This is a genomic window from Rathayibacter sp. AY1G1, assembly GCF_002932095.1.
Classification (GTDB): Bacteria; Actinomycetota; Actinomycetes; order Actinomycetales; family Microbacteriaceae; genus Rathayibacter.
Window position 1 is genome coordinate 1 of the sequence record NZ_PSUZ01000025.1, and the last position, 54374, is coordinate 54374.

Below are 54374 nucleotides of genomic sequence, written 5' to 3' on the forward strand. Positions count from 1 at the left end.
GGCGTCGTCCTCGAACTCCAACAGCACCGCCGCCTGGTCCAGGGTCAGCTCGTGCTCGTGCAGAACGGACGTGACGGTCGCGGACTCCGCGACCGCGAGCCCCTTCTTCACCGCGTCGGTCTTGGTGCCGGTGCGCTTGGCGATCGCTGCGGCGGAGACGCCCTCGAACGCGAGCTGCGCCCACGCGGCGGTGCGGTCCGCGACGCTCAACTCGGCGCGCTGGTCGTTCTCGATGATCTGCTGCACGATCCGGTCCGCGGTCGTCTCGTCGCCCTCCACGACGTAGACCGGGATCGTCTGGACTCCGGCCTCGCGGGCGGCGAGGGTGCGGCGCTGTCCGGCGCGGACGATGACGTTGCCGTGCCCGTCGCGGCGGGCGAGGACCGGGGTGATGACGCCGTTCTCGCGGATCGACGCGATGAAGTCCTTCGTCAGCGGGGCGCTGGTGCGGACGTTCGCCTCGATCACGAGGACGGTCGGGTCGATGTGCTGAACGGTCCCGGTTCCGGTGGTGATAGTCACGATGGTTTCTCCTCAATCGGTGTGCGACCATGAAGGTGACGAGTCCCGTGGTTCTAGACCAACTACGGGGCTTTTGTCGTCTTCCTGATCGTTTTTCTTTGCCTCTCCGGCGAGTGACAACCAATTGAGTGGAGTCGGCGGAGTGACGGCTCTCTCGGACGAAATAAGGGAGCGTGCGACCGCGTCCGAGAGAGACGGCACGTAGCCGATGGAGCGAGATAGGTTGAAACCGCGGAGAGGTGAAGAAAACCTGGAAACGCGCCGCGTAGCGGCTCCCGCCGGCGGTGCTCCGTCACCGCTGCGCGTGCGGAGCTCGCGCCCCGCCGGAGAAACGACGTCGGTAGGCTTCGGGCAGGTGACGCTTGATCACCCCGGACGGGAGAACGACATGAACGCCGTGATCTACCGCATTCGCTCCATCGCCGCATCGCTCCGCGCGAAGTTCACCACAGCGCCGGCGGCGCTGCCGAAGGATCCGTTCGGGGAGCCGCCCCGTGAGGCTCACGACCCGCGCTCGTATCAGGAAGAGTCGTGGAAGGCACCTGCGCCCTCCACGATCAACTTCCACTGAAGCCATGCTCCCCGGGGGAGTGTGAGGGGGTCGCCCCTCACGGGCCGGCCCAGAAGGCCGGCCCCTCCCCCGCACTACTCGGCGGGCGTCAGGAACGCGATCAGCGCGGCGGCCTCGGCGGTGCCGTCGTCGTAGACAGGCATCCCGCCGGGTCCGCACTCCCCCGGCAGTCCGAGCGTGTTGCGGGTGTGCGCGAGGATCTCCGCGTCGGTCGCGGTGGTGTTCTCCGGGTCCTCGTCGCGGCTGATCGCGAGGATGAGCGCGAGCTGTTCGGCCGTGGCGCGGCCTGTGTCGGTGCGGGTCATGGTGTGGTCCTCTCAGCGGTTCAGGAACGGGGCGACGCGGCGGATCGCTGCGCGGCGGGCGTGGGCGACGCAGTGGCGGAATGAGCCGCTGGTGATGCCGTGCAGCTGGTCGGAGTGCCACGCCTCCCAGACCCCGGACTTGCGGCGGGTGACGTGCACCGAGGGCATCGTCGTGGGGTCGGTCCCCACGACGCGGACGTCGACCGCGCGGGTGCCTCCGAGCGTGAGGTAGGTCTTCGCGGTGGTCTGCAAGTCGGTGGTGGTCTGCATGGTGTGGGTGCTCCCTCTGGCTGATCGTTTTTCTTTGCCTCTCCGGCGGGGAAAACCGTTTGAGTGGAGGTGGCGCAGTGACGCTGATAGCGGGCGAAATAAGCCCGCAGGGCGCGTCCGCTAGCGGTGGCACGGAGCCGGTGGAGCGAAATAGGTTGAAACCGCGGAGAGGTGAAGAAAACGGATGGAACGGGCCGCATCGCGGCCTCCCAAAGGCGGCGCTCCGTCGCCGCTGCGCGAGTGCAGCTCGCGCCCCGGAACGGGACACCGGGGAGCGTGAGGGGGTCGCCCCTCACGGGCCGGCGCCGCCGGCCCCCACGCTCGAGCGGGTCGTGTCAGCGTCGGATGCGACGATGGAGGCATGTGGGAACTGGCACACCGGACGCGCGCGGAATCGGCATCAACGGTGGTGCGCAGCAACGCGGCGACGAGCGCCCCGGCGATCCCGGAAGTGCGCGCAGCGATCCCGGAGGATCACGTCATCCTCTACGCGGTCCGGATCGCGAACGGCTCGGAGTCGAACCCACCGGGATTCGCTCGGAACCACTAGCGTTGCGATCAGTTCCGGAAAGCGATGGTCTCGTGATGGCAAACGTGTTGAAGTTCGTCGGAAAGGCATTCGTGATCGTCTTCCGCCTTCTGGGCGCGGCGCTGTCCGCGGGACTCGCCGCTCTGGGCGTGGGCAGCTTCCAGCAGCCCAACCCCGGACCGCCTCCGTCCTCTACGGAGAACCGCGAATATCGGCCATAGAACGGCGAACTCTGCGGCGGATGGCGGAGTATCTCGGACGACCGAGTCCTACTCAGCCGCGGGGGCGGCGCTGCGGCGGGGTGCGCGCTGGGTGGTCGTGGTGACGACGGCGGTCGCGCGGATGAGGTTGGGGCCGATGGCGTCGGCTTCGAGGACACGGCCGGTGCGGCGGTTCTCTCCTTCGCCCCAGGCGACGGTGCGCTCGTAGCCGACGACGATTACGGCGTCTCCCTTGTGGAGGGAGGCGAGCACGTGCTCGCCCAGCTCGAACTTCGCTTCCACGTAGTGCGTGGTCGGGGCGTCGTGCGGGGTCCACTCCCCCGCGCGGTATTCGCCGGTGTTCTCGATGACGCGCAGCTTCACGATCTGCACGCGGCCCGCCTGCACGGCCTCGGGGTCGGCGGCGAGGTTGCCGGTGATGGTTCTGGTGCTCATCTGTCGTCTCCTGCTCGTGCGGTTGGTGGGTCCCGTCGACGTCGACGGGTTCTCGTTCGCGGCCGCGGCGGCCGGGGTGTCGGTAGGGGGTGTCTCGATGCCCCAGGACGCCAGAGCGTCACGGCGGGTGACTTCGACGGGCGGCTCGGACAGCGCTCTGCGCTGTTCGAGCTCGGCGCGCGTGACGGTGAGGGCGGGGACGCGGCGCTCGTCGCCGTAGGCGAGGCGGTAGAGCCGGTCGGCCTCGTTCTCCAGCCAGTCGACTTCGCCTTGCCGGTCGGCTTGTCCGGCGAGGTACCCGGCCCGGTAGTCGTCGCCAGTGACGTTCGGGCCGGTCATGCGGCGTGCTTCTCGATGAGGTCGGGGCGAAAGCCCGACCAGTGGTCCTCGTCGCTCGCGACGACCACCGGGGCGGCGGAGTAGCCCAGCTCCTCCGTGACGTACGCGAGCGCTGCGGGGTTGGTGGTGATGTCGACGGTGGTGTACTCGATGCCCTTCTTCTCGAGCACCCGGTAGGTCATGGTGCACTGCACGCATGACGGCTTCGAGTAGACGGTGAGCATCAGTCGTCCCACCGGTCGCCGCGATGCGGGTCGTGCTCGTCGTTGACCGGGGACCAGGCGTGCAGCTCGGCCCACTTCTCGGCTGCGTCGGTGTGTCCGGCCTGGGTGAGGAGGTCGATGATGCCCGTCGCGCGCCAGCACGGCAGCGTCGGGGCGATCGCTTCCGTGACTGCCGGGTCGGAGAGCGTGGCCGCGAAGGCCGCGACGGCCGCCTGGTAGGTCGCCGCCGGGTCGGGCGTGGTCTGCTGCTGCTCGCTCATCGGTGGGTTCCTTCCGGGGTGTGGGCGTCGCCCTCGTCGTCGTCGCTCGCGTGCTCCGCGATCCACAGGTCCGCGGCCTCATCTCGTCCGAATGCTCGCAGGAGTCCGGCCAGCGCGTCGACCTCGGCGCAGCTGAGTCGCACGGCCAGCTCGTCGGCGGTGTCTCCGTGGGAGAACACGGACGCGAACTCGGCCACCGCGTCAAGGAGGGTCGGCTCCTCGGCCGCGGGGCTGGTGGTGATGGTGTCGGACATGGCGTTTGCTCCTCGGTGGTGGTGCGGGTCAGGATTCGGTGCGGGTGAGGGTGTCCACGAACATGACACCCTCGGGGCCGGGGATCGTGGCGGTGTGTGCCAGCGCCCACCCGTTGCGTTCCATGCCCGAGAGGTCGACGTCGCGCTCGGCGATCCGGCGCAACTGGCTCTGCATCCCGTCCTCGTTCGCGGCCGGGACGAAGGTGCTGACGGTGGTGATCTGCTGCATGTTCTTCCTCTTCCTCATCGTTTTTTTGCCGTGATTCTCAATCAGATTTGTCAAGCCAGCGCGGGTGGTCTGGCTCGGACGTTCTTCCTTCTCTCCCAGCGTTTTTTTGCCTGGAAGGCACGTAGTGCCGAGCAGGGCCGGAGGTGGGAGTGCAACCCGGAGGGCGGCGGAGGAGAGGTTGTCGGCGCGATGTGAGGGAGCGCAGCGACCGCGTGCCGAGAACCTCGGAGGAGCCGGCCGCGCAGCGGCTTGCGTGGACGCCGCAGGCCCGTACGCTGCCGAAGGCTTCCAGGCAAAAATGCGCGCAGCGCTCAGCACCGTCGCCGGCCGGAGGGCGGCGTCCGCTTGGGTCTGTGTTCCGCGACGCTCGTCGCGGCGGCTCTCAGTGGTCTTCGGTGAGGTGGCGGTAGATGGTGCCGCGGGAGACGCCGAAGGTCTCCGCGATCTGCTGGACCGTGTAGGTCTTCTCGTCGTACATCGCGCGCGCCTGCTTCGCCTTCGTGGGCGTCATCTTGAAGCGTCCGCCGCCCTTGCGTCCGCGAGCTCGAGCGGCGGCGAGGCCGTCGTGGGTGCGCTCCACGATGAGGTCGTGCTCGAACGCGGCGATCGCGGCGAGCATGTGGAAGAACAGCCGGCCGCCCGGAGTGGTGGTGTCGATGCCCTGGGAGAGAGCCTTCAGTCCGACGCCGCGCTGCTGGAGGCCGTCGGCCACCTCTTTCAGGTTCCGCACGGAGCGGCCGAGGCGGTCGAGCTTGGTCACGACGAGGGAGTCGCCTTCGCGGAGGTAGTCGAGGGCGTCCTCGAGCGCGGGACGCTTCGCAAGCACTCCGGAGGCATGCTCCACGAACACTTTCGCGCAGCCGGCGGCGGTGAGCGCGTCGGTCTGAGCGTCAGGGTTCTGGTCTCTGGTCGAGACGCGCGCGTATCCGATCGAAGCCATGAGCTGACTGTACTGCGGACGTAGGTCACGCGTCATAGCTCTCGGACACGGGTCGTGGAACACGACGCGCCGATCGAGGCGCTGCACTGGTCGACCGTCTCGTAAACGATCGTTCGCGAACACCTCGGCAGTGGTCGCTCAAATCGATTTCTGTCGATAACATCGGTGCATGCCGATTGATCACGTGCGGGGCACCTCTGCCGCCGTCTCCCTCTTTCACTCTTTGGCCGACCCGAAGCGTCTCCAGATCGTGCGGCGACTTCAGCACGGTGAGGCTCGGGTCAGTGATCTAGTGGCGGAGCTGGGCGTGGCGCAGTCGACGGCTTCTGAGCACATGAGCTGCCTGCGCGAGTGCGGCCTGGTCGTGGGGCGTGCAGAGGGACGGCAGGTGTTCTACTCGTTGGCCCGTCCGGAGCTGATCGATCTTCTCGAGTCCGCTGAGGCACTTTTGGAGGCGACGGGGTTCCAAGCGGATCTGTGCGGCACGTTCGGGGCGGAAGCACGGAGCGCACGTGACGTGGACGCTGCCGCATCGGAGGTCCGTCGGGGCGTGGAAGTGGCGCCGTGATCGGCACTATCGCGGCGGCAATCGGACTGTTCGCTGCGACGAACATCGATGACATCGTGGTTCTGACGGTGCTGTTCCTCGCGTCCGCCCGTGGCTCGCTGCCGGGCTGGAAGGTTGTGGCGGGGCAGTACCTCGGCTTCGCGACTCTCGTCGCGATCAGCGTCGTTGCCGCCGCCGGGTTGACGATCATCCCGGATGAGTGGGTGGGGCTTTTGGGCCTGATCCCGCTGGCGATCGGTCTGTACGGGCTCATCCGCACCCTGCGCAGCAGGGGCGATGATGACGACGACGATGACGAGAGTTCGATCAGTGCGGTCGGGCTGCTGGGCGTTGCGGGGATCACGATCGCGAACGGCGCGGACAACATCTCCCGCTACACGCCCGTATTCCGCACGAGCCCGATCGCGGACACGGTGGTCACGATCATCGTGTTCTTCCTCCTCGTCGCGGTGTGGTGCCTGATCGCTCGCGTCGTCGGCACGAACAAGACGGTGACCGAGCTGTTGGAGAGGGTCGAGCACTGGCTCGTGCCTGCCGTATTCATCGGCCTGGGTCTGTTCATCCTGATCGAGTCGGGTGTTCTGCCTCGACTCCTCGAGCTGTTCTGATGCCCGCCACGCGCAGGCTCGTCCTCCGAGTGGCTTTCATCGCTGCGCTGATTGCGGCCGCGTTCGGTCTTGATCAGCTCACGAAGAGCTGGGCCCTGACAGCGCTGGAAGACGGACGCACGATCGAGCTCGCTCTCGGAGCGCGGTTCGAGTTGATCTTCAACCCCGGCGTCGCCTTCGGGATGGGCTCCGAGCTGGGACCTGCACTGGCGGTCGGACTGATCGTCATTCTTGTGACCCTCACGGTGTGGGTGTTCGTGCGGACCATCCGCGGGGCTCCGCTGGGTGGACCGGCACTTCTCGCTCTCGCCGCCGGCGGTGGCGCAGGGAACATCTGGGACCGCATCAGCCGAGCCGCGGACACGCCGCTGGGCGGAGAGGTCGTCGACTTCATCGCGGTCGACTGGTTCGCGATCTTCAACGTCGCCGACATCTTCACCACCTGCGGCATCGCCGGCTGGGCCCTCCTGCAGGTCTTCGGCAGAGCGGACGCGCCCCAACCACAGACGAGCGAAACCTGATCGAGGCGCAGCCCTGAGCCTCACCGTTCGCCGGATCACGGCGCCGTCCCCTTGTTTCTGCCGACCACCGGCCTGACAGAAAGCACCACCCGTGAAAACCAGCACCAAGGTCAACCTGATCGCCATCGCCGCGGCTGTCTTCGTCGTCGCGGTCATCGCCGCGATCGCGATCTTCCGGCCCTTCTCCGCCTCCCGCGAAGAGGTCGCCGCCGCGACGCCCGTCCTCGAGCAGAACACCCACATGCTCGATCAGGCGGAGGACGGGAAGGTGACGCTGGTCGAGTTCCTCGACTTCGAGTGCGAGGTCTGCGCGGCCGTCTACCCGACCATCGAGCAGCTGCGTGAGGAGTACGCAGGCCGGGTCACCTTCGCGACCCGCTACTTCCCGATTCCCTCGCATCGCAACTCCGAGAATGCCGCTCTCGCCGTCGAGGCAGCAGCGCGGCAGGACCGGTTCGAGGAGATGTACGACCGGATGTTCCAGACGCAGGCGAGCTGGGGCGAGAGCCAAGACTCCAAGGCCGACGTGTTCCGCGGCTTCGCGGAGGAGATCGGCCTCGACCTGGAGCAGTACGACGCGGATGTGGCCGACCCGTCGACGCTCGAGCGGGTGCGCTTTGATTTCGAGGCGGGCAAGGACCTGGGGGTGCAGGGCACGCCGACGATCTTCGTCAACGACGAGGCGATCCAGCTCGAACGCCTCGAAGACATCCAGGCCGCTCTCGACGCCGCTCTCGCCTCGTGAGCGCCCTCAGCCGCCGCGCCCTGCTGGCCCTTCCCCCGCTCGCGATGATCGGCATCGGGACCAGCGGATGCGCGCGGGACGACCTCGCGGAGCAGTACCGCGGCGGGTCGAACAAGAACTACGTCGCCGGTGACGGCACCGTCATCGAATGGCCTGTCGGCAGCCGCGGCGAGCCGGTCGACTTCGCCGGAACGAGCGAAACGGGCGACGCGATCAGCTCCGAGGATTACCGCGGGCAGGTGCTCGTCGTGAACTTCTGGTACGCCGCCTGCGCCCCCTGCCGCGCCGAAGCACCCGACCTGCAAGCGCTGCACGAGCAGTACGACGGGAACGGAGCGGCGTTTCTCGGTGTCAACGTTCGCGACCAAGCCGACACCGCCACCTCGTTCGCGAACACCTACGGCATCACCTACCCCTCGATCATCGATACCGACGCCGCCGTGGCCCTCGCGTTCTCTGGGAAGTTCGCCGCGAACGCCGTCCCTACCACCCTCGTGCTCGACGTCGACGGCCGACCCGCCGCGCGGATCCTCGGCCGGGTCACCGCCCGCTCCATCCTCGACACCCTCATCGCGGACACCATCGCGGAGGCGGCCTCGTGAACTGGGGAGAGGCTGTGTTCAGCGGCCAACTCCTGCTCGCCGCGCCTATCGCGGTCCTCGCCGGCCTCGTCTCGTTCGCGTCCCCGTGCGTGCTCCCCCTCGTCCCCGGCTACCTCGCCTACATCGGCGGAAACCCCGACCTCGCCACAGGCAGCCGGCGCCGCCTCGTCGCCGGAGTGGGCCTGTTCATCGCCGGTTTCGCCGTCGTCTTCATCGCCTACGGCGCCGCGTTCGGCGCCCTCGGGACATGGCTGCTCGAATGGCAGGACACCGTCACCCGCATCCTCGGAGTGCTCGTGATCCTCATGGGCGTCGTGTTCATCGGGCAGGTCCGGTTCCTGCAACGCACCATCCGCCCCCGCTGGAAACCCGCGACCGGACTCGCCGGAGCACCCCTGCTCGGTGTCGTGTTCGGGCTCGGCTGGACACCCTGCTTCGGGCCCACCCTCGCCGCGATCTCCGCGCTGAGCCTGGACGGCGCCTCCGCCGGCCGCGGCGCGTTCCTCGGCCTGCTGTACTGCCTGGGCCTGGGACTGCCGTTCCTGCTGATCGCCCTCGGATTCTCCTGGGCCGCCACCGCGACCAGCTTCCTCAAACGCCACATCCGCACCATCAACCTCCTCGGCGGAGGGCTACTCATCCTCATCGGCACCGCCATGGTCAGCGGCCTGTGGACCCAGTTGATCTACCGCCTCCAGAACCTGATCAACGGATTCGTCCTACCCATCTGACCCGTCACCCCCGCCCCGAGAGGACCACCGAATGAGCGCACTCACCCCCGCCGAGACCGAACAGCTGACCCGACGCGGGCTGCGCCTGGCGCAGTTCACCGTCGCCTACAACGTCATCGAGGGCATCGTCGCGATCGCGGCCGGTATCGCCGCGGGACTCGTGTCCGTGATCGGGTTCGGCATCGACTCCGGCATCGAGTCGATCGCCGCCGTGCTGGTAGGGCTGCGCCTGGCGGCGCGGCTGCGGCATGGTGAGGCGGACGAAGCGAAGGAGCGGCGCACGTTGAAGTTTGTCGCCGTGACGTTCTTCCTCCTCGCCGCCTACGTGAGCATCGAGGGCATCCGCAGCCTGATCGCGGGTGACGCTCCCGAGTCCTCCCCGGTCAGCATCGTGCTCCTGATCCTCTCGATCATCGTCATGCCGGTCCTTGCGGCGGTGAAAACGCGTGTCGGGAAGAGGCTCGGAGACCCCCTGATCCTCGCGGACGCAGCGGAGACTCGGATCTGCGTGCTGTTGAGCGTCTCCACCCTCGTCGGGCTCGTCCTCTACGCCCTCACTGGAGCCGCGTGGCTTGACCCGGTTGCAGGGTTCGTCATCGCTCTCTTCGCCATTCACGAGGGACGCGAGGCCTGGGAAGGCGAGCTCGTAGAAGACGACGATGACGATGACTAGAGCGGGCGCCGACAGGCGAGCCACGAGCGGGCTGACGATCGATGTTCCGGGGCAGACACCCTCAACCTCAGAAGTGCTCTCCTCGGGTGCGACGCGCACGGCGGGAGGATGATCGGAGAATGATGATCGAGGTTCTTCACATCGACGACTGCCCGAACTGGAAGGACGTCGGCCCTCGCCTGGACCAGGCGCTGAAGTCCACCGGCCACTCCGACATCCCCGTCACCTACCGGCTTCTGGCGACACCGGAGGACGCCGCCGGCGTCGCTTTCGCGGGTTCCCCGACGATCACCCTCGACGGGGAAGACCTGTTCCCGTCGGGCGGGCGGACCACGGATCTTGCCTGTCGGATCTACTTCACGCCGAGCGGGCTGGCGGGTCTTCCGACGACGGAGCAGCTCGTGGAAGCGATCGCTGCCCGTGAACCCTGATTCCTCCGTCACCTGTTCCTGCTGCGGACGGGCCCGCCGTCGACGTCAGGTTCACGCACTCAACGATGGCGCCGCGTACGTGTGCCGGCGGTGCGGGCTCTGGATAGCGCTGCGCCCGGGCAGCGATCACCCCCGCGCCTCCTCATTGTCTCGGCGCTGACACGCCGGAACTCAACGCCGGTCAGGTCGTTCGGGTTGCTCTCAGCCCGAGCCGGGTGCGGCCGCGAGGCTTGAGGACGGACAGGGCGGTGATAACCACGAGAACGACGGCGCCGCCGGCGGTCGCGACGACCAGTTGCGTGCGGGTTCCCTCGAGCGTGGAGGGGATGAGCCCGTGGCGGGCGGCGAGGGACATCGTCTCGATGAGGCGCGTGTGCAGCAGGAGGACTGCGGTTGCGAAGACACTCAGCCACAGCTTGATCGCCACCCAGTAGTGGCGCACCAGTCCCCAGTGCGTTCCGAGGCCTTGCAGGATTCCGGTGGCGAGGGAGGCGAGGGCGAACGGGATGATGACGAACGTCCCCAGCGGGTCCAACGCCAAGTAGGCGCTTCGGACCGTGAAGGGGTCGCTGCTGGTCGCTCCGACGAGCGCGATCGCGAGGAACGCGCCCACCGCGCCGAACCAGCCCACGGACACCAGGACGTGGACGGTGAGGGCGACTCGGCGAGCTCGCGGGCCGAGCATCATCAGTGATTCATCATCTGCGCCCCGCCGCCGGTGAGCAGGTGCACGACGATGAAGCCGATCGCGAGGACGACGACGACGACCATGAACACCTTCACCCAGCGGGGGCGCTCCGGGACGGGCGACGGCGTGCCAGACGGGTTGGAGTCACTCATGCGCTCAGCCTAGGCACCCGCCCAACCCATCCCGTATCGATGTGGTGCGTTGCCCCTGCCCCGACATCTTCGGTCAAGTCGGGAATCTTCCGCCCGATCACCCCGTTGTCTGATACCCCCGGGGGGTATACCGTCGGATCAGGCCGGAAGCGGCCGGAAGGAGTCATGATGGCGCAGCACCACCTGCACGATGACGAGCACGAGAGTGCTCACCGCACCGTCGAAGCACGCGACGTCGACGCGGGAAGGACAGGTCATCACGTGAGTACGGCCCCTGACGGGCACGCCGGGCACCAGATGCGCGGAGCGCCTGATCCTCACGCAGGCCACAACATGACGGCGGGCGCTGCCGGCCACGGCGGCCACGGCGGCCACGGCGGCCACGGCGGCCACGGCGATCATGTCGGCCAGTTCCGGCGGTTGTTCTGGATCATGCTGGTGTTCGCGGTGCCGGTGGTCGTGTTCAGCGGCATGTTCTCGATGATCCTGGGCTACTCCCTCCCCGACGTTGCGGGGGTCGGCTGGATCTCGCCGGTGCTCGGGACGGTGATGTACGTCTGGGGCGGCCGGCCCTTCCTGCAGGGGGCGGTGTCGGAGCTGCGCTCGAGGACGCCGGGGATGATGCTGCTGATCGCTCTGGCGATCACGGTCGCGTTCCTCGCGTCGTGGGGTGCGAGCGCGGGGCTGCTGGATCACGAGCTGGACTTCTGGTGGGAGCTGGCGCTGCTGATCGTGATCATGCTGCTCGGGCACTGGATCGAGATGCGCTCTCTCGCGCAGACGTCCTCGGCGCTGGACTCTCTCGCGGCGCTGCTGCCGGATGAGGCGGAGCGGGTGCGCGAGGGTGAGGTGGAGAAGGTGTCTCCCGCGGACCTGGTGCAGGGGGATGTCGTGGTCGTGCGTCCCGGCGGCCGGGTGCCGGCGGACGGCCGGGTGCTGGAGGGCACCGCGGACGTGGATGAGTCGATGATCACCGGGGAGTCCCGCCCGGTCAGTCGCGGCCCGGGATCGATGGTCGTGGCCGGCACGGTCGCCACGGACACGGCGTTGCGGGTGGAGGTGACGGCCGTCGGAGACGACACCGCTCTCGCCGGCATCCAGCGCCTGGTCACGGAGGCGCAGAACTCGTCCTCCCGGGCGCAGCGCATCGCTGATGTTGCCGCCGGGTGGTTGTTCTGGTTCGCGTTGGGCGCGGGAGTGATCACCGCGATCGTGTGGTCGCTGCTGGGCAGTCCCGACGAGGCGGTGATCCGCACCATCACGGTTCTGGTCATCGCGTGCCCGCACGCGCTGGGACTCGCGATCCCGCTGGTGGTGTCCATCGCGACCGAGCGGGCCGCGAAGGGCGGCGTCCTCGTCAAGGACCGTCTCGCGTTGGAGAGCATGCGCACGGTGACCACGGTCCTGTTCGACAAGACGGGCACCCTGACCAAGGGCGAGCCGACGCTCGCCGCCGTGCACACTGTCGACGGGGTGAACGAGGAGCAGCTGCTCGCGGTCGCTGCGGCGGTCGAGGCGGACAGTGAGCACCCTCTCGCTCGGGCGATCGTGGCAGCCGCGAACAGCCGCGGCGTGCGGGTGCCGGCAGCGACCGGTTTCCAGGCGTCGACCGCTGTCGGCGTCACGGCGCAGGTCGAGGGGTGTGCGGTGAGCGTGGGCGGTCCGTCGATGCTGCGCGCGCACGACGCTGCCGCGCTCGAGCAGACGCGCGCGTGGGAGGCGGAGGGGATGATCATCCTCCACGTCCTCGCCGGCGGTCGGGTCATCGGGGCTCTCGGGCTCGCGGATGAGGTGCGGGAGGAGTCCCGGCAGGCTGTCGACGCGCTGCACGCGATCGGCGTGCAGGTGGTCATGATCACCGGCGACGCGGAAGCGGTCGCCCGCACCGTGGGCGAGGAGCTCGGCATCGACCGGGTGTTCGCCGGCGTGAAGCCGGAGGACAAGGCCGCGAAGGTCATCGAGTTGCAGCGCGAGGGCCGACGGGTCGCGATGGTCGGTGACGGCGTCAACGACGCTCCCGCTCTCGCGCAGGCCGACGTGGGAATCGCGATCGGCGCAGGCACCGATGTCGCGATCGCATCCGCCGGGGTGATCCTGGCCTCCGATGACCCCCGGTCGGTGCTGTCCGTGATCGAGCTGTCCCGGGCCAGCTACCGGAAGATGAAGCAGAACCTGTGGTGGGCGGCCGGCTACAACCTCCTCTCCGTCCCCCTGGCCGCGGGAGTGCTCGCGCCGATCGGGTTCGTGCTGCCGATGTCGGTCGGGGCTCTGCTGATGTCCGCGTCCACGGTCGTCGTCGCCGTGAACGCGCAGCTGCTGCGCCGCCTGGACCTGTCCCCGCAGGCCAGCACCCGCGCCGCGCGCGAACGCGACACCAGCCCAGTCCGTCACGAGGAGGGCCGCAGTACCGTCCAGGTGCGCCCGTAGTCGCCGGAGGCGACCACTCCGCGCTCGTCGGCGGCAAGGACCCACTGTTCTTCGCCGTCGACGAGCGCGAACGCCTCCGGCTGCCCCTCGAGGGTTCCGTGGCTCTGCCAGGAGCCCTCGAGAGTTCCCGTCCACAACGTCCCGTCGACGTCGACACCGACCAGCTGCCCGCCGGCACTGCCGTCCACGAGGAACAGGGCGGGCGCGCCGGAGACGGGCCGGAACGTGACCGCGGCGTCCTCGCTGACCTGTAAGCCCGTCTCGGTCGTCGCGAACACCCGGTCGGGACGCTCGGGGTCCACGGTCAGATCGCGCAGAGGCAGTTGCGCAGACGGGGTCCATGCGGCGCCGGAGTCGTCGCTGCGGAGGATGACGCCGCGGCTCGCGTCGTACCCGTACACGCGGGTCGCCGCATCGGTGAGAGCGACGGTCGCGAGGTCGTGGAAATCCGTCTCCCCACTCAGGGACACCGGCTCCCAGGTCGCGGCCGCATCGATGCTGCGGATCAGACCCAGGTTGGGTCCTGGCGCGGACCTGTCGGCGGGGTCGGGATGCCCGGAGGCGTAGAACACTCCCTCCGGGGTGATCGTGAACCCCATCGTGTCCTGCGCCCGGCCGGCGACCGGCCCTCCGCCCGCTTCGTCGTCGGTCGGGGTGGGGCTGGCCGGGTAGGTGTCCGGGAGGGTGTCGGTGGGGATCACCCACACTCCCGAGTGCGCAGCCGCGTAGGTGAGCCCGGTCACCGGATCCCAGCCCAGCCCGTGCACGTGCTCCAACCCTGCCGGCGCGGCCACGAGCGCTCCCGTCTCCACGCGGCCTGACGAAACGCAGCCGGTGAGCAGCGCCACCGTCACGGCGGCGCCGACGATGACGGCAAGACGGCGCGGGCGGTGTCCGGGATGCTCAGCCAAGGCCGACACCCAGATCGCTCATGAAGCCTTCCGGGTCCACCGGGCTGCCGTCCACGCGCGTTTCGAAGTGCAGGTGACAGCCGGAGGACGCGCCGGTCGAGCCCACGAGCGCGATCGGATCCCCGGCGGCGACCGTGTCGCCCACGTCCACGAGCAGGTCGCTGTTGTGCGCGTAGCCGGTCTGGATTCCGTCGCTGCTCGCCAGCAGGATCCAGTTGCCGTAGCTGCCGGCGTAGCCGGCTTCCTCGACCGTGCCGCCAGTCGCTGCGACCACCGGGGTTCCGCAGGGGGCGGCGAGGTCGGTGCCCTTGTGGAACGCGCTCACACCCGAGACCGGAGCATCCGGGCGAGGACCGAACGTGCTCGAGATGCGCCCCGCGACCGGCACCCGCCAGGTAGCGGACGCGACCTCGCTGTCCTCAGTGGATGCGGCGGACTCTTCTGATGCGTCGTCCACGAGTTCCGTGGCGACGGCGGCGGTCACCAGCACCTCGGGTTTGGCTTCCGCGCCGAACGTGTCCCGGGTGACGGTGAGCTGCACCGCGCCGGCCGCGACGAACGTCTGCGGCTGCGCCTCGCTGACGGCCAGGGTCGTGGTCGTGGTCGGGGTGCCGTCGACGGCGAACGCGGGCATGGAGGAGGTCACCGCGATCATCGTGACGAGAGTCATCGCGGACATCCCAGCCAGGCGCGGCCGCATCGTGGCCGTGCCCGGCGGGGCCGGGCGCGGGCGGGCCGCGACGCGGGCGGCGTGCTGCAACGCCTGCGCGTCGGCTCGCGAGGGCGCCGTGTACGTCACCCGGCGTCCGAGCGTGAGCGCAGCCTGCCGCGGGGAGGCATCGCGGGTGCGGGTTCGGGTGCGGTGCACGTCGCGGCGGCGCGGGTCGCTCGTCGGCGTCGACGCGGCGCTCACCGGGCGACTCCCGAGCGAAGCGGACGGGGGTGAAGAGGAAGGCGGTGCATAGGGGGACGTTTCTGGTTCGAGCGCCCTCAGAGGGCGCGAAGAAGTAGAGGGTGGGGATCGCCAGGTACGGCGACCCCCACCGGGGCGCGGCGGTAGCGCGCACGGGCGCGACGCAGCAGCGCTCCGCCTGCCCAGGAGGGGGAAGGGGCGTCAGAAAGACGGGTCAGCGGGACGCGAGGAGATCCTGCATGGTTGCGATCTCCTCGGTCTGGGTCTGCACGATCGTGTTCGCCATGTCGATGGCGTCCGCGTTCTGGCCCTCGTCGACCTCGGTCTGCGCCATCTCCACGGCGCCCTCGTGGTGCATCATCATCTGCTCGAGGAACAGCGTCTCCGCCTCGGCGCCGGTCGCGCTCTCCAGCGAGGACATGTCCTCGTCGGACATCATCCCGTCCATGCTGTGATCCATGCCCGACATCGAGTCCTCAGCGCCCCACGCGCTGATCCACTCCTCGAGCTGCGCGATCTCCGGACCCTGCGCTTCCTTGATCTGGGTCGCGAGGTCGGTGACGTCGGTGCTGATGCCGTCCTTCGCGAGGATCATGTCGGCCATCTCCACCGCCTGCTCGTGGTGGGGCTTCATCATCTGCGCGAACATCACGTCCTGATCGTTGAAGTCCGCCTCCGCCGCAGCAGTCGAAGACGGCGACGCGGACGCGGACGAGGAGGAGCTGCTGTGGTCCATCCCCTCCATGCCGCCCGTGCCGGAGCTGTCCGAGCAGGCGGCCAGAGTAATTGCGGTCGCCAGAGCGAGAGTCGAGGCGAGAAGAGTGCGCTTGGTGTTCATGAGTGTCGTATCCGTTCAGTCGGTAGCAGGAATCGCCGGAACCGCGCCCTGCGGGCGCGGTGATGAGGTCGCAGCGGACGCTGCGACGACAGGCGAATCAGGTGCGACTGATCGACAACACCGTCAACGACGGCAGATACACATGGAACTTCGCGCGCGGAACGAGCAGCAGAAGACGCGGACCCGCGTCGAGCACGCGCGCGAACAGCGCCGGCACCCGGGCCAGGAGGATCAGGGACGCGAGGAAGAAGACGATGACGCACGTCGCCGCCATCAGAGCGCACCCCATCGCGCAACTGTCATCACACGGCACCATCGGCACGACCGCGCCCTGATCGGCGCCAGCCACGAGAGCCATCCCGCCTGTCGACGCAGCTACCGGGTCGGCGTGAGCATCGGTCTGCGCATGCGTGTGTCCTGCGGACACAGACGCGTCGGAATGGCTGCCCATCATCGAGTGCATCGCGAACACGCCCAGCAGCAGAGCCGCCAACGTCAGCACCACGACCACCGCGCGCATCAGCGGCGCGGACAGCTTAGAAACGACGCTGTCGCTCATGATCCACACCTCCGACACTGCTCGTCACTCGTCCGAGGGCATCAGAAGGGACGCCCATGCATACCCCCCTAGAGTATGCAGAAAGCAGCCGGAGCGGCTGAAAACCCCCTCCGTACCCGTCCGCCCCGCGCAGCAGCGGACGAGCTGCACCAGCACCCGGGGGATGAGGACACCGTGACCGAGCAGACGAGCGAGCAGACCGACATCACCGGCGCCCACGGCTACATCTCCGACAAGGACCAGTACCTCCGCCGCCTTCGCCGCATCGAGGGGCAGGCTCGCGGCCTGCAGAACATGGTTGAAGACGAGCAGTACTGCATCAAGATCCTCACCCAGATCTCCGCGATGACCAGCGCCCTCGAGTCCGTCGCGCTCGGTCTCCTGAACGACCACCTGAACCACTGCGTCCTCGAGGCCGCCGCCGCCGGCGGCGACGAAGCGAAGATCAAGCTGCAAGAAGCCTCCGACGCCATCGCGCGGCTCGTCCGCTCCTGACGTTCAAGTGCGCAACCCGCCCTGAATGACGCCGGCGGTCCTCGACGCAGCGGGATACCGGCGCCCTGGCTAAGCGTTCCCGCTTGTCCTTCGACGGCTTCACGGCAGTTCGATCCGCTGCGATCCGTGGGATGAGGCGAACGAACACGACCGCAGTAGCGCCGCAGCCTGGCGCAGGCGTGCCGAGGTGAGCGATGACATCGGCTATCGGGGCAGCAGTTCGGTTCGTAGGGTCGGACTTATGGAACCGTCTCGACAGCTACCCGCCATCGGCGCCCCGGCCTCCCGCGCGCTCGAGGAAGCGGGCGTGCACGATGCGGACGACCTGCGGCGGGTGGGCCTGGACCACCTCGCGACCCTCCATGGGGTAGGACCTAAGGCTCTCCGACTTCTCCAGCAGACCCTCGACGCCGACGCGCGCAAGCGGTGACAGCCGATCGATCGGGTGCTCTCCATGCACCCCGAGCATGTAGCCCACCGTCCTCTTCCTCTGCCAGCACAACGCCGGCCGCTCCCAACTCGGCGCAGGCCTGCTCGAGGTCCTCGCCGGGGACCGCTACACCGCCACCTCCGCCGGGCTCTCGCCCGGCGAGACGGTGAACCCCGCGATCGCGGCGACCGTCGCGGAGCTCGGCCTCGACATCAGCGACCGCACCCCCCGCGCCGTCACGGTCGAGGACCTCGAGACCGCGGACATCGTCGTCGCGATGAAGCCCGGCCTCACCCTGCCCGCAACTCCGACCGGTCGGCTCCTGGAGTGGAAGTTCCCCGACCCGACCGAGGCTTCACGGCAAAAAAGGGTGTGAGCCCGTAGGGCGACCAACGGCGCCCGGCGCAGCCGGGCGACCTCTTGGCGGCGCTCCGTCGCCGCTGCGTGAGCGCCGCTCGCGCCCCGGAAACGGGCGACTAAGCGGCGCGAGACGCGTTTCCTTGAGCCAGAGCACGACCTCGATAAAGGGACGCGCCGTTCCGCCTCCTGCCGGCGGTCGCAGGCTCTAGATTTCGCTCGCGCCAAGTGACGAAGGTCTGCTTCATGGCTAGCATTCGAGAACCGCCGACCTCCGGCGTTTCTAGCTGAAAGAGCACCAGTGCCGCGACGCCGCCGCCTCCCCCTGATCACCCTCGCTGTCGCTGCAGGAATGGGTGCGGGGATCATCGCCCCCTCTGCCTATGCCGCGCCCGCTACCAGTGTCACCGACACCGTCTCTCTCACGCCGCCGCGTCCTGTCGACGGCCGGACGGTTCTATTGGGCGACGCCGCCGTCGCCGTCGATGGCAACTCCCAGTTCGCTCCCCGCGGGAAGGACCCGGCTATGGGAACCGCGACGGGCACGATCACCATCTCGGGATCCGTCACAGTCTCCGATGGTGCCGGCGGCACCATCGGAACTCCGGCCGATGTGCTGCCGTCCGTCGCGCTGTACAACTGGGCTGGCTTCCAGATACAGAGAGTGACGACCGCCGATTTTTCCTTCTCGGTGCCGGCGGGCGCCACGTACTTCCTCCGAGCGAACGCAGAGCGGACCGGGCCCTACGCCGGTACCTGGCTCGGGGACACGCCAATCTCAGCTCAGTCGCCGGGCGTGAGCGTAAGCACGGCCGACGCTGACATCACCCTCTTGCCGAGCAGCTCGATCGCGGGAAGCATCAGCGCCCCGATTGCCGCTACAGGCTCCCGCTCCTACCTCGCCGAGGCGTGGCTGCTTGAGGAGGGCACGGACTCGGCCTGGCCGATGGGTGCCGGGTACGTGAACTTGCAGGGGGGCGGCACTTCGCCGTTCCAAATCCCTAATCTCCCGGCTGGGCGTTACCTTGTCCGGGCATTGGAGAACACCTCCTCCTACTCCGCTCCGACCAGCGGCGACGTCTTCTGGCGGTCGTCCGCCTCCGCAGCAGGCGCGACCCCCGTCACCCTGGGGGTCGGCGCGGTGACCGGGATCGACCTCGCATTGGCGCCTTACACCTCGACAGTCGATCGCATCGCGGGCACCGACCGCTACGCGACGTCCGTCGCCGCCACCCGCAGTCTCTTCAAGCCCGGGATCCCCGTGCTCTATGTCGCCAGCGGCGCGAAGTGGCCCGATGCGCTCAGCGCCGGACCCGCCGCTTCGGTGCAGGATGGCGCGCTCCTCCTGACTGATCCCGATGCGCTTCCCGGGGTGGTCCGCGAGGAGATCCTGCGCCTGGCTCCCGAGCGCGTGATCGTAGTGGGCAGCGCCGCGACGGTGAGCAGCGCCGTCTACGACGAACTCGGGACTCTCGTTCCTTCCATCCAGCGGATCGGCGGTATCGACCGGTACGACACGTCTCAGCGAATCATCGCCGATGCGTTCCAAGGGAAGAACTACCCGGAGGTGTTTATCGCCACCGGGAACGATTTCCCCGACGCGCTCTCGATCGGACCGATCGCTGGTCGACGTGGTGCTCCGGTCCTCCTCGTGGACGGCAAGCGCGACACCGTCGATCCAGGCGCAGCCACCACGCTTACTCGGCTCAACGCCCAGCACACAGTTCTTCTCGGTTTAGAACCTTCCATCTCTGACGGGCTCCGCGTCGACCTGAACGTCCGCGGGCTCGCCCGAGACCTCACCCGCATCGGTGGCGACAACCGGTATGACACCAGTTGGCAGATCAACGCCTCCTACGACGGAGGGTCTCTGGCGACAAGCGCGTTCCTCGCCTCAGGAGAGGGCTTCGCCGATGCCCTCTCCGCTGGAACAGTGGCCGCAGCCATGGGCGCGCCAATCGTCCTCAGTCGCCCGTCCTGCGTGCCGTCACGTGCCACCGCGTCCCTCGCCGCCAAACACCGCTCGGACGTCTACGTACTCGGAAGCGCACTGACCCTGTCGGACGCCGTCACAAGACTCAGCCCCTGCTGACTGGCCAAAACCTGATCTCAGACATCGCGGCGCAGACAAGTCGTCGCCCAACTCAACAGGCGGCGCTCCGTCGCTGCTGCACAAGCGCAGCTCGCGCCTCCCGGAACGGGATCCCTGGGGAGTGTGAGGGGCCCGCCCCTCACGAGCTACCTACCTAGGTATCTAGGTAGGTAGCTCGTGACCGTTCAGCTCGCGGCGGCCGTCTCGGTAGCGGCCTTCTCGGCGGCCGCGGTACGGGCTGCCTCGACCTCGGCTCCGGTGTGGTGTCCCTGCACGTCGGCGTAGACAACCTTGTAGGGGCGGGTGCCGTCGTTCCAGTCAAGCGCGACGGTCACGCTCTTGGGGTTCACGCGGGTAACGACGTGCCAGCCGAAGCGGTGCTTGATCATGTCGCCCTTGTTGATCGTGTCGCGGCTGTGGATCGTGACCTGTCCGGCGGCGGCATGCGCCTCGCGGACCGCGGTCCAGTAGGCGTGCTCGTCCTCGAGCTGCGCCCGCTGGGTCAGCAGTCGCTCCCGGTAGGCACCGGTCGCGGGGCTGGTCGTCTCGATGTATCCGCCGCCGAAGTTGTGCGAGCTGCCCTCGATCTTCCGGCTGTACCCGCGAATGTCGGTTGCGATCCGGTCGATGCGGCGGGCGACCATTCCGGGCGCGTAGCGGTGATCGGTGGTCTTGGCTGCGACGTCGGCGCGGGCACGGGCGCGGGTGGCTTCGCGGTCGGCCTCGACGCTGCGGCCCATCGCGGCATCCGCCTTGGCGATCGCGTTGCGGTGCCGGTTCTCGGAGTGGTGGCCGATCTTGATCGGCTCGCCTCCCTCGGGGAGCCGGTCGAGCGCGCGGCGCGCGGCCGCGTCGGCGGTGTTCGCGTCCGCGGCGCGCCGGTCGGCCTTCGCGTCGAGCGCATCGACGCGGGCGGCCTGGCGCTCGGTCTTGTCCGCCTCGACCTCGGCAGTGGGCCGGAACGTCTCGTCAGCGTCGATCGTGACCTCGTGGCCGGCCTCGCGCAGCGCGGTCGCGGCACGGTTGATGGTCCACCACTTCGGGAGGCGGTCGCGGGACTGCGGGACGTACCAGGCGGTGATGGAGCGGCCCCAGCGCCAGCCGTTCGCCTTCAGGATTTCGGCGGTGCCGTCTCCGCGGCTGGTGCCCTCGATGATCGTTCCGGCCTCGGGGGTGTGGGTGATGGTGAGCATGTCGGTTCTCCTTCTCGGGTCGGTGATCAGTCGTTGGCGAGGTAGTCGGCGGGCGTCTCGCTGCGGTCGTGCAGCGAGTAGGCGGCGGGGTACAGGTCGAGCGCTCGGGCGACCGCGACCGGCACGACGACATAGGCACCGGAAGCCATGTAGCCGATGCGATCCGCGGGCAGCGGCTCGACGGGCTCAAAGTGCTGCAACGTCACCCCGGCCACCGCGCGGCCACCGCTGCGGGTGACCAGGCGCACGGCGGGCGTCTGCTCGGTCACCGGGTCGTTGCCACCGGCGCCGACGATGACCACCTGACGCGCGGTCCGGCTGATGCCCTCCGCTCCGGGTCCGTGGTTCTCGCTCGTGATGACCTCGGTACGGGTGCCGCGCTGCTGGCTCATGGTGTGTCTCCCTCTGGCTGATCGTTTTTCTTTGCCTCTCCGGCGGGGAAAACCGTTTGAGTGGAGGCGGCGGAGTGACGCCGATCACGGGCGAAATAAGCCCGCAGGGCGCGTTCGGGATCGGTGGCACGCAGCCGCTGGAGCGAAATAGGTTGAAACCGCGGAGAGGTGAAGAATCTCAATCAGGTTGTCAACAGCGCCGCAGGCTCCTCCGGCCGGCTCCGTCCGGCAGGGCGTAGCCGGCTCTTTGGGCAACCCCCGTGCCCGTCTGCTGAGTAGCGTGGGCGCATGGAACGCGACTTCTTGGTTCGACCGGCCCGGCCAGCCGATGCGGAAGCGATGGCGTTGGTACACGTCGCGTCCTGGCGAGACACCTACCGCGGAACCCTGGTGTCAGACGAGGTCCTCGATGCTCCCGACCTGCTCGAATCAAGGGAACGATTCTGGATCGGTGCTCTGACAGACGAGCGATGGGCCGACATTCGAGTCGCCTTTGCGGAACGCGAGGGCGTCATCTTCGGCATTGCGATGTCGAATCCCACCGAGGGTGAGGAATGGACGTGGCACTTGAACGTCCTCTACGTCGCAATGGAACACCACGGAACCGGAGCAGGCGAGGCTCTCTTGAACGCAGTGATCGATCCTGGCGAGCCCGCAGCGCTCTGGGTCGGGGACCCCGTTCCGCGGGCGCAGGCGTTCTACCGCAAGAGCGGGTTCGCCCCCACTGGGACCGTCAAGATCGAAGGCGGCATCAGAGAGATCCGCATGGTCCGCCCGGCGTCCTGACCCGCGACCTTGGTGTCGGCGGTGACGACCAGCTCGACCGGGGAGAGCGCGTAACCCCAGGCCGCGAGCTTTTGTTCGTGTTCGCCTCCTCACCTTCGGTCCGGCCGCGAGGGGCGTCCCCCTCGCGCTCCCCTTCGGGCGAAACGGCGGCGTGCGCCCAGCCGGTCCAATGGACGTAGTAGAGGGTGCTGCCGTAATCGAGATTCCCGGACGTGATTTGCATTTCGCGGTCCTCCACCTCCGTCTCCGCGTGGTTCGTCGAGTGAGGCAGAATCGATTGACTGGCGGTCGGTGCTGGTGCTTCCCGGGGGGATGAATGGGCTCCAGCAGCGCAAGATCGCTCCCCGCCTCCTTACGGGTGCTTCGCGTACTCGGCCAGGTGCTCTTGATCCTGGTGGTGGTCGCGGCGCTCCTGCTGCAGTTCGTGGCGTCCCTCCCGACTCTGGGCAGGGTCCTCGGGGACTGCTTCAGTCCGGGATACGTCCCCGCCGAGGCGTACTGGTACGCCGTAGCCATCGTCGTCATCGCTACAGGCGTGTGGGTCGCCTCTGAGAGGAACCGGGCGACTGGCCACTCAAGAGCTCTGGCTTTCACTCTTCTCACGGTCGGCATTCTGGGCGCAGCGGTGTTCACGTTCGTTGCGTTCTTAGGCGCTGCGTTCTGGGAGATGGCACGCGAAAACGACAACCTCTCCTCCGCCGATGGATGGGGTCAATTTGGCGTTTTCGTTGCGGCCTATGCGACCCCGGCGTTCGCGCTGATCCTCGCCGCGAGCCTGATGCTCGTTCGGCGGAGGGCTGCACCAGTTGCGATACCCGTGCCGCCCATCACATTCCTCGCCGTCGTGATCGCGAGCCTGGCGTTCCAGATCATCCGATCCTCGGTCGTGTGCTGAGCAGGGCAGTGCGATTCCGTCCCCGAGGGGCCGCCCCTTACGGACCAGCGCTGTCTGCGCTCTGACTCGAGCAGTCCATATCGACTGCCGCGACGGCGCGCTGGTGCCGACGCCGGTCACGCCGTCTTGTGGAGGGAGGTGAGCAAGGGCTCGCCTCGCCTCCAATCCGCTCTTGACCTCGAACCCCTATCTTCCTATTCTTCGATCATGCCCAGACGGAAGCAGGGAGCTGTCCTCCCCCTCGAGCTCGACCTCTTGGACGCGCTCATCGACGTAGGCGAGCCGATGCACGGTTTCGCCCTTGCAGCTTTGCTCGCCACCGGCGACGGCCGCCCACTCACCGCGCACGGCACGCTCTACAAGGCGCTGGGCAGGATGCAGGAGCGCGGCCTGGTCTCGTCGTCGTGGGAGGACAAGGCGGAGGCGAATGCGCAGGGTCGCCCTCCGCGCCGCTGCTACGAGGTGACGGGCGAGGGACGCGCAGTTGCACATGCGGCCGCTGCCGCCCGACCGAGCGCCATCGGCCGCGCGGCCTTCATCGTGGGCGGAACGGCATGAGCGCCCGGTCGTCGGCGGCAGTACGCCGCTCAACAGGCGCTGCGCTGCGCTGGTGCCGTTTCTACACACGCGGGCTGGATCCGCATTTCGCTGTCGAGCGGGCGGATGAGATCGCCTCCGACCTCTTCGAGCACACCAGGTGGGCGCAGGAAGCCGAACAGGTTCCCGCCCGCACCGCTCATCAGATCAGGTCGCGCACCCTCCGGGGTGTCGGCTCGGATCTGCTGTGGCGCCGTGCCCGTCTGCACGAGGGCAGCGCGGATGTTCTATTCAACGCGCGGGTCGGGTCGCTCTCCACTGCACTCTGGGCGGTCGTGTTCGTGCTTGTTCTCGCCTCCGTCGTCTTCGGCGGGTGGGCGAGCATCCGCCTGGCCACCGAGAGCCCCATGCCGTTCGACACGGTGGCGCCGGTCTATGCGGCGACCGCCGCCGCCGCGCTCGCGCTGCTGCTACTCCTGCACCACCGGACACGGAGCGCTGGCGCCGTGCTGGGAGCAGTCGCCGTCTCCGTTCTTCCCACCATCGCCGTCGACGCGCTCTGGTACGTCAGCGCCACGGTCCCCGTGCTCGTGTCGTCCGTGTCCTCTCTCGATCTCGTTCTCCTTCTGCTGGGGAACGCGCAGGGACTCGTCCTGCTCGCGACAGTCCTCTGCTGGTCGATCGCACGGCGCCCGACTGAAAGCCAGGTGACGCTGTGACTGATCCCCGCCCTCGAGGCAGCACACGCCTTCGCGCCGCGATCGCCCTTGCCTCGGCAGGCCTGCTGCTCGCAGCAGGTTTCGGCGCCGTCCTTGTCGTCAACGCAACGTCGGCCGTTCAGGACTACGACGACGGCTACGCCGCCGCACGGGCAGCTAACCCGCCTGTGATCGCGGAAGACGTGTCCTCGTCGCCCGTTCCCTCGTCCGCGCCGACCGCTCGAGAGCCGGGAATGCCGTTCGAGCAACCGACTCCGACCGCAGCCCCCGACGGGCACCGGTACGACCAGTGGGGTGCCCGCCTCTACGACGACTCCGACGCACCGGATGACTTCACCTACCCGGCAAGCCTCGTCGGCGACGAGCTCACCAACGCTGTCACCTGGGTCGATATGCAGCTTCGAATCGCCGCCTGCATGCGCGAGGAGGGCCACGACTACACCTTCCAGCTGTGGTGGGAACGCTCGCCCGAGAACCAGGGCTCCGGACTTCCGGCCGCGGGCAGCGAGGCGTGGACCGCCCTCTACGGCACCAACCTCACTTCCACCGGCCCCTACGACTGGACCCAGGCCGGCTGCGACGGCCGGATCGTGCACGAGATGGGCAACGATGACGCGAACTAACCGCCCGACAGCCGAGCCCCAGGCAGCAGACGAGGGCCAGGTATGACTGCCGCCGCTGGAGCTGGAATACTCTTGCCCGCCGCGATCGGGCTCGTCTGGAAGATCGTAATCAAGGACCCGAAGAGCACTGGTATCCGTGCACGGCTGATCTGGGCGGCAGCAAGCGTCATCGGCGTCATCGTCGTGGCGAGCCTCGCCGCTGACGCATTCTCTCAGCCCACCACGGACCGTGATTTACTCAGCGGAGCCGTGTCCTTCGCTCCCCTCGAAGGCATGCTGCTCGCGGGCAGCGCCGCGGTGTCGGTCCTCGTCCTCACCGCCCTTCTCTTCCTGTCGGGGCCTCCACGCCCGTTCGCATCCACTGATGATCCAAAAGAGCCTCGGTCGGAGGAAGACGCCCTGCGCATGCTGGGCGACGACTGGTGACGTCGACAGATCCGGCGGAGCTGCCGAGCACTCCAGAGGAGGAGACGGCCAAGTCCTCGACGGGCCGGATCCCGGACTTCCTCCTTGGCATCATCGGAATCGTGCTCGTGGCTCTCGCTCTCTTCGCAAACTTCGTCGCCGGCCTTCGGGGAACGTGGCAACCAGACGAGGCGTGTCGCTTCGAAGACGGAGGCGCGGCGGATCGCTGGCTCTTCCCTGCGAGCGCACTCTGCTGAAACGGAGCGCAACTCGTTTCGGGCTACCTCACGCTATGCACTGTCGCTCTTGCGAGTGCAGGCGTTGGGCTGGTGTGCGCGACTCTCGCCCGCAGGGTCAGACGATCGTTCTGGGGTGCCCTGATGCTCGCATCGGCATTCACAGCCGGGGTCCTGCTGGTCTCGTACGCCGTTCACCCGCTGCTACTCGCGAGCGGCGTAGGAGGCCACAACCAGCCCTAGACCCATGTGATCTACAGCGAGAGCTGCTGTAGCAGCGACGGTTTGGCGGGCCTTTGGGGCCAGCGACGGAGCTGCGCTTTCCTCAAAGGCACCGTCGGAGAGCGAAGGCGGATCGTAGGGTCGATCGTCTCGGAACATCGCCCAGATGACGTTCAGGCGGCGCCGCTCAAGAGCGAGAATCGCCTGCTTGTGCGACTTCCCCTCAGCGCGCTTACGGTCGTAGAACCCTCTCGACTCGGTCTTCTGCTGCACGCTGACCATCGCTGCGAGGTAGCAGGCGCGCAACAGACGCCTGTCGTAGCGGCGTGGCCGGTGGTGATTGCTGCTGATCTTGCCCGAGTCACGCGGCGCCGGAGCGAGACCGGCGACGCCGGCGAGCCGATCGGCGCTGACGTAGACGCTGAGGTCAGCGCCGGTCGACGCAAGGAACTCGGCCGCGAGCAACGGACCGAAGCCCGGCATCGAGCGCAAGAGCTCAGCGGCACGGCTGCTCTCGACCCGTGCGGCGATGAGCTGGTCGATTCCCGCGATGCGGCTTTCGAGAGCGATGACATCGAGCGCGAGCCGGCGCGCGAGTTCAGCTGCGATCGCCTGGCCAGGAAGCACGCTCTGCTGACTCTTCGCCGCGGTGACCGCGGCGGCGGCGGTCGCGACGGCCGTCCGGCAGCCCTGTGTGCGAAGCCACCGCGCCAGGCGGGACTCCCCCATCTTCCGGATCGCGTCCGGCGTGGCATAGCCGGTGAGCAGAAGAAGCGAGGCTCGGCTGGCGGAGTAGTTGAACGCGCGCTCAAGCGCCGGGAAGTACTCGAGCAGGTGCCCGCGAAGGCGATTGATCGCGCGGGTACGGTCGCAGACGAGGTCTTTCCTGTGAGCGGTCAGCGCGCGCAGCTCGATGCGCGTCTCATCCTCGACCGTCAGTACCTGCAGGTCGCGGCGCATCCGCGCCTGGTCGGCGATGATCGCCGCGTCCTTCGCGTCGGTCTTCCCATCACCCCGGTACGCCTTCGCCGCGTGGTGCACAGCGTGAGGCGGAATGTAGACGACTGGCAGGGCATGAGCAGCGAGGAGCCCGAGGATCAGTGCCGCTCCCCCACTGCTGAGATCGATCGCCCACAGGCACTCATCGCCACCGGCGAGATCAGTGACAGTAGCGATCAGCTCGAGCAGCGCCGCCTCGTCATTGGCGACGCGGGCGGAGTGAAGCTTGGCGCCGTCTGCGTCGATGACCACGCAGTGATGGTGCCCCTTCCCCGCATCGATCCCGGCCCAAATCTGCGGCATGGCCGCTCCCTTCGCAACGTCAGGTGGTGGTGATGGTCGCGCCGACTTTTCCTTACGCAGCGATCTGGTCGCTTCTCTCAATTAGCGGTCGAACCATCGGGTGGACGGCGGGCGGCCATTCTTCACAAGCCGTCACAGCGGCCAAAACGCAGGAGCCCTACCCGCCGTCCTCGGACGATCGACACACTACGACTGCACCGAAACCGCCCGAGCAACAAGGTAAGGAAAACGCAGGGGAATGGGCCGCGCAGCGGCCTCCCTCCCCCGGCATCGCCGGTGCCGCATCTAGCGGCCCCCGGAACGGGTAGCGGAAGAACGATCAGCAGCGCCCTACGGTGGGGGCATGCCTCCGCGACGCGCCCTCCGTTGCACGGATCGACGCCGGTTCTCGGGCCTGGTCTCACTCTCGGCCGTTGTGGCACTGCTCTCGGGATGCGTCGGTGACGTCCCCGGCCCTTCACCGACCTCGTCAGTCGTCTCCGCAGCGCGAGTGGATACCCGTCCGCTGTTCGATGAGGCGATGGCAGTGAGCATCACGCCGGGTGTGCGCGAGGTGGCGCGCGCGACAGAGGACTGGTGCTTCTCAGAGGGAGGAGGGAACCAGCTCTTCGGATCGGCGTCTGAGCTCTCGACCGTCTGTCTCTTCGGCGGCGGAATCGTGTTCGCTCTGAACGACACCGACCAGCAGGCGGCAGCCGCTGCCGTGGATGAGTTCCTCGCCACCAACGACATGTTCGGCCCGGGAGGAACGGTCGTTGACTCCCTCGTCGGGGTCGACCTAATGCAGGGCGGCGAACTCACCGGCGGCGGCGGGCGCAACCTCCCCGGGGGAGGTGCTCAGGGAGCGGCGACCGTGCGTTGGACACTCGTAGCCGCCTCCCGCTTCCAGGTCAGCGGCCTCCCGTTGTCTGAGGGGTTTAATCGCCAGTCCTACGAGGGAACGATCACGGAGTCGACTCCCGCAGAAGTGAGCGCGACGGGTGCCTCGTTCGTCCTGACCGTCCACATCTCCTGGCGGTACTTCTCGGGCAAGCGTGCCTAGCCTCCCTCCCCCGATTTCGCCGGTACCGCATCTAGCGACCCCCGGAACGGGTAGAGGAAGAGCGCAAGCTGCTGACGGGCGCCGCCGGCAGTGGGTCTAACGGCTTCGGTCGCCGCGGTCCGGCGCCTGCGTCGGCGTCGTGGTGGGGAAGCTGCGGGTGACGGTCGCTCGTGCTTGTGCGAGGGCCGTGTCGATTAGGGGTTCTCCGAACGCGGTGCGCGACTTATCGACGTCGAGCGTGCGCGGCTGCCCTTCGGCGGAGGTGCTGTAGCGCCGGTAGCGCATAACGGTCAGTCCGGTGTCGGCCAGCTGCTCGGCGGCGACCTCGGGGAGGGAGCGGCCGCCGGGGGCCGGCGTAAACGCCGCGGGCGTACTCGCTGGGCACCCATCGGCCACCGAGCTCGTCGGCGCCGTCGAGGGCGCGTTCGTAGGACTGCTGCCAGCGGCCGGCGATGCGCGACTCCGACAGCTCGAACGGGACCTCCACGTCGATGACCTCGACGCTGTAGCCGACGGATCCGAGTCGCTGCCCCAGCTCGACGGCTTTCTCGGGTGACGAGAGCACGGTGTCGATCACGACGTTCAGCCCGTCCCGCACCGCTTCGTTGCGGACGCGGATCGCGAGCTGCGAGGACTCCTCGTGCACGAGGGAGGCCAGCTCGAGCGGGAAGAACCGCTCCCCCGCCGCCTCAGCGGCGCGGACCTCGGGCGGCATCGCGCGGTCGTAGCTGCCGTCCTTGATCGCTTCGGTGAGAAGGGCGCGCTTGAACTCGTCCGCGTCGACGGTGATCCACGCGCCGCGGTCGGCGCCGAGCACGTCCGCGAGGACCGTCGACTTCCCGGCCCCGGGCGGGCCGGCGAGGATGATCGCCTTCCGCTCTGCACGGACGTCGGGGAACTCGTCGCGGTAGGAGGCGACCAGGCGGTCGTGCAGCTCCCGGCGCGCAGCGCGCAGCCGGTCCACGCCGTCAGGGCCGCGGACGAACCAGTCGCGGTTGTTGACCGTCGCCCGCTCGCTGGCAGGGCTCAGCGGGCCTCCCGCCCGTGCCCACTCACGCACCGTCTCGCGGTGCGCGGCGATCGCTGACGAGTCCTCGCCCGTCACCGATCTTGCTCGCTGTAGCGGGTCAGGATCTCGTCGTACATCTCCGCGTCGATCAGGTGCTCGCTGAAGGCGCGCCCGACGTCCTCGAACTCCCCCGCGTCCGCGGTCGTCCAGTCGAAGCCGTCGCTAGGCGATCCGGGCCGGTAGGACCAGCGGCCGAGCTCGTCGATGGTCTGCTCGCGCGTCAGCTCGCCGGCGTCGTAACGCTGGGCGATTTCGTACGTGGTGGCGCCGGAGAAGCCGGAGCGCACGTCCGGCACGGCGGCCGCGGACTTCAAGGCGCTGTTCACGGAGGGCTGAGAGATACCGATCAGACGCGCGAGCTGCCTCTGCGTGGTGTCCTGCGCGGCCCGGCGCAGCTCCCGCAGGTACGACACTCTCGTCACGACCTGACGGCTACGCAGCCGGCGAACGGCCTCCCCATCGGGCCTCTGAGCGATCGCCATGGCAACCACCTCCTATAGAGGATTCTATCGAAAGACCGTAACGGTCAGTAAAAATGCCCGAGCGGAGGGCGTGCTCAAGGATGGAGGCCGTGGACGTCTTCACTCCAAGTCTGTTACTTACAGACCAACAGACTTCCGAATTTCGGCCTCCGACCCGCCCGCGATCTGGTCACTTCTCGCGAGAAGAAGATCGATCGCTACTCGGATGAGGGTGTTCTCCGTGATTCGCTCGGTCCCGGCGGGCCTGATTCGCGTGAGTCGACGCGCGTGCGCAGTCAGTGCGGTGTACTGATCGTCTCGGATCTTCGCTTCTTTCCTGGCGAAGGACCGGTAGCCGGCTCCCTCAGCCGGGTCCTGTCGAGTTGCAGAAGCGTCGTCTTCCACTTCCGGCGACTTCGACGGCTGAAGAGGTTTCACCGCCTCTGGGGATGCTTCGAGGGGAGTGAGAGACAGATCCGCCTGAGGCGGCGTAGACAGCATTGCGCTGAGGTCCTGGCGGGCCATTAGGAGCTCCTCGTGGTCGAGTGCGCCCAGATGGAGGTGAGCTCCAGGGCGACTGCGTTGTAGTCGTAGATCGCATTGGCGGTTTGCCTGGTGTCGGGGTACTGCGTCACAACGTCTCCGGTGAGCGGCGAATCGCTGATCGATTTGTACTGTCGGATGTGCTGCTTGAAGCGAGGGAGCTTGAGGCTTACATCCACGAGATTGACCCAGTCTTCGAGGAGGTTCGGTACACGCATGTCCACCTTGCCGAGCAGGACTCGGTACGGAACATCTCGCGGCTCGATGAGCTTGCTGATCGTGTTGCGCGTCGGATCGACAGCAAGCGCTTCTGGAACCATCGGCACGATCGCGAAGTCGGAGACATCGAGAACGGCACCGAGGATCGCCGTATCAGTCAGATTTCCTGGTGTATCTACGAAGACCACGTCGTACGGCAGCTCCCGCAGGCGTGTGAGCGTGTTGGGGTCGGTGTTCTCCGCGAAGTCGAAGGGCAGCCGCTCCCCCGCCCGAGCCGCCCACATGGTGGTCGACTGTTGGGGGTCGACGTCGACCACGAGCACTCGCGCGTTCTTGGCGGCGACTGCCGCAAGGTTCATCAGGCTCGTCGTCTTCCCGACCCCGCCCTTCTGATTTGCCAGGGACACGATGCGCATGGATGCTCCTATCACTTCCGTAGTTACAGACTACCAAAGTTCGGCCGTAGATCTCCAACTTCGGAAGTCTGTAACTTACGAAGTGCGTGGTCGACCGCTACCCCGACGACCCAAGTTGCACCTGGTCGCCCTCCGAGCAGGGCTGGCGCATCGATGGATGCTCACACAGCAGGTCTCTTCTGACGCTTGAGCCGGTTCGTTCCACAGGTCCAAGTGGCATGCGGAACACCTCCACTGCCGCTGCAAGCAGGTTCGCCCGTTAGTTGATCCAGGACCTACAGAACTACGAAGTCTGTAACTCTGTACACCTGTTCTGCTCCGTATCCGCTGGCGCACAGGGCTCCCCTCTTGCGATGTGACTTACAGAGTTTGTGACTCTGTAATTTACAGAGAACGACGCTGCGACCTGTAGCCGAAGTTACAGACTTCGTAGTTCTGAATCTTCCGAAGTTTGGACTCATACCGCAATCTGGTTCAGGTTTCCGTGCGCCGGCATCTGCGGTCAGTGCGCGAACGCCGTCGCCAGTTCGCCCCAGTGGGTTGTGGAGCGTGGGGAGAGCGCGCCGCGCTTCATCGTCCAGACGGGTCCCTTGCGGATTCCGGCGAGCCCGAAGCCGACAGCGGAGCGGCCGTGGCGCTTGGTCACGGCATCGATGGTCGCGCCGAGGCCCTTGGTATCAAAGACGGTGTCGAAGCCGTCGAGGAAGGCGTGGGAGTTCTTGGGGGAGAGGTTGGTGAGGATGACGCTTGCGCTGTTCAGAGCGCACGGTGGAGGTGGTGGAGGCAGACGGTGACGACGCCCCAGATCTGGAGGTCGCTGAGCTCGGGGACGAGGATCGGCGGGTACTCGGAGTTCTCGGCGCGCAGGATGACGCCGCCGCGGGAGAGCTCGAGGCGTTTGACGGTGAGTTCGCCGTCGAGGATCGCGACGACGACGTTGCCGTGCTTGGGGGAGAGGGAGCGATCGACCACCAGTTCGTCGCCGTCGCTGATGCCGGCGCCGATCATGCTCTCCCCGGAGACGCGGACGATGAAGGTCGACGTCTTGTCGCGGATGAGGTGGTCGTTGAGGTCGAGGGAGCCATCGAAATAGTCCTGGGCGGGGGAGGGGAACCCGGCAGCTACCGCGTCGCCGGCGACGAGGAACGCGATCGCCACGGCGTCCAGCGCCGGAGTCGAGATCCGCTCCACGATCGTCACAGTCATCTCGATACCTCCTGACCAGTTCGAACATACGTTCGATGAAGGTCGAGTGTAAGTCGGAGGGTCCGACAGCGCTCCTAGGCACCAATGGTCCGGCCGCTGGGTGGAGCCGTCTCGGGCGCGTCGAGCTCGTCGGAAATCCATGTCAACGTCGAGGGGCAGCGTCGGGGCTACGCAGCGGTCGAGGACCACCAGAGCGATCCGGGGGCGAGCATGCCGGTGCGTCCCCAGTACAGCGCCTCGCGGTGATCGCCGCGGCCGGCGGCGTCGCGGGGGTAGAGCGGCCAGACGCGCTCACCGGGTGTGGTGTCCTCGAACAGGGGTCGGCTCGTGACGTGTCGGCGTCGAGGGCGTTGCCTGGGGGAGGAGGAGCGGTGGGTCAGCTCGGCTTGCCACCAGGCCCAGACTTCGCGCTCGACGTCGTAGCGATGGGCTCGATCTGCGAGGGCTCCGTGAACGCCGAGGGTGCGAGCTGCGGCGGTGCGCAGGTCGCGCTTGGCGCGAGTCCACCCGGTCGTGTGCTTGATGATCAGCCGGTGTGTGCGCAGGCGGGAGAGGGCGGTGGCGGCGGTACGGCTGGTGACCCCAAGCAACGTGGCGGCGGCGTCGAGGGCGAGGGTCCCTTCGCGGCGCAGCAGAGCGTAGGTCTTTCCTGCCAGGTGTCCCAGGCCGGCGCGGGTGAAGAGGTCGTGCCGGGTGTCGGTGAGGTCTGCTTCGAGCATGGTGAGGAGCATGGTTCGTTCGGTGAAGATCGGCCCGGGGGGGCGGGGGTTATTAGTAGTTGTGACCGGACCTTGCAGTAAACCTGTGGAAAGGTGCTCGGACAGTCGCCATTCGCTGGCGTTCGAGCCGTCCGCGCGGACGACGAGCTGCACGTAGCCGTCCTCGCGCAGCGTCCGCAGGGCGCTGGCCGCGGTCGTTCGGCCCAGGCCCGCGAGGAGGGCGAGGTCACGGATGGAAGCGGCCACGGTGCGCTTGCCGGTGTGCAGGGTCAGGTAGGCCAGAGCGGTGAGGATCGTCTTCTCCGACGTCGCCCGCTCGGTCCGCCCCCACCGGCCCGGGCTCACCCGGAACCGCTCGACGAGGGCGCTGACGGAGCCGACGAGACTCTCCAGCTCCACCAGGTCGCCCGGCTCGCGCTCGGACGGGAGAACGGCGTGCAGCGCCGCGTACTGGAGCGCCTTCTGCCACTGCCGCGTCAGGCGCTCCGCCGCTTCGTCGCGCGAGCGCGGACGGCGGTTACCGCGACCGGTGTTCTTGGTCCGGAAGTGCTCCATCCCGGGAGCGGTCCGAGCGGCGTGCTCGACGTCGGTCAAGGACCAGCCGGCGTGCGCCGCGGAAAGCAGACACATGAACGCCGTCCACGACGGATTCGCACCGCCACCCGCGGCCGCCATGTGCCCGGCGCCGGCAGCGCTGAGCTGGCGGTGTGCCCGATGCGTGGTGGTCGGGGCGGCCGGGGGAGCAGCGTCGATGGCGCGTGGCGGGCGGGAGGCTTGCAGCGCAGCGGTCACGGCCTCAATGGCGGCCGCGGTGACGGTCGCATCCAGCAGCTCCTCTGCGCGACCGCGCAGAACGCTCGAGAAGCTGCCGTCGCGGTGCGGGGACAGGGGAGGTCGAGCGGCGCCGGTTCGGGGGTTGCAGAGCATCCCGTGATCCAGCGTGCGGAAGTTCGCGCGCGCGGCGATCGCCAGCCGAGCCACCAACTCGGCCGGAGCACCCTCGGCGAGTGCGATCCACAGGTGCCGGCCGCCAGTCCCGGAGGACTGGCACACGAGATGGGCCACCTGGTGTGTGTCCAGAACGGCGGAGAGAGCGTCACAGTCGTCCGCGGCCTGCTCCATGAGGTCCGCGTCGACGCCGTGGGAGTCCTTGCCGTCGAAGTCGAAGCAGAGCAGCCGGAACGTGCCGGCGTCGTCCGTAAGGTAGACGGCCCAGGGAGTGCTCGGGGCGACTGGAGAGATCAGGAACGCCGTGGGGTACGCGTTCTCGTCCAAGCGCCCGTAGGCGTCGCGGCGCATCGTCCGGACAGTGCCGCGCGGGCTCAGCCGACGCGTCAGGGACCATGCGTCGCCGCCGAGCGTCGACGAGCTGCTACGGCGCGCCGAAAGATCCATCATTGAATCTCTCAGCCCGTCGTGTAATCTTTCGGGCATAGAGAAGCCTCCCGTGAGGGTGGTGACTTGATTAGCTCGGACCCGTTGCTTTGGTCGGTGTCGGGGTACGAGCTACGAAACTTGGTGAGGCCCGCTTCGGCGGGCCTCCTTCGTTTAAGCGGCGGAGATGTGCGCCTCCTGGTCGATATCGAACGTCGGTGCCAGCACGGGCAGACGCCCGGTGGAGTCGCGGAGCTGATCTGCCAGAAGCTCGAAGTACAGCGAGCGGGAGACGCCTGAGGCCTTGGCGGCGCCGTCGACGTCGTCCTTCAGCACGTGGGGCATCTGAAACTCGACGGGCACGGTGACGGCGCCGTTGCGCGCGCGTCGCTTCTGCTTGATCGGAGCCATGCCTCCAGAGTGCTGATCTAACCCCGGGATTGTGCGCGCCACGCCGAGCGTAGGGCGGATCAATCCCGGGATTAAGCGCGATTGCTGCCGAGGGACAGGGGCGTCAGCCCAAGTCGCGCCGTGACGGCCCCTACCTGCCGGGGCATGAGACTCCCGTCGAACAACCATGTCGGCACCCTACCAAAATAGGTGCTGCTACCGTACCGATTCAGGTACACCATCCAAAGAGTCAGCCAGGACTCTGAAGCCACTCACGAACCGAAGCGTCGAATGCGTCCGGCGCGACGTTGTACTCCCAGGCATGCGCAGCGGGCGGGAGCAGGGCTAGCGCGCTCCGCTCGACGTTCACGCTCACGAAGGCCCGTGACAACGAGGCAGGCACCTCCCGATCTCCGTCTGAGTGGATGAGGAGGGTTGGAACGGTGAGTCTCGGTCCTCGGGTCCAGTCCAGGGCATCGAAATCGATGGGCCCGGGAAGTCCTACAAGGGTGCTGAGGGGGCGAGTGGAGAGCGCGAACGTCCCAAGTGCACCCACCACCGATGGCAGATGAGCGCGGCGCGCTCCAGCCCGAATGACCTGCCGCCAGTCGGTGGCGGGCGCGATGAGGACGAGGGCTGTGATGAGTTGGCGGTGTCGAGACCGCTCGGTGAGTTGAAGTGCGATTCCGCCACCGAGGGACCAGCCGAACAGAACGATGCTGTGCGCTCCGTGCTCCACGGCGTAGTTGATCGCAGCATCGACGTCATCCCATTCGGTTTGACCGAGAGTCGACGCCCCGTTCTTCGTTGGTGGCCCATCTCCGTCACCTCGGAACGAAGGAACGAGTGACGTGTAGCCGAGCTTGCGTGCTGCCGGGACTGAGCGCAGCGCGGTGATGCGGGTGGTGCGGATGCCGTGCACGTGGATCGCCCAGGTTGTTTCGCCCTCGCCGCCGGTCGACGGGAAGAGCCACGCCGGACACGGGCCTATTGGCGCGTCGACGTGGATCTCGCGCACGCGCGGGTCGATGTCCTCAGGACGCGCGAAGACGTGCCCGGTCCATCGGCCTTCGTGAGCGGTGGAGAGATCGCCGCCGGTGACTCGAAGAACCTCGCGGCGAACGGTCCGCTCGATCGCGTCGTGATGAAGAATCCGGCCGACGAGCGCGTGGCTCCGATCGGAGTCGAACCAGAAGCCGTACTCGCCGTTGTGAAGGGTTTCGGGCGTGGCGTGGAGAGTGAGGCTGTCCGGGGTCGCCGAGAGGACCTGCACGGTCTTCTTGCGCCCGGGCAGCACGACTCGCCGCCCCAGGACGACACCGATGCCTGCCAGCAGGGAGAGGGCAGTCACAGCGGCTCCCGCTACTCCTACGACAGCTCTCACGCCGACTTGCCGGGCGCTCATCGAGTCCAAGCTCTTGTGGTCGCGGGGGAGGGGAGCTGTTCCATAACGATGGCCTCCGCCGCTGCAACGTGACGAGCGTCGGCTGGTGTCAGACGGCCGCGGTGAGCGTTCTCGAAGTCGCGTAGCGCGATGACCAGGTCGTATACGACCGCGATCGATGATTCGTCTCGAACGCGACTTGACCCGTTCGTAGTCCGCATCACCGCGAGTCTGCCGGCGAGGCGCCGAAGTCGCCGTGCATGCCGACTGAGTCGCGCCTCGCGCATGGCCTTCTGCAGTGTGAATGAGGCGATTCCGGTGACGATGAGGATCACGCCGCAGTAAAACAGGAAGTCGAACGCGTTCCGCAGGAGGACGCGGAAACCGAGGTCGGTGACCTCGAAGTGGTCGAGGGACAAGACGATGATCTCGTCGATGCAGGCGAGGATGACGAGGCTGCTGCCTGCGACGAAGAAGCCGTAGGAGCGCGCTTTTCTGCGACGGAGACCGAGCAGGAGCATCGTCGAGATGGCGAGGATCGCCGTCATATAGATGCTGGCGTAAAGCCAGGTACCTGTCTGGGAGATGTGCTCGGTGATGAACGTTTTCGAGGTGGGTTCCTTGTCGGCGATGAACAGGAACGGCACGACGAAGGACACGAGCATGGCGGCGAGGATGAGCTTCCTCGTCCAGAATCGCGGGGTGCTGCGGGACTGAAGGAGGGCTGCTCTCATGACCAACCAGAACGCGGTGGTCGCCAGGACGTTCTGGGCGAGGTTGATGTAGTTCTCGCCACCGAGGAACCGGTCCAATCCGGGGTGGACTCGGGTGAGGAGCGCGAGGGAGCCGACTCCGCTCGCGAGCCAGGACAACCGGCTCGAGGGCTGGGAGACAGCAGCGGGGATCCGGGCGACGAAGACGACGGCGAGGACCACAAGAGCGATCAGGGCTAAAGCCTGCATCTACCCGAAGACCTCCTCGTCCTCCCGGAAACGAGGACGCAGGAGTGAGCGGGAAAGAAGATGGGCGAGGTGCTCTGCTTCGCCTTCGAGGATGCGCCGGTCCCCATCAACGTTCTCGAGGTCCTCCAAGCCGCCTGCTTCCAGGAGCCGGCCGCGCACGACTCCGTTCGTCCCCCGATAGGAGGCGACGGAAGAGTCGTCCCCGAGGACGTTGCAGCCGGGGTGGCGGAGGGCGATATGAGCGAGTTCGTGCAGGATGCAGTGCATCTGGTAGAGCCGGGTATCGGTCGAGCGGTAGAGAATCTGGGCCTCGTCGGGAAAATCGACCCAGAGAGCTGTGAGCGTCTGCCAGTCATCGTCGTCGATGGCATCGACGTGGATCGGTTTGCCGTGCAGGTCAGAGACATGCTTGAGGAGGGCATCCAGGGTCTGATCGTCCTGGAACCGGTTCTCCTCGAACGTCTGCGTCGTGCGTGCGGCGACGTCGGCGTGTTCGAACCACAGGGCTTCATTGCTCTGGGTGGTGCTCATTCGGTAGTGCCCTCCTTCGGAGTTCGCTCGATCGACAGAATCGCCTTGGTCACGGCGGCGAGCTGCTTCGCGTTCATGCCCCCCAGCGCTCGAGCACTGATCGAGGTGGCTCCGGTAGCCAGTAGCGCCCGGTGGAAGCGGATCTCCGCTTCGATGAGCTCGCTGGCTTCGTCTTCACGCCTTGCGGTCAGGTACTCGTAGCTGACGCCGAAGAACTCGCTGAGACCGACGAGCAGATCGACCGGGAGCCGCGTGGAGCCCTCCAGCTCAAGCAGCTCATCCCAGTCCTTCGGCTCGAAGCTGATGTCACGACCGCGGATGGACTGAACGAGGGTGTCGAGAGTGAAGATCTGAGCATCCGCACTCGTCGGCCCTTCGGCGAGGAATCGGAGTCGTCGAGCGAACTCCCTGCCGTCGATGCGCTCAGCAGTGAGCTCTCCGCCACCGTCTTCCGGGTTCGGAGAAGACGCGAGCTGCAGCACTTCGTACGGTTCGACCCCGAAGGCTCCAGCGAGCTTCTCGATGTCGTTGGTGGTGAACGGCGCTTCGCCGCGCAGACGGATGTAGAAGTAGTTCGCCGAGATGCCCGCAGCACGGATGAGTTCGGTGTTGGTCAGCCGTGCACGATCGCGAAGCGTCTCAACCGCGCGGACCACGCGTCGCGAAAAGTCGGTCGGTCCCGGCGCCGGTCGTCTAGCCACCCCTGGAATGTACCAAAGATGATATAAGCCCATTTCGGTAACCGAACCGGGTTGCATTAGCTACCGAAATCGGTAGTTTTGACGTGTGCCCGCTTCTTCGTCTCGGTACTCGACCGTCTTGCTCGCCCTCATCGCCTCCCTCCTCGTGAGCGGCTGCTCGCCGACTTCGCCAGATGAGGCGTCACGTGAGACCGAGTCACCGCAGACCGCCTCACCTCTCCCCAACACCCGATTCTCATCGCCGACGCCGACCCCTGAGGGCGTACAACCGGTCGACACGGAGCCGTCCCCAGAACCGTCTCTCATGAGCACAGCCGTCGCGATTGCGACGGAAGCGGTGATGGCGTTCTGCCGTCCAACGCTCGGTTACGACACCTGGATCAGCGAGCTCTACCCGTTTTTGAGCCAGCGAGCAGCAGTGGCCTACGAGACGGTCGACCCGGCGAACGTGCCCTGCACGAGTCTCACGGGCGCTGCGACCGTCCGCGACGGTGACGGCGCGTTCACGATGCGCATCCTCGTCCCCACTGACGCGGGGGAGTACTCCGTGTACGTCCACCGCACCACGGAGAGCACTCCCTGGTCCGTTGAGCAGATCACTCCTCTGGCCTCGGAGTAGCCGAGTGGAGAAGGGCGGACTGGGGGTGCTGGCGGCGGTCATGGTGCCCGTCGTGGCGGTCGCGATGCTGTTGTGGGTGCTGTTCTTCGGCGGTTCCGCTGCCGCGGCATGCCTGCCAGGCGGGGGACCCGTCAACGTCTCCGCGATCTCTGCGGACGCGAAGGTCGGCGCCTATGGGCACGACCAGCTCGTGAATGCAGCACTGATCGTGAACGCGGGAGCGGCGAAGGGGCTCGGCGCGGACGGGCAGACGCTGGGCGTGCAGACGGCGATCGGGGAGTCCTCCCTGGTGAACATCGCCTACGGGGACGGTGCGATCAACCCGGACGGGTCAGTTGCCGACTCGACCGGACTGTTCCAGCAGCAGTCGAGCTGGGGCACCGTCGAGCAGCGCATGGACCCGACAATCTCGGCGGGCTTCTTCTACGACCGCCTCGTGGCGGTTGAGGGCTGGCAGTCGATGGAGCCCTCCATCGCGATCAACATGGTCCAGCGCAACGCCGACCCGAACCATTACACGAAGTACCGCGCCGACGCCGTGGCGATCATGACCTACCTCAACGGCCTCGGCAGCAGCGCGACCGCACCCGCGACGAACGTTGTACCGGTCGAACTTCCGTCGACGCCGGCCAGCACCGCACCTGCGACGGCTGCGCCGATCCGTGGATGCGTCGCCGTGTCCGGTGACGCGCAGGCCCTCGCAGCCGCACTCGTGACGGCGATGGACGAGGGGCGCCTGCGTCTGCTCGAGGACCGCTACGCGCAGCAGATCCGCGACATGGCCGCCGGGACCGCCAAGGAGAACTGCGGCATCGACGTCCGCATCCTCCAGATCATCACCATCGCGCTGAACACGTTCGGGAAGGTCGGCGTCTCCGACCTCAACCGACAGTGCACCGGCTCGCTCCTGGGCGCAGGCACCGGCTCCTCGCACTGGATGAACGGTGGCGGGAACGCGGTCGACTTCTTCTCCTTCGACGACACGGCCACTACCGGCTGCGACGCGAACGCGCTGCAACTGCTGACGGTCCTGGACCCACAGGTGCCCCAGGGCTCCCGCGCTGGCCAGATCCAGTGCCGCTCGACCACGTATCAGCACATCACCCAGTTCGGTGACACCCCGAACCACCTGCACTTCGACGTCGCCTACGCCGACGGCCCCCTCACCACCGGATAACCGGACCCTTTCGACGTCGCACCCGCGGCGCCGATCACCCCGCACCACCCACCACGAAACGGAGCACACCATGTCTGCACTGCTCGCAGCAACGACCGACATCCTCACCACCGCGGGCGCGCTCGGCGCGGTCGTGCCGGATCCGGGCCCCGGGGGCATGCCCCCCGGGTTCGAGGCCTTCACCACGGTCATGGGCTGGGCCAAGTGGGTCGGCCTCGGCGTCGCCGTCGTCGGCCTGATCATCCTCGGCGTCACCATGACCGTCTCCGCCCGCCGCGGCGAAGGCGGCGAGATCGGCGGCTGGCTCGGACGCCTGCTCGTCGGCGTGATCATCGTGTCCGCCGCGTTCACGATCGTCGGCTTCCTGATGGGCGCGTAGCGTCCGGAGGAAACCGACCGCACCACCAACGAAAGGCACGACGTCATGAGCGACACGGAGAAGCGCAACCCGTTCACCAGTCGAGGATTCATCTTCGGAGCGATCGTCTTCGGAATCCTCGTTCTGGCCGCGATCCTGCTCGCCGTCACGTCCCTGGACAGTGGTGGCGGGCAGCGCACCGCCACGCCCGCCACCACTGCAACGCCCACCTCCGAGGCCTCAGAGCTCGACGCCGATGCTGCGAGCATCTGCGGCCTCCCTGGACTCGACGAGAGCGGCAGCCTCGCTGCCGCACCCGACGCGGAGTGGACCATCGTCGGGACCATGGCAGCGCCCTCCTCAGAGGATGCAGGGCCTGGCGTCGTCGACGCCGACGGAGTCCGCAGCTGCTACGCGCACACCGTGGAGGGCGCAGCCTTCGCCGTGGCGAATCTCTGGGCGATGGGGACGGACGGCCGTCTGAGCGATCTCGTCACCGAACGCCTCACCGTCCCCGGCCCCGGTCGAGACGCCGCGCTGGCCCGCGAGACCACTCAGAGCAACACCGGCCTGAGCTCCCAGATCGCCGGCGTGAAAGTCCTCGCCTACGACGGCCAGAACGCCACCATCGACATCGCCTTCCAGATCTCCGACGGACGTCTCATCAGCTTCCCCTACGCCCTCAGCTGGTCCGAGGGCGACTGGAAGTTCGTGCTCACCGACGACGGACTCCCCACCTTCCGCCCGGTCGCTCTGCAGAGCCTCGGCGGCTACCTCCCTTGGAGCGGCACCACATGACCCCAGTCCCCGACAAAGAGCCGTGCTCCGTCGTCGACGTTCTCTGCTGGACCGGAGAAGGCATCGGCAACGTCGTATCGCAGGCGTCGAACGACGCTCTGCAGCAGTTCGTCAACAACATCCTGGAGGGCTTCGGCAAAGCGGTTGTCTCGCTCGGCACCCTCTGGGTGAACGTTCCCTCCCCGGTGACTGTCGTCGACCGGGGAGGCGGCGTTAACGGCGGCGGCACACCGCCCCTGCCTGAGGCGTTCGAGACGATCCTCGGCTATGTGACGTGGGTCGCGGCGGGCCTCGCGGTCATGTCGCTCATCATCGCCGGCGTCATGATGAGCACCCGTCGCCGCCACGGCGACGGCGAGGCGCACATGGGACGCATCGGCGTCATCATCTTCGCCGTCTTCCTGCTCTCCTCCGCCTCAGCGCTCGTCACGGGGTTCCTACCCCTGGCGCTGCACCTCAACGAATCTTCGAGCGTCGTCGGCTGGGTGCAAGGGCAGCTCGAGTGGTACGCCGGAGGACTCGCGATCCTGTCGATCCTCGTCGCCGCCGGCCGCATGGTGTGGACGCAGCGCGCGGGCGAGTTGCGCACCCTCGCCCGGTCGGTACTGACGCTGATCGCCGTCGCCGGCGCGGGACTCGTCGTGATCCGTCTCGCCACGCAGGCAGGCGATGCCTTCTCGATCTGGATCCTCAACAACTCCACCGACTGCGACGTCACCAACGGTGAGAGCAACTGCTTCGGCACGAACATCTTCGCGATGATTTCGCTGACCGCAACGTCGGGTATCGGCCTCATCGGCTTGTTCCTCCTCGGCATCCTCGCCGTGCTCATGACCTACGTTCAGATCGCGCTCATGGTGTTCCGCGGCGCGATGCTCGTCGTCCTCGCCGGCATCTTCCCGATCGCCGCGGCCGCGACCAATACGGAAATCGGGCAGCAGTGGTTCAAGAAGACGATGGCCTGGACCCTCGCCTTCATCCTCTACAAGCCAGCCGCGGCAATCGTCTACGCGATCGCGTTCCGAATGACCGGCACTGATCTGTTCAAGTCGGACGGCACCGGGCTGTTCCAGATCGTCACGGGCCTCGCGCTGATGCTCATCGCGCTCGTGGCCCTGCCCGCGCTGATGCGCTTCCTCGTCCCCGCTGTCGCCTCGGTGGGCGGGGGCGGGGGCGGGGGCGGCCTCCTGCTCGGTGCGGCCGCGGCTGGTGGAGCGGCGGAGATTGCCAGCGGAGCGATCCGCTCGCGCAGCGGAGGCGACAGCGGCGGGGGCGGAGGAACGCCCGGCGGCGGTGGCTTCGGCTCCGCACCGTCCGGCAGTAGCGCCTCCGCAGGCAGCAAGGGGTCACCCGCTGCGACTCCGGCCGCCTCCGGTGCAGGCGGCGGCGCAGCAGCAGGCGGTGGCGCAGCTGGCGGAGCTGCGGCCGGCGGTGGTGCGGCAGCGGGCGGTGCGGCGGCAGGCGGTGGTGCCGCAGCCGCGGCAGGAGGCCCGATCGGTGTCGGCCTTGCGGTGGCAGGGAAGGCCGCCGAAGGCGCGAAGCACGCAGCAGGGGCGGTCAAGGCCGCCACGGACGACGCCACTGGCGGCAACGGAAGCGGGAAGTGATGAGCACCACGACTCCCACGCGCAGCGCTGAGGCGCCGCGCACGTACGGCAATTGGCGTCGCCCGCAGACTGCGGGACTCGGCGGCCTCGGACAGCTCGCCACGGGCGTGCTGTTCGTCGGCATCCTCTCCTCGATCATCGCGTCGATGTTCTCCGGCCTCGGGGCCGCGCTGATCGTCGCCGCGATCTTCGGCGGGATCTTGCTGACGGTTTCAGTGAAGGACAAGCACGGGCAGAGCGCCCTCGGAAGGACGGTGAATCGCGTGAACTGGATGCGGACGAAGGCCAAGGGAGCGAACGTCTACCGTTCCGGTCCCGCGGGTCGAGCGAAGTGGGGCACGTTCCAGCTCCCCGGACTGGCCGCGGCGTCGCAGCTTTCAGAGCACGAGGACTCGCATGGGCGCCGGTTCGCTCTCGTGCACGTCCCCTCGACCAAGCACTACACCGTCGTGATCGCCACGGAGCCCGACGGCGCCGCGCTGGTGGATCAGGAGCAGGTCAACAACCAGGTCGCGGAGTACGGGATCTGGCTTTCCAACCTCGGAGACGAGCCTGGCATCGAGGCAGCCTCCGTCACCGTCGAGACGGCCCCCGACACCGGTACGCGCCTGCGCTCGGAGGTCGAGGGGTCGATGGACCCGGATGCGCCGGAGTTCGCTCGAGCGATGCTCTCGGAGGTCGTGAGCAGCTACCCGGTCGGGTCGGCCACGATCCGCGCCTACGTCGCGATCACCTTCTCCTCCTTGTCTCGCATCGGCGGGAAGCGCCGCAACGCGAAGGAGGTCGCCGCCGACCTCGCCGCCCGCCTGCCCGGCCTGACGACGAGCCTTGCCGCGACAGGGGCCGGCGCTGCACGGCCGCTCGGTGCTCAGGAGCTGTGCGAGGTGATCCGGATCGCCTACGACCCCGCCGCCGCCGTCCTGATCGATGAGGCCCGCGCCTCGGGTGACGTGCCCGAGCTGTCCTGGACGGACGTCGGCCCCGCGGCCGCTGAGTCCCGGTGGGAGTCGTACCGGCACGACGGTGCCGTGTCGACGTCGTGGACGATGACCTCCCCGCCGCGCGGAGTCGTGCAGTCGGGGATCCTCGCGCGCCTGCTGGCTCCGCACCGCGACGTCGCCCGCAAGCGCGTCACCCTGCTCTACCGCCCCATCGACCCCGCCCGCGCCGCGGCGATCGTGGAGGCGGACCTGAACGCGGCGCAGTTCAACAACTCCGCGTCGACCAAGCCCACCGCCCGCTCGACCCTCTCCACCCGCTCCGCCCAGGCGACCGCGGCGGAGGAGGCCTCCGGGGCTGGCCTGCTCAACTTCGGCCTGATCGTCACCGCGACGACCACCGACGCTGTGCACGAGGCGGACGCGCGCGCGGCGATCGACTCGCTGACCGCTGCGGCGCGTCTTCGGGTGCGGCCGGCGTTCGGGTCGCAGGAGACCGTTTTCGCTGCTGGTCTGCCGCTGGGGCTCGTGCTCCCGCGTCACCTGCGCCTGCCCACTGAAGTGAGGGAGTCCCTGTGAGCCTGATCACCCGCCTGTTCTCCTCGAACAGCGACAACGAGCTCGAACCCGGCGAGGACGTCCTGCCCGACGGAGCGGTCACCGCCGCCCACGGCGATACGACGGGGGAGGAGCTGACCGACGACGGCCTGCCCACCGGTGCCGTGTCGTCCTCGGCAGAGCCCGGCACCGACACGACGGCACCCTCGCGGCGGGCTGCGCGCGGGCAGGGCGAAGCTCCGGCCCCGGTAGCAGCGGTCGCTCAGCGCCCGACGCTCACCAGAGAGCGCACCACCCCGCGCACCCGACGCCGAGAGGGGAAGAAGATCGAGATCCCGCACGGCGGGAAGAAGAAGAGCCAGGGGACGGCGCTGCGCCGTCCTCTGCGCCCGAGCATCCGCGGATGGCTCGGGCGCGGCGGTGGTGAAGCCGTCAACGTCACGGCCGCTGATGAGTTCCGCGGGACGACCGTGCAGGTGTGCGGGCTGTACCCGTTCTCGGTCGGGACGGGTACGCCGATGATCGGGGTGCCGCTAGGGAAGAACCTCTCTACCGGCGCCTCCGTCTGCTGCGACCCGATCAGCTGGTTCCAGCGCGCGAATCTCATCAGCAACCCCTCGATGTTCGTGCTCGGCAAGCCCGGCCTGGGGAAGTCCTCGCTGACCCGCCGCATGGCCGCCGGCCTCGCCGGGTACGGCACGATCCCGCTCGTGCTGGGCGACTTGAAGCCGGACTACGTGGATCTGATCGAAGCCCTCGACGGGCAAGTGATCCCTCTCGGCCGCGGCCGCGGTTACCTGAACATCCTCGATCCCGGCGAAGCGTCGGAGGCGGCGCAGCGCCTGCGCGATGAGGCCGACCGCTCGCTCGAGCGGGCCGACGCGCTCGCGCACCAGGTTGACGCGCTCGGCGTCTCCGACGACACTGCGGCGACGATCGCGGAGGTCGGTCGGCTCCGCAAGCACGCCGCGAAGGTGCAGCGACTCGCGCACCAGGTCCTCGCGGACGCCCACGGCCGCCGGCACACGATGGTCGCCGCGCTGCTGACGATCCTCCGCTCCCAGCCGCCGAGCGACCGGGAAGAGACGATCATCGACCGGGCGCTGAAGTACCTGGACGAGCACCACCAGGGCGTGCCGGTCCTCGCGGACCTGCTGCGCGTGATCCAGGAGGCGCCGGACGAGGTTCGTCAGGTCGCGTTGGACCGCGGCAACATCAAGAAGTACAAGGACGTCACCGAGAACCTCGAAGCCTCCCTCATCGGCCTCACCACCGGTGGACGCCTGGGCGAGGTGTTCTCGAAGCAGACGACCACGCCGATGCGCCGGGACTGGCCCGTCGTCTACGACGTGTCCTCGATCGACGACTCCGAAGGCGACCTCCAGGCCGCAATCCTCCTCGCCTGCTGGTCCGCCGGCTTCGGGACCGTCAACGTCGCGGCCGCCCTCGCGGACGCGGAGCTCGAACCGCAGCGGCACTACTTCGTGATCCTGGACGAGCTGTGGCGGGCGCTGCGCGCGGGTAAGGGCATGGTCGATCGCGTCGACGCGCTCACCCGCCTGAACCGCGCCCGCGGCGTGGGCCTGGCGATGATCAGCCACACCATGTCCGACCTCCTCGCACTGGCCTCCTCGGAGGATCAGATGAAGGCGAAGGGCTTCGTGGAACGCTCCGGCATGGTCATCTGCGGCGGCCTCCCCGGTGCTGAGATGCCGCTGCTGACCTCGGCGGTGCCGATGTCGATCGCGGAACAGGGGATGCTCACCTCCTGGCAGGACCCGCCCGCCTGGGACCCCGTGTCCGGGCACGAGTCCGAGCCTCCCGGCCGCGGCCGCTTCCTGATCAAGGTCGGCGGACGTCCCGGTATCCCGGTGCGCGTCGAGCTGACCGCAGCAGAGAAGGAGGTCAACGACACCAACAAGCTCTGGCACGCGACCTCCCGCGCCGGCCGCGCAGCGGAGCCACTGCCCACCGATCCCGTGAACGTCGAGATCCTGCCGTGAGCGTCCTCGTCGCTCTCGGCGCGAGCTGCGTCGCGGCCGGCGCCGGCGGGGCCGCGATCATCAGCGCGCTCCGAGCCCGTCAGCGGACGGCGGACCGCGATCGGTTCCTGCTCACCCTCTGCTGGACCGGCGTCGGGCTCATGGCGAGCTTCGTCGCCTGGGACCAGTGGGACCGGGTGATCGCGTGAGCTGCCCGTCGACGCTCGCCTTCGAGGGCTACCGCTGGACCTGCCAGCGGTCCGCCCCGGGGGAGCACGGCTTCCACGCGACCGACCTCCCCGTCTCCTTCGCGGAGCGGGGCCTCGCGGTCCTCTCCTGGGGGACCTCGCACCAAGCACCCGCCGACGACTGCACCCCGCGGTGGGCCGTCCCGATCTACACGGAGGAGTCCGCATGAGCGCCACCGCCAACAACCGCCGCCGCGAGCCTGGCAAGGCCAATAACGACGCCCTGATGCTCGGCGCAGCCCTCGTGGCGATTGCTGCGATCGGCATCGTCTGGGTGGCCGTCGCGGTCGGTTCCAAGCTCGACGGAGTGAACGAGGGCTTGCCCTCGGACCCGTTCGAGATCCTATCGGGGCTTGCCCGCGGCACGGTCACCTGGTCCTCGTCCGCGACGATGATCGCCGCGGCCGGCGGCGGCGTCATCGTCCTCGTCGCTCTGTGGTTTTTCTGGATGAGGGCACTCGGCCGCAAGGGTCGCGCGAACGTCGACCGGGCTGCCCGCTACATGGCGACCGAACGAGACTTGGCGCCGATGCTGAGCAAGGAGGCGATGAAGAAGTCCAAGCGCCTGGGTGTTGACGGCTCGCCCGGCGTGCCAGTGGGGCGGCTCGTGTCGACGGGGAAGATGCTTTACGCCTCGTTCGAGGACATGATCACCGTCGTCGCCGGCCCCCGCGTCGGGAAGTCGACGTCGCTGGTCATCCCGGCGATCATCGCCGCCCCGGGCGCAGTCGTCACGACCTCGAACAAGCGCGACGTGCTCGACGCGACCCGTGACGTCCGCGAGAAGGACGGACCCGTGTGGGTGTTCGACCCGCAGCGCGTCGCCCGCGAGGACCCGATCTGGTGGTGGAACCCGCTGTCCTACGTCACCGACGATGTACGCGCCGCGAAACTCGCGCAGTACTTCGCCTCCGGATCCCGAGCGACGGACGCGAAAACGGACGCCTTCTTCGACGGCGCCGGACAGAACCTCCTCGCCGGCATGCTGCTCGCCGCAGCGGTCGGGCAGAAGTCGATCAGCCAGGTGTTCGCGTGGCTCACCGACGTCACCAACGAGGAGCCCGTACGACTGCTGCGCTCCGGCGGATACCCGATGACCGGCGACGCGGTGCTCGGGATCATCCAGTCCACCGAGAAGCTGCGCGGGTCGGTCTACTCGACCGCGCAGGAGATGGCGGCGTGCTTGAAGAACACGCAGGTCGCGGACTGGGTGAACCCCCGCGGCACCGCCGACCCGCGGGCGCAGTTCGACGCGGCAGAGTTCGTTCGCGGCTCCGGCACGCTCTACTCCCTGTCGAAGGAGGGCGCCGGCACCGCCGGGCCCCTCGTCACCGCGCTCACCGCCGCCACTCTCGAGGCGGCGACCGACCTCGCCGACACCTCGCCCGGCGGACGGCTCCGCACGCCGCTCGTCGGGATCCTCGATGAGGCCGCGAACGTGTGCAGGTGGCGGGACCTCCCGGACCTGTACTCGCACTTCGGCTCCCGCGGGATCCCGATCATGTCGGTGTTCCAGTCCTGGTCGCAGGGCGTCGCCGTGTTCGGCAAGGAGGGCATGTTGAAGCTGTGGAGCGCGTCAAACGCGTTCCTCTACCTCGGCAGCGTCAAGGAGAACGACTTCCTTCAGAACGTCTCCGAGCTCGTCGGTGACTACGACCGCGAAACGACCTCCGCCAGCTACAACAAGGGCGTCCGCTCGACCTCGACCGCCTTGAAGCGCGAACGGATCCTGACCGTGGACGAGCTCGGAGCGATGCCCCGCGGCCGCGCCGTGATGCTCTCCACCGGCTCCAGGGCCGCGCTGCTGCGCACCGTTCCCTGGTACGAGGGCACGAAGGAGAAGGTCGCAGCGATCAAAGCCTCCATCGCCGCCCACGACCCCGCGACCGCGCCGGTACACGACGCCGAGCCGGCTCCTGTCGTAGCGACGGCCGCGCAGCCGGTCGTGACCAGCGCCGAGCCGGTCGTGGCGAGCGTCGAGCCGGCTCCGGCGATCGACCTCGCCGCCTCGATGCGGGCTCTGATGGAGAACGAGGACGCGACGCGGACGGAGGCGCAGCGTGACTGACGACGATCCGCTCGCGGGCGGAGACGTGCAGGAAGCTGCGGGCCTCTCAGCCGCCGTCGACGGGGACAGCGACACCGCGGCTGCGTCGCTGCTCGGCGCGTTCGACGTCGACGCGATCGCCGCGAGAGAGGTCGCGGACGTCATCACCGGGATCATCGCCGGGATGACGAAGGAAGCTTTGGAACGAGCACTGACGCCCGAGCGGGTCGAGCTGATGCAGACCCGCGCCGAAGCGGCCGTGCAGCGCTCGTTCGACGAGGACTCCGCCCCGACCCTCGTCTACGGCTCCGCGGACGAGTGGCTGCGGAAGTACTGGCGCTACACGTACCGCCGCCGCGTCTCCGCCAAAGGCCAGGGCACCGGACGCTGGCGCGCCGACTGGTGGACCATCGATGAAGCCGTGCAACGCATCGAAGCGCTCTGGCGCAGCTGGGAAGCATCCCGCCTCGACGCAGGACTCGGAATCAGCGCCTGGTGGATCAATCACGCCGAGCCACACATGGCCGCCCTGCTGTCTACAGAAGGACCGTTCACGGGCGCGACAGACGAGAATCTCCCGGGGGAGCCGTTGCCCTACGAGTCACCACCCGACGGGATGTTCGATCCCGATAATCAGCCATAGTTCAAGCCGCTCGTTCGCGTCTCTGGTCAGTGCTGCAAGCAGCGCCTAGACGGCTCGGACGAATGGGCGCTACCTCGCACGAACCCCCGGCGAGTAGCCAGCACCACCAGGAGGCAGCTGCTGTTGAACCCGCCCCTCGCTAGACACGACCTCTGTGTAAGGCCGATGCGTTCAGCTCGGCATCCGACTCAAAACGTAAGCGGCCCCCGCCGAGCTCGTCGACGGGGGCTGCTTGCAGCATGCTCTGATCAGTTGAACTGGACCCACTCGCACGTCGATCCGCACCGCACGGACCAGGCCTGCGAGCCGTTGCGTCCGGTGTTGTCGACCCACACGTAGATCTCTCCTCGAGCGACAGTCGCGCCCGGGGCGTAGACCTGGCGAGAGTACGACCAGCCGGCAGTGTCGTTCTCGGCGGCCGTCTGAACCGGCTGGTACATCTTCTTACTCGTGAAGCGGTTCGGGCCGTACCACTCGAGCCAGTTCGTCTGGCAGGTCGGCGAGTAGACCATGCTCACCGTGCCGCCGAGGATCGCCTTGGACGAGATGGCGTACGCCCCGCGACCGCACCCCTGCTGGTACGGCAGCGTGTTGTTGTACCCGGACCCCGACAGCGCCTGCGCGGGCGTCGCCAACGTCAGGGTCAGAAGGACCGCGAACAGCGCCGCGACCGCCCCCATGATCCCGCGTCGGCGAGTAGCCGGCGAACCGCTCTGTCCAGCTGGCCGCCGCGCCAGAATCGTTCCACTCATGGTGCCTTCTCCCTCGCTCATGCCCACCAAATTGGTAGTGAGACGAGGGTGCCCGGGCCGGTACGTTGTGGGCGAACACCCCCCAACGCAGATTGGCAAAAAATGCCACGAGAACGCCGTCCTCCGGGTCGCCATGACACTCAACGGCAGCAGTTCGGCGATGAGCTGAGATTTTGGCGGGAGAAACGTGGCCTGTCTGCAGCGGAGCTCGCGCGGCGGATCGCGCGAGATCGGCGGACAGTGAGCGCGGCCGAGGAAGGCCGTGACATTCCCTCAGAATTGGTGGTTCTCCTGCTTGAAGACATCCTCGACACACAGGGCCTCCTGATCGCCCGGTACGAGTCTGTGCTCATGGAGAAGAGACGACTGCGTCTGCTGCGCGTGACAACAACCACCACGCCGTCTCCAGCTGCCAACGCCCTCGATGAGAGCATCTTCCTCGAGGAGACCGTTGCGGACGGCACATTGATGGCTCCCGGCCAGCGCTTCACCAAGACGTGGACACTTCAGAACGTTGGCAGCGTGCCATGGCGCGATAGGCGATTGACCCGGGTAGGCATCGCGTCCGGAGCTGGACTGATCACGACACCACTGCAGGTTCCGATAACGGACACCGACCCAGGCGAAGAAGTAGTCATCGTCGTCCCATGCGTCGCGCAATACGTCGAAGGCGCCAGCATCGCCTCCTTCAAAATGACCGATCCAGCGGGCAGGCTGTACTTCCCCGATCGATACTTCGTGGGCGTGCAGGCTCAGGTCGTTGTTGTGCGCGGTATGAGCCCGCAGGAGGTCCCAGCCGACCACGACCGCGGGACCCACGATGCTGACGCACCGCCACGACGGGACAACGAGGCCTTTCCAGCTCGAAAACTGACATAATCTCGCCTATGAGAAGCGGCAGTGGGAAGCGCCCGGGGGAGCGCGCAAGCCCTATACCGCCTTCGACGGGCTTGCGTACCGTCGCTGACGACCCGCACCACTCCTCGAGGCACCGGACCGGTGCAGAACAGGTGACAGCACATGACTCGCGAGCAGAACATCGCCTCCCAGCAGGCCTTCGGTGAGGCGGTCAACGCCGGCGACTTCGCCGCGTTCGACGCACTCGTCGCGCCCGACTCGGTCGATCACGACCCGGCGCCCGGCCAGGCACCCGGTCCAGAGGGATACGCCGCGTTCTTCGGCGACCTGCGAACCGCGTTCCCCGACATGGCACTCGAGGTCGAGAAGCTCGTCGCGGACGACGACAGTGTCGCGTTCGCCTACACGCTGACCGGCACGCAGACCGGTGTGTTCCAGGGCCACGCGCCGACGGGCAAGTCCGTGAAGATCCGCGGCATGCAGATCAGCACCTTCGTCGACGGCAAACTCGCCGAGCGCTGGGGAAGCAGCGACGAGCTCGGCATCCTCACGCAGCTCGGCCTCGCACCCGGCGCCTAGCCGGCGGGACTCCGACGGGTTCCGAAGCTCGTGTGCAACCACACCTCGGAGCCCGTCGAGCGGGGTGTGTGCGAACAAACTGACATAACGTCGATTATCGGATATTGCGCATAGTGGGAAAGGGCCGGTCGGGTCATCAGCAGCTGCACCTCGGGGTTAGTTCGACCCTGGTCACACCTGCTGGCGTGATTGAGTACCCTCGGCGGGGAACAGAGCCTGAAGCGCTCCCGATCCCAAAGCCCGGATCGACTTCTGCGCTCCTCAGCGTGCTACTCAATGTCGGGACTTGCTACATCCCTGGTGAAGGCGTCGACGATGGAGGCCTCATCGGGCAGCGCTGCTTGGGCTTCCTCGGAGAGCTCGTAGCGGCTGACCGCGACCGGCTGGGTGGTGGAGGCCAGGGCGTAGCGGACGACGGCGTCGTTCTTGTCAGTGACGACGAGGATCCCGACTGTCGGTTCATGCTTGCCGAGGACGCGCAACTTGTCGTCAACCAGGGCGACATAGAAGCCGAGCTGTCCTGCATCTCGCGGATCGAACTTCGTGGTCTTCAGCTCGACGACGATGTAGCGGAGCTGGTCGACATGGAAGAACAGGAGGTCGACGAAGAAGTCGTCGCCGTCGACCTCGAAGTGCACCTGTCGGCCGACGAACGCGAACCCTGGCCCGAGCTCGCGGAGGGTGTCCGCGATACGGACGACCATGCGCTCCTCCAGCTCACGCTCCGTGGCGTCGCTGTCGATCGCGAGGAAGTCCAGCGCGTACGGATCACGAGTGATCTGCTGAGCGAGTGCAGAGTCGACCGGCGCGAGAGTGCCGGCATAGTTGCTCGGCGCTGCAGCTTCTCGCTCGTGCAGCCGAGTCTTGATCTGGTGCCCGAGGACCGGCCGGCTCCAACCATGAGCGACGTCCTTCGCTGCGTACCACTCGCGCAACTCCTGGTCGTCGAGCTTGTCGAGCAGCTCGGTGATGTGACCCCACGGCAATTGTCCAACGGGTCGTTGGACAATGGCGTCCTCGTCCGGCCATGCCGCCGCGAAGCGACGCATGTAGAACAGGTTCGCACGGGAGAACCCCTTCATTGAGGGGAACTCCGCCCGCAAATCCTCGGCGAGTCGCTCGAGGACGCTGCTCCCCCACGGCTCCCGCTGCTGACGCTCGAGAATCGTCGACCCGATCTGCCACCACAGTCGCAACAGCTCCGTGTTCACCTTCCGCTGTGCCTGGAAGCGAGCAGCGTGCACGTGCCGCTTCAACTCGTCCAGAGTCGCGCGGTACTCACTCGGAATCATCGCCGTCATGCCAGCCACGCTCTCACACCGCCACTGCGGCCGACGGTTCAGTCATCGAGACGCCGTCGACTGGATCGCCGACAGTAACTAGCGCGCCTGCTCGCTGCGCTCCGGTGATCGCGCAGCTGAACGACCACGGCTGGTCTTCGGCACGTTCACACGTCCGGACTGTGCGACAGCTTCGCTCGCTGGCCGGCCCTGGGCGACGTCGGCGCGCATGCGCACGTCGATGACGTCCTGCGGGATCCCGTGGGCCTTCATCTCGTTCGCGGAGGCCGTGCGACGAGCGGCGCTGTCGTACGACAGCTGGCTCTCGGAGCGCAGCGCATCTGCCCGCCCCTCGGCGCCGACCGGAACGGTGTCAGCGGAACGATCACTCTGGGAGGGCAAGGGCTCGTTGCGGAAGTAGGCGGCCTCGTCGCGGTTCTCCGCAGCGTCGGAGCGCAGCTGTTCCGGGGTCAGCGTCGCTGTTCCGCCGGCATCCGCCTCGCGATCGAACCGGTCTGCCTCGCTCAGCAGGAAGTCGACGTTCTCGTCAACGTCGCCGCTGTCGAGAGCCAGTTGGTAGTTGTTATCGAACCTGCCGAGCCGAGCGGCTTCCGCGTCGGCCGCGAACTGATCGAGACGCCCGGCCTCGACGTCGGCCGCGATGGACTGGTTGAGGTCTCCACCGGCGGCGGCGAGCTCGGAGGCTGCGGTGTTGTCGGCGGCGGTCTGCGCACCGGCGCCGTCCCGGTAGAGCTGCGCCTGAGCGCGCGCGTCGTCCGCGAGCGCACGCAGCTGGTCGGGCGTCTGCTCGGCGGTTCCGCCCTCCTCGGCCTGCACCTCGTACTCGCGCGCGTGCAGCTCGAGCGCGGCCGCCTGATCGATGTTCTCTTGACCGTTCTCCGCTCCGCCCTGGTCGGTCGGCGTGGTCGGCCCGTCCCGCGTGGCGTCGGCGCGGCGCTGGTCGGCGTCCATCATCCCGGCGACGGCTGCGGCTTCGACGGTTGTCTCGACGCTCTCCGCCCGTCCTCCGTCGACGGCCGCGCGCTGGTCCTCGGTGAGGAGCTGCGGGAACTTCTCAGCGATCGCAGCGTCCACCGCCGCGTCATGGCCGGCCAGGGCCTTCACCTCGTTCAGCGGGTCCGCAGAGCCGGACTCGGGTACCCGATCGGTGGCCTCAGCGGCTGCGACGACGGCGAGGGCCTTCTCAGCGGAAAAGTCGGCCGGCTGGTCGCCGCGCAGCTTGTCCGCGATATCGGCGACGTCGACGCCGTAGCGGTCCTGGACTTCACGCGCGATGGTCTGTGTGGCACGTTCGGCCACAGGGTCGAGGTCCTTCCACTGCTGCGCCGTGGAGAGGACGTCAGCGACCTGCTGCAACTCGGTGCGCTGCCACCAGTCGGGCCGGTCCACAACGGCGATCTGCGCACGCGCGACGTCGCGCTCGGCGGAGAACCGAGCGGCGAGAGCGCGCGCGTCGGCCTCGCTCTTGCGCAGCGCTTCACGCGCCAAGTCCTCCCGCAGGCGGGCGAACTTGTCGCCCAGCTGGAGCGCGACGGTCAGCGCGACCCTCGCCGACTGTCCGACCTCATCCTCAACGCTGTCCCCATCGCTCATAGCTCTGTCCCCTCTCGCTATCTCTCGAAACCGTCGCGCTCACGCGTGCCGGGAGTCTTCGTGGTCGGCACCTGTACCGCCGGCTCCGTCGCGGGAGTCAAGCGCGTGGGTACCGGCCCGCCGCGACCCGCGGCGAGGTCGGCGCGCTG

General features: G+C 67.8%; 65 protein-coding genes and 2 pseudogenes (1 of these 67 running past the window's edge). 33 read left to right on the forward strand and 34 right to left on the reverse strand.

The window, feature by feature from the left end:
* Nucleotides 1–522: ParB/RepB/Spo0J family partition protein (locus tag C5C36_RS13565; RefSeq protein ID WP_258072306.1), on the reverse strand; the 522-nt coding region annotated here is incomplete at its 3' end.
* A gap of 355 nt (nt 523–877) precedes the next feature.
* On the opposite strand from C5C36_RS13565, the gene C5C36_RS13570 reads away from it, so the two are divergent.
* A complete protein-coding gene (locus C5C36_RS13570) occupies nt 878–1093 on the forward strand; it encodes a hypothetical protein (protein WP_146085333.1) in 216 nt (71 codons plus the stop codon).
* A 74-nt stretch (nt 1094–1167) separates the two neighbouring features.
* Here C5C36_RS13570 and C5C36_RS13575 read toward each other — a convergent pair whose 3' ends face one another.
* From C5C36_RS13575 to C5C36_RS13610, 8 genes are all read right to left on the reverse strand, one after another.
* The gene (locus C5C36_RS13575) at nt 1168–1398 is read right to left on the reverse strand and encodes a hypothetical protein (protein WP_104247873.1); all 231 of its coding nucleotides are present in this window, start codon (nt 1396–1398) and stop codon (nt 1168–1170) included.
* A gap of 12 nt (nt 1399–1410) precedes the next feature.
* Nucleotides 1411–1668 (reverse strand): hypothetical protein, encoded by a 258-nt coding sequence (locus tag C5C36_RS13580; protein ID WP_104247874.1) that lies wholly within the window; start codon nt 1666–1668, stop codon nt 1411–1413.
* A 798-nt stretch (nt 1669–2466) separates the two neighbouring features.
* Complete coding sequence (locus tag C5C36_RS13585; protein WP_104309892.1) at nt 2467–3192, reverse strand: single-stranded DNA-binding protein; 726 nt, start codon at nt 3190–3192, stop codon at nt 2467–2469.
* Entirely contained in the window at nt 3189–3419 is a 231-nt protein-coding gene (gene nrdH / locus C5C36_RS13590) for a glutaredoxin-like protein NrdH (RefSeq protein ID WP_104309895.1), read from the reverse strand. Before nrdH ends, C5C36_RS13585 begins: the two co-directional genes overlap by 4 nt.
* On the reverse strand, nt 3416–3676 hold the full coding sequence (locus C5C36_RS13595) for a hypothetical protein (protein ID WP_104256091.1): 261 nt from the start codon (nt 3674–3676) through the stop codon (nt 3416–3418). Before C5C36_RS13595 ends, nrdH begins: the two co-directional genes overlap by 4 nt.
* Nucleotides 3673–3930: a hypothetical protein gene (locus tag C5C36_RS13600; protein ID WP_219812386.1), complete on the reverse strand. Its 258-nt coding sequence runs from the start codon at nt 3928–3930 to the stop codon at nt 3673–3675. The genes C5C36_RS13595 and C5C36_RS13600 overlap by 4 nt, the downstream gene beginning before the upstream one ends.
* A gap of 28 nt (nt 3931–3958) precedes the next feature.
* On the reverse strand, nt 3959–4159 hold the full coding sequence (locus C5C36_RS13605; RefSeq protein WP_104247877.1) for a hypothetical protein: 201 nt from the start codon (nt 4157–4159) through the stop codon (nt 3959–3961).
* A 382-nt stretch (nt 4160–4541) separates the two neighbouring features.
* The gene (locus tag C5C36_RS13610; protein WP_104247878.1) at nt 4542–5099 is read right to left on the reverse strand and encodes a recombinase family protein; all 558 of its coding nucleotides are present in this window, start codon (nt 5097–5099) and stop codon (nt 4542–4544) included.
* A 169-nt stretch (nt 5100–5268) separates the two neighbouring features.
* Here C5C36_RS13610 and C5C36_RS13615 point away from each other — a divergent pair, with 169 nt between their 5' ends.
* The 8 genes from C5C36_RS13615 to C5C36_RS13650 all read left to right on the forward strand — a co-directional run bounded on the left by C5C36_RS13615 (nt 5269) and on the right by C5C36_RS13650 (nt 9978).
* Nucleotides 5269–5667, forward strand: a complete 399-nt coding sequence (locus C5C36_RS13615) for a helix-turn-helix transcriptional regulator (RefSeq protein WP_055794452.1) — start codon at nt 5269–5271, stop codon at nt 5665–5667.
* On the forward strand, nt 5664–6275 hold the full coding sequence (locus tag C5C36_RS13620) for a cadmium resistance transporter (RefSeq protein WP_104247879.1): 612 nt from the start codon (nt 5664–5666) through the stop codon (nt 6273–6275). Before C5C36_RS13615 ends, C5C36_RS13620 begins: the two co-directional genes overlap by 4 nt.
* Nucleotides 6276–6304: 29 nt before the next feature.
* Nucleotides 6305–6796, forward strand: coding sequence for a signal peptidase II (locus tag C5C36_RS13625; RefSeq protein WP_162238049.1), 492 nt, complete (start codon nt 6305–6307; stop codon nt 6794–6796).
* Between the two features lie 91 nt (nt 6797–6887).
* The gene (locus C5C36_RS13630) at nt 6888–7541 is read left to right on the forward strand and encodes a thioredoxin domain-containing protein (protein ID WP_082481720.1); all 654 of its coding nucleotides are present in this window, start codon (nt 6888–6890) and stop codon (nt 7539–7541) included.
* The gene (locus C5C36_RS13635) at nt 7538–8143 is read left to right on the forward strand and encodes a TlpA disulfide reductase family protein (RefSeq protein ID WP_104233615.1); all 606 of its coding nucleotides are present in this window, start codon (nt 7538–7540) and stop codon (nt 8141–8143) included. The genes C5C36_RS13630 and C5C36_RS13635 overlap by 4 nt, the downstream gene beginning before the upstream one ends.
* 14 nt (nt 8144–8157) lie before the next feature.
* Complete coding sequence (locus C5C36_RS13640) at nt 8158–8874, forward strand: cytochrome c biogenesis CcdA family protein (protein ID WP_374952936.1); 717 nt, start codon at nt 8158–8160, stop codon at nt 8872–8874.
* A gap of 31 nt (nt 8875–8905) precedes the next feature.
* Nucleotides 8906–9547 carry a cation diffusion facilitator family transporter gene (locus tag C5C36_RS13645; protein WP_055794460.1) on the forward strand — a complete coding sequence of 214 codons (642 nt, stop codon included), beginning with the start codon at nt 8906–8908 and terminating at the stop codon, nt 9545–9547.
* A gap of 119 nt (nt 9548–9666) precedes the next feature.
* Complete coding sequence (locus C5C36_RS13650) at nt 9667–9978, forward strand: hypothetical protein (RefSeq protein WP_055794463.1); 312 nt, start codon at nt 9667–9669, stop codon at nt 9976–9978.
* Nucleotides 9979–10159: 181 nt separating this feature from the next.
* On the opposite strand, the gene C5C36_RS13655 is transcribed toward C5C36_RS13650, so the two are convergent.
* Entirely contained in the window at nt 10160–10666 is a 507-nt protein-coding gene (locus C5C36_RS13655) for a DUF2269 domain-containing protein (protein WP_219812359.1), read from the reverse strand.
* Entirely contained in the window at nt 10666–10818 is a 153-nt protein-coding gene (locus tag C5C36_RS17690; RefSeq protein ID WP_157603228.1) for a hypothetical protein, read from the reverse strand. The genes C5C36_RS13655 and C5C36_RS17690 overlap by 1 nt, the downstream gene beginning before the upstream one ends.
* Before the next feature lie 333 nt (nt 10819–11151).
* On the opposite strand from C5C36_RS17690, the gene C5C36_RS13660 reads away from it, so the two are divergent.
* Nucleotides 11152–13245 carry a heavy metal translocating P-type ATPase gene (locus C5C36_RS13660; protein WP_374954350.1) on the forward strand — a complete coding sequence of 698 codons (2094 nt, stop codon included), beginning with the start codon at nt 11152–11154 and terminating at the stop codon, nt 13243–13245.
* Here C5C36_RS13660 and C5C36_RS13665 read toward each other — a convergent pair.
* The 4 genes from C5C36_RS13665 to C5C36_RS13680 form a co-directional block, all read right to left on the reverse strand.
* Nucleotides 13206–14156, reverse strand: coding sequence for a F510_1955 family glycosylhydrolase (locus tag C5C36_RS13665; protein WP_146082961.1), 951 nt, complete (start codon nt 14154–14156; stop codon nt 13206–13208). The genes C5C36_RS13660 and C5C36_RS13665 overlap by 40 nt on opposite strands.
* Entirely contained in the window at nt 14149–14826 is a 678-nt protein-coding gene (locus C5C36_RS13670) for a M23 family metallopeptidase (RefSeq protein WP_146085795.1), read from the reverse strand. Before C5C36_RS13670 ends, C5C36_RS13665 begins: the two co-directional genes overlap by 8 nt.
* A 457-nt stretch (nt 14827–15283) precedes the next feature.
* Complete coding sequence (locus C5C36_RS13675; RefSeq protein WP_055794475.1) at nt 15284–15907, reverse strand: DUF305 domain-containing protein; 624 nt, start codon at nt 15905–15907, stop codon at nt 15284–15286.
* Between the two features lie 97 nt (nt 15908–16004).
* Nucleotides 16005–16466, reverse strand: a complete 462-nt coding sequence (locus tag C5C36_RS13680; protein WP_146078443.1) for a hypothetical protein — start codon at nt 16464–16466, stop codon at nt 16005–16007.
* A 174-nt stretch (nt 16467–16640) separates the two neighbouring features.
* Here C5C36_RS13680 and C5C36_RS13685 point away from each other — a divergent pair, with 174 nt between their 5' ends.
* A complete protein-coding gene (locus C5C36_RS13685) occupies nt 16641–16961 on the forward strand; it encodes a metal-sensitive transcriptional regulator (protein ID WP_055794478.1) in 321 nt (106 codons plus the stop codon).
* A gap of 259 nt (nt 16962–17220) precedes the next feature.
* Here the strand turns inward: C5C36_RS13685 and C5C36_RS17695 are convergent, their stop codons facing one another.
* Complete coding sequence (locus tag C5C36_RS17695; RefSeq protein WP_181027232.1) at nt 17221–17439, reverse strand: hypothetical protein; 219 nt, start codon at nt 17437–17439, stop codon at nt 17221–17223.
* 13 nt (nt 17440–17452) lie between these two features.
* On the opposite strand from C5C36_RS17695, the pseudogene C5C36_RS13695 reads away from it, so the two are divergent.
* Nucleotides 17453–17767 (forward strand): annotated as a pseudogene (locus C5C36_RS13695) (low molecular weight phosphatase family protein); the annotation flags it as partial.
* Nucleotides 17768–18274: 507 nt separating this feature from the next.
* Nucleotides 18275–19840: a cell wall-binding repeat-containing protein gene (locus tag C5C36_RS13700; protein WP_181027233.1), complete on the forward strand. Its 1566-nt coding sequence runs from the start codon at nt 18275–18277 to the stop codon at nt 19838–19840.
* A 185-nt stretch (nt 19841–20025) separates the two neighbouring features.
* On the opposite strand, the gene C5C36_RS13705 is transcribed toward C5C36_RS13700, so the two are convergent.
* Nucleotides 20026–21033 (reverse strand): DUF3560 domain-containing protein, encoded by a 1008-nt coding sequence (locus C5C36_RS13705; RefSeq protein ID WP_104247885.1) that lies wholly within the window; start codon nt 21031–21033, stop codon nt 20026–20028.
* Between the two features lie 26 nt (nt 21034–21059).
* Complete coding sequence (locus tag C5C36_RS13710) at nt 21060–21425, reverse strand: hypothetical protein (RefSeq protein WP_104247886.1); 366 nt, start codon at nt 21423–21425, stop codon at nt 21060–21062.
* A gap of 288 nt (nt 21426–21713) precedes the next feature.
* Between C5C36_RS13710 and C5C36_RS13715 the strand changes: the two genes are divergently transcribed.
* The 6 genes from C5C36_RS13715 to C5C36_RS13740 all read left to right on the forward strand — a co-directional run bounded on the left by C5C36_RS13715 (nt 21714) and on the right by C5C36_RS13740 (nt 25411).
* The gene (locus tag C5C36_RS13715; RefSeq protein ID WP_219812677.1) at nt 21714–22211 is read left to right on the forward strand and encodes a GNAT family N-acetyltransferase; all 498 of its coding nucleotides are present in this window, start codon (nt 21714–21716) and stop codon (nt 22209–22211) included.
* A 379-nt stretch (nt 22212–22590) separates the two neighbouring features.
* On the forward strand, nt 22591–23106 hold the full coding sequence (locus C5C36_RS13720) for a hypothetical protein (RefSeq protein ID WP_146082962.1): 516 nt from the start codon (nt 22591–22593) through the stop codon (nt 23104–23106).
* Between the two features lie 207 nt (nt 23107–23313).
* Nucleotides 23314–23664 (forward strand): PadR family transcriptional regulator, encoded by a 351-nt coding sequence (locus C5C36_RS13725; RefSeq protein ID WP_104261440.1) that lies wholly within the window; start codon nt 23314–23316, stop codon nt 23662–23664.
* Nucleotides 23665–23978: 314 nt separating this feature from the next.
* Nucleotides 23979–24362, forward strand: a complete 384-nt coding sequence (locus C5C36_RS17335) for a hypothetical protein (RefSeq protein WP_146085334.1) — start codon at nt 23979–23981, stop codon at nt 24360–24362.
* Between the two features lie 233 nt (nt 24363–24595).
* On the forward strand, nt 24596–24985 hold the full coding sequence (locus C5C36_RS13735) for a hypothetical protein (RefSeq protein WP_104247891.1): 390 nt from the start codon (nt 24596–24598) through the stop codon (nt 24983–24985).
* A gap of 72 nt (nt 24986–25057) precedes the next feature.
* Entirely contained in the window at nt 25058–25411 is a 354-nt protein-coding gene (locus tag C5C36_RS13740; protein ID WP_181027234.1) for a hypothetical protein, read from the forward strand.
* Nucleotides 25412–25956: 545 nt separating this feature from the next.
* On the opposite strand, the pseudogene C5C36_RS13750 reads toward C5C36_RS13740, so the two are convergent.
* Nucleotides 25957–27150 (reverse strand): annotated as a pseudogene (locus tag C5C36_RS13750) (IS110 family transposase); the annotation flags it as partial.
* A gap of 520 nt (nt 27151–27670) precedes the next feature.
* Here C5C36_RS13750 and C5C36_RS13755 point away from each other — a divergent pair.
* A complete protein-coding gene (locus C5C36_RS13755) occupies nt 27671–28192 on the forward strand; it encodes a hypothetical protein (RefSeq protein WP_104247894.1) in 522 nt (173 codons plus the stop codon).
* A 223-nt stretch (nt 28193–28415) separates the two neighbouring features.
* Here C5C36_RS13755 and C5C36_RS13760 read toward each other — a convergent pair whose 3' ends face one another.
* From C5C36_RS13760 to C5C36_RS13815, 11 genes are all read right to left on the reverse strand, one after another.
* Nucleotides 28416–29297, reverse strand: coding sequence for a zeta toxin family protein (locus C5C36_RS13760; protein ID WP_258069254.1), 882 nt, complete (start codon nt 29295–29297; stop codon nt 28416–28418).
* Nucleotides 29294–29743, reverse strand: coding sequence for a helix-turn-helix domain-containing protein (locus tag C5C36_RS13765; RefSeq protein ID WP_104247895.1), 450 nt, complete (start codon nt 29741–29743; stop codon nt 29294–29296). The genes C5C36_RS13760 and C5C36_RS13765 overlap by 4 nt, the downstream gene beginning before the upstream one ends.
* Before the next feature lie 503 nt (nt 29744–30246).
* Complete coding sequence (locus tag C5C36_RS13775) at nt 30247–30900, reverse strand: ParA family protein (RefSeq protein WP_056045660.1); 654 nt, start codon at nt 30898–30900, stop codon at nt 30247–30249.
* Between the two features lie 502 nt (nt 30901–31402).
* Entirely contained in the window at nt 31403–31705 is a 303-nt protein-coding gene (locus C5C36_RS18125) for a DUF4113 domain-containing protein (RefSeq protein ID WP_104247909.1), read from the reverse strand.
* Nucleotides 31657–32106 (reverse strand): LexA family transcriptional regulator, encoded by a 450-nt coding sequence (locus C5C36_RS13785; protein WP_104247896.1) that lies wholly within the window; start codon nt 32104–32106, stop codon nt 31657–31659. The genes C5C36_RS18125 and C5C36_RS13785 overlap by 49 nt, the downstream gene beginning before the upstream one ends.
* Before the next feature lie 167 nt (nt 32107–32273).
* Entirely contained in the window at nt 32274–34124 is a 1851-nt protein-coding gene (locus C5C36_RS13790; RefSeq protein ID WP_146085005.1) for a hypothetical protein, read from the reverse strand.
* Between the two features lie 249 nt (nt 34125–34373).
* Nucleotides 34374–34610, reverse strand: coding sequence for a hypothetical protein (locus C5C36_RS13795; RefSeq protein WP_056045669.1), 237 nt, complete (start codon nt 34608–34610; stop codon nt 34374–34376).
* Between the two features lie 229 nt (nt 34611–34839).
* A complete protein-coding gene (locus C5C36_RS13800; RefSeq protein ID WP_181027236.1) occupies nt 34840–35940 on the reverse strand; it encodes a S9 family peptidase in 1101 nt (366 codons plus the stop codon).
* Nucleotides 35941–35990: 50 nt separating this feature from the next.
* Nucleotides 35991–36935: a hypothetical protein gene (locus C5C36_RS13805; RefSeq protein WP_104247899.1), complete on the reverse strand. Its 945-nt coding sequence runs from the start codon at nt 36933–36935 to the stop codon at nt 35991–35993.
* Nucleotides 36936–37466: a hypothetical protein gene (locus C5C36_RS13810; protein WP_056045680.1), complete on the reverse strand. Its 531-nt coding sequence runs from the start codon at nt 37464–37466 to the stop codon at nt 36936–36938. It lies immediately after the preceding gene.
* On the reverse strand, nt 37463–38167 hold the full coding sequence (locus C5C36_RS13815; RefSeq protein ID WP_146082460.1) for a helix-turn-helix transcriptional regulator: 705 nt from the start codon (nt 38165–38167) through the stop codon (nt 37463–37465). Before C5C36_RS13815 ends, C5C36_RS13810 begins: the two co-directional genes overlap by 4 nt.
* Before the next feature lie 304 nt (nt 38168–38471).
* Between C5C36_RS13815 and C5C36_RS13820 the strand changes: the two genes are divergently transcribed.
* The 11 genes from C5C36_RS13820 to C5C36_RS13870 all read left to right on the forward strand — a co-directional run bounded on the left by C5C36_RS13820 (nt 38472) and on the right by C5C36_RS13870 (nt 49142).
* The gene (locus C5C36_RS13820; protein WP_104247901.1) at nt 38472–38786 is read left to right on the forward strand and encodes a hypothetical protein; all 315 of its coding nucleotides are present in this window, start codon (nt 38472–38474) and stop codon (nt 38784–38786) included.
* Nucleotides 38787–38790: 4 nt separating this feature from the next.
* Nucleotides 38791–39963, forward strand: a complete 1173-nt coding sequence (locus C5C36_RS13825) for a hypothetical protein (protein ID WP_104261434.1) — start codon at nt 38791–38793, stop codon at nt 39961–39963.
* A 70-nt stretch (nt 39964–40033) separates the two neighbouring features.
* Complete coding sequence (locus C5C36_RS13830; RefSeq protein WP_104261433.1) at nt 40034–40342, forward strand: hypothetical protein; 309 nt, start codon at nt 40034–40036, stop codon at nt 40340–40342.
* 45 nt (nt 40343–40387) lie between these two features.
* Nucleotides 40388–41119, forward strand: coding sequence for a hypothetical protein (locus C5C36_RS13835; protein WP_104248366.1), 732 nt, complete (start codon nt 40388–40390; stop codon nt 41117–41119).
* Complete coding sequence (locus tag C5C36_RS18205; protein ID WP_104309894.1) at nt 41116–42726, forward strand: hypothetical protein; 1611 nt, start codon at nt 41116–41118, stop codon at nt 42724–42726. The genes C5C36_RS13835 and C5C36_RS18205 overlap by 4 nt, the downstream gene beginning before the upstream one ends.
* A complete protein-coding gene (locus tag C5C36_RS13845; RefSeq protein ID WP_181027286.1) occupies nt 42726–44243 on the forward strand; it encodes an SCO6880 family protein in 1518 nt (505 codons plus the stop codon). Before C5C36_RS18205 ends, C5C36_RS13845 begins: the two co-directional genes overlap by 1 nt.
* Nucleotides 44244–44617: 374 nt before the next feature.
* Nucleotides 44618–46225, forward strand: coding sequence for an ATP/GTP-binding protein (locus C5C36_RS18135; protein ID WP_308470904.1), 1608 nt, complete (start codon nt 44618–44620; stop codon nt 46223–46225).
* Nucleotides 46222–46413: a hypothetical protein gene (locus C5C36_RS13855; protein ID WP_104248357.1), complete on the forward strand. Its 192-nt coding sequence runs from the start codon at nt 46222–46224 to the stop codon at nt 46411–46413. Before C5C36_RS18135 ends, C5C36_RS13855 begins: the two co-directional genes overlap by 4 nt.
* Nucleotides 46410–46622, forward strand: coding sequence for a hypothetical protein (locus C5C36_RS13860; protein WP_104248356.1), 213 nt, complete (start codon nt 46410–46412; stop codon nt 46620–46622). The genes C5C36_RS13855 and C5C36_RS13860 overlap by 4 nt, the downstream gene beginning before the upstream one ends.
* A complete protein-coding gene (locus C5C36_RS13865; protein ID WP_104248188.1) occupies nt 46619–48520 on the forward strand; it encodes a type IV secretory system conjugative DNA transfer family protein in 1902 nt (633 codons plus the stop codon). The genes C5C36_RS13860 and C5C36_RS13865 overlap by 4 nt, the downstream gene beginning before the upstream one ends.
* The gene (locus tag C5C36_RS13870) at nt 48513–49142 is read left to right on the forward strand and encodes a DUF4913 domain-containing protein (RefSeq protein ID WP_104248187.1); all 630 of its coding nucleotides are present in this window, start codon (nt 48513–48515) and stop codon (nt 49140–49142) included. Before C5C36_RS13865 ends, C5C36_RS13870 begins: the two co-directional genes overlap by 8 nt.
* 248 nt (nt 49143–49390) lie before the next feature.
* Here the strand turns inward: C5C36_RS13870 and C5C36_RS13875 are convergent, their stop codons facing one another.
* A complete protein-coding gene (locus tag C5C36_RS13875) occupies nt 49391–49822 on the reverse strand; it encodes a DUF2690 domain-containing protein (RefSeq protein ID WP_104248186.1) in 432 nt (143 codons plus the stop codon).
* Between the two features lie 174 nt (nt 49823–49996).
* Here C5C36_RS13875 and C5C36_RS13880 point away from each other — a divergent pair, with 174 nt between their 5' ends.
* The gene (locus C5C36_RS13880) at nt 49997–50773 is read left to right on the forward strand and encodes an NBR1-Ig-like domain-containing protein (protein ID WP_104248185.1); all 777 of its coding nucleotides are present in this window, start codon (nt 49997–49999) and stop codon (nt 50771–50773) included.
* A gap of 141 nt (nt 50774–50914) precedes the next feature.
* A complete protein-coding gene (locus C5C36_RS13885; RefSeq protein ID WP_056045707.1) occupies nt 50915–51331 on the forward strand; it encodes an ester cyclase in 417 nt (138 codons plus the stop codon).
* A 269-nt stretch (nt 51332–51600) separates the two neighbouring features.
* Here C5C36_RS13885 and C5C36_RS13890 read toward each other — a convergent pair whose 3' ends face one another.
* From C5C36_RS13890 to C5C36_RS13900, 3 genes are all read right to left on the reverse strand, one after another.
* On the reverse strand, nt 51601–52632 hold the full coding sequence (locus tag C5C36_RS13890) for a YhcG family protein (RefSeq protein WP_104248190.1): 1032 nt from the start codon (nt 52630–52632) through the stop codon (nt 51601–51603).
* Between the two features lie 78 nt (nt 52633–52710).
* The gene (locus tag C5C36_RS13895) at nt 52711–54225 is read right to left on the reverse strand and encodes a hypothetical protein (RefSeq protein ID WP_104248184.1); all 1515 of its coding nucleotides are present in this window, start codon (nt 54223–54225) and stop codon (nt 52711–52713) included.
* Nucleotides 54226–54242: 17 nt separating this feature from the next.
* Nucleotides 54243–54374 carry the end of a relaxase/mobilization nuclease domain-containing protein gene (locus tag C5C36_RS13900; RefSeq protein ID WP_146085335.1) on the reverse strand. 1422 nt of this gene lie beyond the right edge of the window, so only the last 132 of its 1554 coding nucleotides appear in the window; the start codon falls outside the window, past its right edge — the gene reads right to left on this strand; its stop codon occupies nt 54243–54245.

What these genes read in the sequence shown, in the direction of transcription:
- C5C36_RS13885 (WP_056045707.1), top strand. Translation starts at nt 50,915, where the DNA reads ATGACTCGCGAGCAGAACATCGCCTCCCAGCAGGCCTTCGGTGAGGCG.
- C5C36_RS13795 (WP_056045669.1), bottom strand. Translation starts at nt 34,610, where the DNA reads ATGGCTCCGATCAAGCAGAAGCGACGCGCGCGCAACGGCGCCGTCACC.
- C5C36_RS13700 (WP_181027233.1), top strand. Translation starts at nt 18,275, where the DNA reads ATGGGAACCGCGACGGGCACGATCACCATCTCGGGATCCGTCACAGTC.
- C5C36_RS17690 (WP_157603228.1), bottom strand. Translation starts at nt 10,818, where the DNA reads ATGAGTGACTCCAACCCGTCTGGCACGCCGTCGCCCGTCCCGGAGCGC.
- C5C36_RS13790 (WP_146085005.1), bottom strand. Translation starts at nt 34,124, where the DNA reads ATGCGCCGCGACGCCTACGGGCGCTTGGACGAGAACGCGTACCCCACG.
- C5C36_RS13650 (WP_055794463.1), top strand. Translation starts at nt 9,667, where the DNA reads ATGATGATCGAGGTTCTTCACATCGACGACTGCCCGAACTGGAAGGAC.
- C5C36_RS13765 (WP_104247895.1), bottom strand. Translation starts at nt 29,743, where the DNA reads ATGGCGATCGCTCAGAGGCCCGATGGGGAGGCCGTTCGCCGGCTGCGT.
- C5C36_RS13890 (WP_104248190.1), bottom strand. Translation starts at nt 52,632, where the DNA reads ATGACGGCGATGATTCCGAGTGAGTACCGCGCGACTCTGGACGAGTTG.
- C5C36_RS13575 (WP_104247873.1), bottom strand. Translation starts at nt 1,398, where the DNA reads ATGACCCGCACCGACACAGGCCGCGCCACGGCCGAACAGCTCGCGCTC.
- C5C36_RS13810 (WP_056045680.1), bottom strand. Translation starts at nt 37,466, where the DNA reads ATGAGCACCACCCAGAGCAATGAAGCCCTGTGGTTCGAACACGCCGAC.
- C5C36_RS13735 (WP_104247891.1), top strand. Translation starts at nt 24,596, where the DNA reads ATGCCGTTCGAGCAACCGACTCCGACCGCAGCCCCCGACGGGCACCGG.
- C5C36_RS13725 (WP_104261440.1), top strand. Translation starts at nt 23,314, where the DNA reads ATGCCCAGACGGAAGCAGGGAGCTGTCCTCCCCCTCGAGCTCGACCTC.
- C5C36_RS13830 (WP_104261433.1), top strand. Translation starts at nt 40,034, where the DNA reads ATGTCTGCACTGCTCGCAGCAACGACCGACATCCTCACCACCGCGGGC.
- C5C36_RS13755 (WP_104247894.1), top strand. Translation starts at nt 27,671, where the DNA reads ATGGCAGTGAGCATCACGCCGGGTGTGCGCGAGGTGGCGCGCGCGACA.
- C5C36_RS13775 (WP_056045660.1), bottom strand. Translation starts at nt 30,900, where the DNA reads ATGCGCATCGTGTCCCTGGCAAATCAGAAGGGCGGGGTCGGGAAGACG.
- C5C36_RS13895 (WP_104248184.1), bottom strand. Translation starts at nt 54,225, where the DNA reads ATGAGCGATGGGGACAGCGTTGAGGATGAGGTCGGACAGTCGGCGAGG.
- C5C36_RS13660 (WP_374954350.1), top strand. Translation starts at nt 11,152, where the DNA reads ATGACGGCGGGCGCTGCCGGCCACGGCGGCCACGGCGGCCACGGCGGC.
- C5C36_RS13645 (WP_055794460.1), top strand. Translation starts at nt 8,906, where the DNA reads ATGAGCGCACTCACCCCCGCCGAGACCGAACAGCTGACCCGACGCGGG.
- C5C36_RS13710 (WP_104247886.1), bottom strand. Translation starts at nt 21,425, where the DNA reads ATGAGCCAGCAGCGCGGCACCCGTACCGAGGTCATCACGAGCGAGAAC.
- C5C36_RS13655 (WP_219812359.1), bottom strand. Translation starts at nt 10,666, where the DNA reads ATGATGCTCGGCCCGCGAGCTCGCCGAGTCGCCCTCACCGTCCACGTC.
- C5C36_RS13835 (WP_104248366.1), top strand. Translation starts at nt 40,388, where the DNA reads ATGAGCGACACGGAGAAGCGCAACCCGTTCACCAGTCGAGGATTCATC.
- C5C36_RS13585 (WP_104309892.1), bottom strand. Translation starts at nt 3,192, where the DNA reads ATGACCGGCCCGAACGTCACTGGCGACGACTACCGGGCCGGGTACCTC.
- C5C36_RS13865 (WP_104248188.1), top strand. Translation starts at nt 46,619, where the DNA reads ATGAGCGCCACCGCCAACAACCGCCGCCGCGAGCCTGGCAAGGCCAAT.
- C5C36_RS13820 (WP_104247901.1), top strand. Translation starts at nt 38,472, where the DNA reads ATGAGCACAGCCGTCGCGATTGCGACGGAAGCGGTGATGGCGTTCTGC.
- C5C36_RS13680 (WP_146078443.1), bottom strand. Translation starts at nt 16,466, where the DNA reads ATGAGCGACAGCGTCGTTTCTAAGCTGTCCGCGCCGCTGATGCGCGCG.
- C5C36_RS18205 (WP_104309894.1), top strand. Translation starts at nt 41,116, where the DNA reads ATGACCCCAGTCCCCGACAAAGAGCCGTGCTCCGTCGTCGACGTTCTC.
- C5C36_RS13705 (WP_104247885.1), bottom strand. Translation starts at nt 21,033, where the DNA reads ATGCTCACCATCACCCACACCCCCGAGGCCGGAACGATCATCGAGGGC.
- C5C36_RS13605 (WP_104247877.1), bottom strand. Translation starts at nt 4,159, where the DNA reads ATGCAGCAGATCACCACCGTCAGCACCTTCGTCCCGGCCGCGAACGAG.
- C5C36_RS13845 (WP_181027286.1), top strand. Translation starts at nt 42,726, where the DNA reads ATGAGCACCACGACTCCCACGCGCAGCGCTGAGGCGCCGCGCACGTAC.
- C5C36_RS13595 (WP_104256091.1), bottom strand. Translation starts at nt 3,676, where the DNA reads ATGAGCGAGCAGCAGCAGACCACGCCCGACCCGGCGGCGACCTACCAG.
- C5C36_RS13805 (WP_104247899.1), bottom strand. Translation starts at nt 36,935, where the DNA reads ATGCAGGCTTTAGCCCTGATCGCTCTTGTGGTCCTCGCCGTCGTCTTC.
- C5C36_RS13610 (WP_104247878.1), bottom strand. Translation starts at nt 5,099, where the DNA reads ATGGCTTCGATCGGATACGCGCGCGTCTCGACCAGAGACCAGAACCCT.
- C5C36_RS13600 (WP_219812386.1), bottom strand. Translation starts at nt 3,930, where the DNA reads ATGTCCGACACCATCACCACCAGCCCCGCGGCCGAGGAGCCGACCCTC.
- C5C36_RS13675 (WP_055794475.1), bottom strand. Translation starts at nt 15,907, where the DNA reads ATGAACACCAAGCGCACTCTTCTCGCCTCGACTCTCGCTCTGGCGACC.
- C5C36_RS13580 (WP_104247874.1), bottom strand. Translation starts at nt 1,668, where the DNA reads ATGCAGACCACCACCGACTTGCAGACCACCGCGAAGACCTACCTCACG.
- C5C36_RS13670 (WP_146085795.1), bottom strand. Translation starts at nt 14,826, where the DNA reads ATGACTCTCGTCACGATGATCGCGGTGACCTCCTCCATGCCCGCGTTC.
- C5C36_RS13715 (WP_219812677.1), top strand. Translation starts at nt 21,714, where the DNA reads ATGGAACGCGACTTCTTGGTTCGACCGGCCCGGCCAGCCGATGCGGAA.
- C5C36_RS13880 (WP_104248185.1), top strand. Translation starts at nt 49,997, where the DNA reads ATGCCACGAGAACGCCGTCCTCCGGGTCGCCATGACACTCAACGGCAG.
- C5C36_RS13875 (WP_104248186.1), bottom strand. Translation starts at nt 49,822, where the DNA reads ATGGGGGCGGTCGCGGCGCTGTTCGCGGTCCTTCTGACCCTGACGTTG.
- C5C36_RS13785 (WP_104247896.1), bottom strand. Translation starts at nt 32,106, where the DNA reads ATGACTGTGACGATCGTGGAGCGGATCTCGACTCCGGCGCTGGACGCC.
- C5C36_RS13615 (WP_055794452.1), top strand. Translation starts at nt 5,269, where the DNA reads ATGCCGATTGATCACGTGCGGGGCACCTCTGCCGCCGTCTCCCTCTTT.